The sequence below is a fragment of the Ensifer adhaerens genome, from assembly GCF_002007205.1.
Classification (GTDB): Bacteria; Pseudomonadota; Alphaproteobacteria; order Rhizobiales; family Rhizobiaceae; genus Ensifer; species Ensifer adhaerens_D.
This window is the reverse complement of record NZ_LAZS01000001.1, coordinates 113,707-171,377: the sequence shown is the minus strand read 5'-3', so window position 1 is coordinate 171,377 and position 57,671 is coordinate 113,707. Positions and strand designations below refer to the sequence as shown.

The window sequence follows — 57,671 nt, the reverse complement described above, 5'->3', positions numbered from 1 at the left end:
CAGCGAATGTTTGTTCATGGAATGTGTCCTTCAGGTGGGAAGATGGCCGCAGCCCGCAGCGCCGATGGCAAGCTGGTGGCCGCGGCAGGAGCGCAGGAACGCGCCAAGGATCGCCGCCGCCAGATCCGCGTGCCGCGCTTTGTAGGTGATGCGGCCTGCCCCTGGCGGCTGGTAGCGCAGCGCACAGGTCCAAAGCCCGACTTCGTGGCCAAGCGTGCGCAGGCAGAGTTTCGCCTCCGTCGTGGAGGTCAGGTGTATGACGGCATCGACCAGTGCGTCGGCTGCCATCAGATCGCGGAACCGACGCGACGGCCAATCGTCCCCGGCAAGTCCGGGCAACTCCCGAATGATCCGAACGGCCTCAAAAACATGATGCTCGCGCAGGCGGCGGACCGCCGTCAGCCGCAGGAGCAAGGCATCCAGGGCATCGTGGGCACGCTCGTCACCATCAAGCGGTTCGTGCGCTGCCGAATTGGACGGGCCGCCGAGGGCGTGAACGGGAAGGCTGAAATCGTGCAAAGACATGACACTCATCCGTATTCGATGAGTGAGAGGCTAGCGCCGCCCGGCGTCCGGATTCGATTCCGACTTCGGTTGCCCGGCATAAGATTTCCGTAAAGCTCCCCGATTGCCGCTGTGCAAGGCGCCACCCCGCCGTTAGATTGGCACTGGAAGAGGTGAAAGCCGCACAAAAGCGGGTGCGCAGCGTCGAAATAATCTGACGCGAAAGATGACGTGCACGCAATTTTGCGCTAGTTAGCCCCTTCGGTGGCGATCGGGGATCGCCATTTCCGAGCAATACCCTTGTCCGTGAAGGAACATGCCATGCCTGCCTATCGCTCACGTACCACCACCCACGGCCGCAACATGGCCGGCGCCCGCGGCCTCTGGCGCGCGACGGGCATGAAGGACAGCGATTTTGGCAAGCCGATTATTGCGGTGGTGAACTCGTTCACCCAGTTCGTGCCGGGCCACGTGCACCTGAAGGATCTTGGCCAGCTCGTCGCCCGCGAGATCGAGGCAGCCGGCGGCGTCGCCAAGGAATTCAACACCATCGCCGTCGACGACGGCATCGCCATGGGTCACGACGGCATGCTCTATTCGCTGCCGTCGCGCGAAATCATCGCCGATAGCGTCGAGTACATGGTCAACGCCCACTGCGCCGACGCCATGGTCTGCATCTCCAACTGCGACAAGATCACCCCCGGCATGCTGATGGCGGCACTGCGCCTCAACATTCCCGCCGTCTTCGTTTCCGGCGGCCCGATGGAAGCCGGCAAGGTCGTGCTGCACGGCAAGACGCATGCACTCGACTTGGTCGACGCTATGGTCGCCGCCGCCGACGACAACGTCTCGGACGAGGACGTCAAGGTCATCGAACGTTCCGCCTGCCCGACCTGCGGCTCCTGCTCCGGCATGTTCACGGCCAACTCGATGAACTGTCTGACCGAGGCGCTCGGCCTGTCGCTGCCCGGCAATGGCTCGACGCTCGCCACCCACGCCGACCGCAAGCGCCTGTTCGTCGAAGCCGGTCACCTGGTCGTCGATCTCGCCCGCCGCTACTACGAGCAGGAAGACGAGAACGTGCTGCCGCGCAAGGTCGCCTCCAAGAAGGCCTTCGAAAACGCCATGGCGCTCGATATCGCCATGGGCGGCTCGACCAACACCGTGCTGCACATTCTGGCCGCCGCCCACGAGGGCGAGGTCGATTTCACCATGGCCGACATCGACCGCCTGTCGCGCAAGGTGCCGTGCCTGTCGAAGGTCGCTCCGGCGAAAAGCGACGTGCACATGGAAGATGTGCATCGCGCCGGCGGCATCATGTCGATCCTCGGCGAACTCGAGAAGGGCGGTCTCATCAACCGCGATTGCCCGACAGTTCACAGCGCCACGATCGGCGACGCCATCGACCGCTGGGACATCACCCGCACTACCAGCGAAACCGTTCGCAACTTCTTCCGCGCGGCACCGGGCGGCATCCCGACCCAGGTGGCCTTCAGCCAGGAAGCCCGCTGGGACGAGCTCGACACCGACCGCGAAAAGGGTGTCATCCGCTCGGTCGAGCACCCCTTCTCCAAGGATGGCGGGCTTGCGGTTCTCAAGGGCAACATCGCCATCGACGGCTGCATCGTGAAGACCGCAGGCGTCGACGAGAGCATCCTGAAGTTCTCCGGCCCGGCCCGCGTTTTTGAAAGCCAGGACGCATCGGTCAAGGCGATCCTCGGCAACGAGATCAAGGCCGGCGACGTCGTCGTCATCCGCTATGAAGGCCCGAAGGGCGGCCCGGGCATGCAGGAAATGCTCTATCCGACGAGCTACCTGAAGTCGAAGGGTCTCGGCAAAGCCTGCGCGCTGATCACCGACGGCCGCTTCTCCGGCGGCACCTCGGGCCTGTCGATCGGCCACGTTTCGCCGGAAGCGGCCAACGGCGGCACGATCGGCCTGGTGCGCGAAGGCGACATGATCGACATCGACATCCCGAACCGCACCATCAGCCTGCGCGTCGACGAGGCGGAACTTGCCAAGCGCCGCACCGAGCAAGACGCCCAAGGCTGGAAGCCGACCGAACAACGCAAGCGCAAGGTGACGACCGCGCTGAAGGCCTATGCCGCCTTCGCGACGTCGGCCGACCGCGGTGCCGTGCGCGACCTCGGCGAGCACTGAGCAGCTGTGCTCTGACGGCGCCCCGGCGGCGCAAGGAACAACGAAGGGCTCCCACACGTCGGGGGCCCTTTTTCGTTGATCTCTTTTGCTAGGGATGGGCCCGGCTTTGCCGGAGAGGAAGCATCTGTTATTTTAGTTTACCCTAAAATCATACAGGTGGATCATGGCGGACGAGTCTGGATTGCTCGGCACCTGGAAGATGCTTTCCTGGACGCGCGAGGTCGTCGCCACCGGCGAGGTCAGCGATGCCATGGGTCCTGATCCCATCGGCTATCTCTCGTACTTTCCGGACGGCCGTATGACGGCCGTCGTGGTGAAACGCGATCGGCCGCAACTGAAAGGGCTCGTGCCGTCTCATGACGAGAAGGCGGCACTGTTTGATTCCATGCTCGCTTATTCCGGCTCCTATTCGCTCAAGGACGGTCGGATCATCCATCATGTCGAGGCAAGCTGGAACCCGGCCTGGGGCGTGTCCGACCTGATCCGTCCCTTTGTCCTGCAAGGCGACAAGCTGGTGATCTACGGCGCACCGGGCGTGGACCCGGCGACCGGAGAAGAGGTCATCTACCACCTCGAATTTCGCAAGATGTGACCAGCCTGCCTGCGGGCTTTAGAGGTGGCGCGTCTCCGCCGGCGCGTGGAACCAGTTGTTGTTGCGCCCGTCCATATATTGCACCGGTGCTTCGGCCAGGACCGCCGGGTCGAGGTTGTCGAGGCAGGCGACGTTGACGGAGTAATAGGCGCCGCCGATCTCCTCGATATAGCCGTGGCCGAAGGCGGCAACGCCGCAGGTCCTGCAGAAGCGGTGATGCACGCTGTCGCTGCCGAACTGGTAGTCGGCGATATTGGCTTCGTCGCACTGCAGCCGGAAGGCGTCGGGCTTCACGACCGCCCCCCAGTAGCGCCGCTTCCAGCAAATCGAGCAGTTGCATTTGCCGGTGCCGGCATCGAGGTCGATATCGGCCTCATAGCGGATGTTTCCGCAATGGCAGCTTCCTTTGTAGGTCAGTTTCATAACCGTCGCTCCTGCTTTCCGGGGCCAGGCAGGCCCGCATCTCCGCCCACCCGGTTGACAATATGCTGCCAGGTGAAGCCCATGCAGTGCATGTGCCACATTGACAACATATTGTCAATTAAAGAAGGCTCCCGGTGCGTCGTTCAGAGATGACGAAACTCGGCGGGAGTTTCGTCCCAGCGGTCGTTGCGGCCATCAAGATATTGTACCGACACTTCGGCGAGGATGGACGGATCGACATCGTCGATCGTTGCGACATTGATGCTGCAATAGGCGCCGCCGAGTTCTTCCACGTAGCCATGGCTATAGGAGATGATGCCGCAGGTCGGGCAGAAGCGATGATGGCCCACCTTGGCGCCGAACTGATAGAGCCCAACCTGGTCCTCCGGCGACAGCAGGCGAAAATCCTCCGGCCGGACCTGCGCGCCCCAGTAGCGGGCCTTGGCACAGAACGAGCAGTTGCACCGCGTCGTCCCGTCATCCAGATCGAGAGTCGCCTCGTATCGCACCTTGCCACAATGGCAACCACCCTTGTAAGTCCTTCTCGCCATGCTCTCTTCTCCCTTGCTGAAATGACTTGCTGAAACGATTTCTACATGACAACATGATGTCATACAAAACATCCACACAACGGTGGTGCTGTCAACATGAAAGATCCTGATCGGACGCCCGCCGGCGACGCCTTTGCGGAATTTGCCATATCCGTTCTACGGCTTGCCGGTCCGCTGACGCAGGCCGGTGACGCGCTCGCCAAGCCTTCCGGACAGACGAGCGCCCGCTGGCAGGTGCTCGCCGCGGCAAACCACGCCCCGATGTCAGTTGCCGATGCCGCCCGCGCACTCGGGCTTGCGCGCCAGGGCGTGCAGCGCATTGCCGATCTGCTGGAGGCGGAAGGCCTGATCGCCTACAGGGACAACCCGACCCACCAGAGGGCGAAGCTCATGATCCTGACCGCGACGGGAGAAGCGGCGCTGCTCGCGATCAAGCAGCGGCAGGCGAGCTGGGCGGACAGTCTTGGCGGGGCGCTCGGCGAAAGACGGCTGCGGCAGGCCTCGGCCCTGATCGCCGAGCTAATCGAGGTGCTCAGGGAGCGCCCTGCACCAGAAGCGCCGGAGGACTGACCCGGCGCCGTCAAGCGAGGCTCAGGAGATCTGCGCGCAGGCGATCCGGGCCACCGTCACCGAGCACCGGATCGAGCGCGTCATGGAGGTTCCGCCAGAGCGGCACGGCACGCGCCAGCAGCGCCTGCCCCTCCGGCGTCAGCCGCAATCGCCGCGACCGCCGGTCGTCGGCATCCGGAAAACTCTCCACCAGGCCGCGCCGTTCCAGCGGCTTCAGGGCCGCCGTCAATGTCGTCCGGTCCATGGCCAGCAGCGATGCCACCGCGCCCATGTTCGGCGGCGCCGGGCGGTTGAGCGACATCAGGAGAGAGAATTGTCCGTTGGTGATATCGAGCGGGCGCAGCGCCTCGTCGAACCGGCGGGCAATGGCACGCGCGGCGCGCTGCACATGCAGGCAGAGGCAGGTGTCCTTCACATGCAGGGTAGTATCGAACGAGACGAGCGGCATTTTTGACATGCCCGATTAATGTTGATATCAACATAAATAGTCAAGTGCAACGTTGGAAGGAGGAGCGGGCATGAGACAGGACCACGCAGTGGTATCGCCTGGAGAGTGGCTGAAAGCGCGCAAAGATCTGCTTGCGCTGGAAAAGGAACACACCCACGCGCGCGACAAGGTCAATGCCGCCCGGCTGGCTTTGCCCTGGGTGAAGATGGAAAATACCTACGTCTTCGACACGCCCAGCGGCCGCAAGTCGCTGTCCGAGCTTTTCGATGGCCGCAGCCAACTTATGGTCTACCATTTCATGTTCGGCCCCACCTGGGAGGCCGGCTGCCCCGGCTGCTCCTTCCTGGTCGATCACTTCGCCGGCATGCTGCCGCACCTCAACCATCACGACGTGACGCTGATCGCCGCATCGAACGCGCCGCTCGCAAAGATCGAAGCCTACAAGAAACGCATGGAGTGGCATTTCCCCTGGGTCTCGGCGGAAGGCAACGGCTTCAACCATGATTTCCATGTCGCCTTTTCGGCGGAAGAGCTCGCACGCGGCAGGGTCGGCTACAATTTCACGGACATCGAAAGCGCCGATGCGCATGAGGAACTTCCCGGCCTCAGCGCCTTCCAGAAGGCCGAGGACGGCATGATCTACCACACCTACTCGTCCTATGCCCGCGGGCTCGAGGAACTGGTGGGCACGCTGATGCTGCTCGACCGCGCGCCGAAAGGCCGCAACGAAGACGGCACCATGAGCTTCGTCCGCCGACACGACGAATACGATCGGGAGCCCGGACGCAAGGCGGGCTGACCTCGAGATTGCCGGCGGGCGGAACCTTTCGCCCGCGAGATCGTTTTGACAACGCTCGCATGCCGGGTCGATGACCTGTGCCCGGCCCCAAGAAGGAAATCCCGTGAGAGCAGAACCGGAAGAAGCGCACCGCTGGCTCGAGCAGTTGCTGGGCGACTGGCACATCCGCTCGGCCGGACCCGATGGCGAGCCTGATGGAAGCGGACCTTGGACCGAGCACGTCCGCTCGCTCGAAGGCATGTGGATCGTCTGCGAGGGTCAGGGAACGATGCCGGGCGGCAGTTTCGGCCGGACGTTGATGACCCTCGGCTACAATCCGCAGACGAGACGCTACGTCGGCACCTGGGTCGGCTCGATGATGAGCCACATGTGGATCTATGACGGCGAACTCACCGCAGACGGCACGTCCCTGTCCCTCTATTGCGAGGGGCCGGACTTCGAGAACGCCGGCAGGACCGCGCGCTATCGCGACGTCATCACGATTGCCGGCCAATCCCGTCGCCTGCTGACGTCGCAGGTGCAGGCAGCGGACGGAAGCTGGAAGGACATGATGACGGCGGAATACACGGGCCGGGATTGAAGGCGGGGGCTGAAGACGGCCTGCGGCTTTCCGGTCGCGCCGCCCGATGGCACGCCGACCCGACGACGGCGCATTCGAACAGGCAACCAAGCGGCGCCAGATACGCCGCGCCAGAGCAAACCGGAGGAAGCAATGGCAGATCACGGCAAATTCGTTTGGTACGAACTGATGACCACCGACATGGCGGCCGCCGAAACGTTCTACAAGGACGTGGTCGGCTGGAACGCCAGCGATGCCGGCATGGACGGCATCAGCTACACGTTGTTCAACGTCGGCGAGATTCCGGTGGCGGGACTGATGACCATGCCGGAAGGCGCGCTCGAAATGAAGGTGCCCCCCGCCTGGCTCGGCTATGTCGGCGTCGACGACGTCGATGCGACCGCCGCCAGCGTCGCCGCCAAGGGCGGCAAGGTACACCGGGCGCCGGACGATATCCCAGGCATCGGGCGGTTTGCCGTCGTCACCGACCCGCACGGCGCGGTGTTCGCTATCTTCAAGGGCACCGGTGATCCGCCGCCGGTCACCGACCCGATGGCGCCCGGCCTGATCGGCTGGCACGAACTCGCTGCCGGCGACCTCGACACCGCCTTTCCCTTCTATTCCGAACTCTTCGGCTGGACGAAGGACCAGGGCATGGATATGGGCGACATGGGCGTCTACCAGATTTTTGCCCATGGCGGCGCCCCGATCGGCGGGATGATGACCAAGCCGAAGGAAGTGCCCGCGCCTTACTGGCTCTATTACATCAACGTGCCGGCCATCGATGCCGCCATCGAACGCATCAAGGCCGGCGGCGGCAAGATCGTGCTGGAGCCGATGGAAGTCCCCGGCGGCGCCTGGATCATTCAGGCGCTCGACCCGCAAGGCGCCCTCTTCGCACTGGTCGGAGCGAAGCGCTAAGCCGGGCGGCAGCACAGATCACGTTGCCGTGAAGAGTTGCTGAAGTAAAATGACAGCAGACAAAGTCCAGGCCCGCTTTCGGCAAGAAAACGGGCCTGATTTTTTACGATCATGGACCGGAAAGCGAACACCGAGGTGGCCAAAACTGAGGCCTGCCGTGCGCCGGGCGCATCCCTCGGTTGCGGATTGACCCCTAGTATTTCAGGGTATTTCAAGGTTATTTAACATCTTATACGATAACAGGGGCAGCAAGCACACTGATTTCGGGTGGGTTTCTTGCCGGGGCAAGAATTTGTCGCGATTGTCGAGCAGACGAGCGGCGACATGAGTGGAGCAACTTCGCGCAAATGAGCAACAAGGGCAGCAGCTATGCGTCCCCTCAAAAGGGCGTTGGGGAAGCGCGCACGGCCAAGGCCCTGCGACGCAAGCTGCAATGGCTGGTGGCCATCGTCGTTGCCTGCACGGGCATTCTTGCCACCGAAATTATCGCCGCATCCTATAGCGATTTTGTCATCGCGCGCCGCAACCTGACGGAGGTCACGGCCTTTTGCCGCGTGCTCGACGCCGCAAACTATCTCTCGGCCGAACGCGGCCCTTCCAACGGCATGCTCGGCATCGGCGTGGCGCCCGGATCGGCCGTGGAGACCCGCCTGGCCGAGTTTCGTGCCCGCAGCGACGCAGCCCTCGCCCAGATCACCGCCGACATAGACAATGCCAGCCGCTCCGAACCGGCCGGTGCGCTTTCGCCCATCCTTGCCGAGGTCCGTCGCCGGCTGATGCTCGCCCGTGCGGAAGTCGATCGCATCGCGGTCCTTCCGCCGGAAGAGCGAAACCTGGCCGAAATCGAAGCGACGATCGAAGCCATGTTCGGCGTGATCGACGCGCTCCGCCCCGCGATCGACTGGAACGTTCAGCGTCTGACAAACACGGACCCGAACCTTGCCGGCATTGCCCTTGCAGCCCAGATGCTTTCCAATCTGCGTGAAGATGGTGGTCGGCTCGGCTCGCACGTCATGGCGCCCGTCGCAGTCGGCAAGCCGCTCGCGGTGAAGAACCTGGCCGACAGCGAGCGCACGCGCGGCAGGCTGCAGGAAGTCTGGGCCATCGTCGGCAAGCCGGGCGCCCTTCCCGGCCTCGACCCGGTGAAGATCGGCGACCTCGCCAAGATCGACCGCGAGTTCTTCGGCGAAGGCTTCGCGATCATCGACGGCATCGTCGCCGAGGGTAAGACCTCCGGCGCCTATCCGATGACGGCCGAGCAGTTGACGGACCTCTTCGTTCCAAAAATGAAGCCGCTCGAGGACCTGCGTCGCGCCTTCATGGATTCGACCGTCGAACGCCTCTCCGCCAACAAGACGCGGGCGTCGATCAAGCTCGCGGTCGCGAGCCTTGCGACATTCTCACTCTTCCTGGTGCTGCTGATATTGATGCGACGTGCCCGCTCGCTGGTCTTCGAACCCTTGCTGATCGCCCGCCACAGCATCATCGAGCTTGCCAACGACCGCCCGATCACGCGCCTCCAGGGCAAGGGCGGAGAAGGCGAAATGGGACGGCTGTTCGACGCGATCGACATTCTGCGCCTGCGCCTCGACGAGCGCACGCTGCTGATGCAGCATCTCGAACGCCAGGCGGAAACGGACGAGTTGACCGGCCTGCTCAACCGCCGCGCATTGGAGCTCATCGGCGGTGCGGAAGAGGCGTCCGGCAAGGATCAGGACGCCTGTCTGATCCTGATGGACATCGACCATTTCAAGCAGATCAACGATACCCATGGCCATCTGATCGGCGACATCGTTCTTCAGGAAACCGCCCGCATCATCCGCAACTCCGTGCGCAACTCCGATCTCGTCGCCCGCTTCGGCGGCGAGGAATTTGCCGTGATCACGCCCGGCGACAGCATCGAGTCCGCCCTTGCCCTTGCGGAACGGATCAGGATCAGCCTCGCACGCGAACCGATCGTCCTTGCCGATGGGCAGGAGCTGAACGTCACCGCCAGCTTTGGCGTGGCGGAGGGGCGCAGCGCGAACGGTGGCTGGAAGCACCTGATCGAACTTGCCGACACGGAACTCTATCGCGCCAAGTCGGAAGGTCGCAACCGCGTCTGCGGCCAGCCGGACGAAGCGATCGGCGCACCTTTCACGGCGATGAAATCCGCGCGCGCGTAGCCAGGAAATCGAGCACCACCCGTACGCGCGCCGGCAGCGCGCCGCCCTGCCCATGAAACACCGCATGGAAGGATTCGGTGTCGCCCGGGTTCATGTGCTCGGCAACCGCCACCAGCCGGCCGCAAGCGATATCTTCCTTCACCGTAAACGTCGGCAGCCGCGCCAGGCCCACACCGGCGAGCGCAAGCTGGCGCAAGCCCTCGCCGTCGCTCACGCGGACCTTTTCCGTCGGCGCCACCGTAACCGGCTCTCCATTCGACATCAGCGGCCAGCCATCGACCGAACGCGCATAGCTGTGGCTCAGCCTGTTCATCGCTTCGAGGTCACCGACGCTGTCGGGCGCGCCGAACCGTTCGAGATAGGACGGCGCGCCGACGATCGTCATCGACGTGCTGCCGAGCTTGCGCGCAATCAGGCTCGAAGATTTCAGCGGGCCGGCGCGCACGGCGATGTCGGCCCGCTCCGTCATCAGATCGACCACGGCGTCGGTCTGCAGGATATCGAGCGAGACCGACGGAAAAGCCGAGAGAAACTCCGGCAGGACCGGCATCAGCACATGCGTCGCATAGGAAGCGCTGACGTTCAGGCGCACGCGCCCCTCGGGCGTTTCGCCTGATCCCGCCTCGCGCTCCGCCTCGTTGATGTCGGCAAGGATGCGCACCACCCGCTCGTAGAAGGCACAGCCTTCCGCCGTCATCTGCAGCCGGCGTGTCGACCGGTTGACGAGCCGGACCCCGAGCCTTTCCTCCAGCCTCTGGACGAGTTTGCTGACGGCCGAGGGCGACATGCAGAAGGCCGTCGCCGCGGCGGAGAAACCGCCGAGTTCCACCACCTTGGCAAAGACCGCCATTTCCCCCGAACGATTGATGGGCAGTCGCGACATGTAACTTCAACTCACAAATGATGTTCTTTCATCCGGTCTACATCGCAAATGGTCGCGATACCACCTTCTCCTCATCGGCGAATGACCGACGTCCGGTCTCGCAAGGACAAAACCAACGAGGAGTTTGACCACATGGAATACAGACGGCTTGGATCATCCGGACTGAAGGTACCGGCCTTGAGTTTCGGTGCCGGCACCTTCGGCGGCAAGGGGCCGCTTTTCAGTGCCTGGGGCAACAGCGATGAGGCCGAGGCGCGGCGGCTGATCGACATCTCGCTCGAAGCTGGCGTCAATCTCTTCGACACGGCCGACGTCTATTCCGACGGCGCGTCCGAGAGCGTGCTCGGTGCAGCGATCAAGGGACGGCGTGATGCCGTGCTCATTTCGACCAAGATCGCCCTGCCGATGGGCGACGGGCCGAATGACGCCGGCACCTCGCGCACCCGTCTCGTCAAGGGCGTCGAGGATGCCCTGAAGCGGCTCGGGACCGACTACATCGACCTGCTGCAGTTGCACGCCTTCGACGCCGGAACGCCGGTCGAGGAAACTCTTTCGACCCTCGACGATCTCGTTGCCGCCGGCAAGCTGCGCTACGTCGGCGCATCCAACTTCGCCGGCTGGCAACTGATGAAGTCGCTGGCGGTCTCGGAAAGGCACGGCCTCGTGCGCCATGTCGCCCACCAGGTCTATTATTCGCTCGTCGGCCGAGACTACGAATGGGAACTGATGCCGCTTGGCGCCGACCAGGGCGTCGGCGCGCTGGTCTGGAGCCCGCTCGGCTGGGGGCGTCTCACCGGCAAGATCCGGCGCGGCAAGCCGTGGCCCGAAGGCAGCCGCCTGCACGACACGGCGGTCTTCGGCCCGCCGGTCGATGACGAGAAACTCTACGACGTCGTCGACGTGCTCGATCAGCTCGCCGAAGAAACCGGCAGGACGATCCCGCAGATCGCCATCAACTGGCTGCTGCAGCGCCCGACAGTCTCGAGCGTCATCATCGGCGCCCGCAACGAGGAGCAGCTTCGCCAGAACCTCGGTGCCGTCGGCTGGTCGCTGTCGCCGGAGCAGATCGCCCGGCTCGACGAGGCAAGCAAAACGACGCCGGCCTATCCCTACTTCCCCTATTACCGCCAGGAAGGTTTCGCGCGGATCAACCCGCCGCTCGTTTGACTGGCAGAAAACGGCCCACATGTCGCACGCCCGCTCGGGCGTGCGAAAGCCTTGCGCAGCCTTGATTTTCCCCGTGCGCTTTCGCGCTTGCATTCTCAATTTGCATTGCACAAACTTCGTGGCGATGGAGGGCGTCAGACCCGCCACGAAGGGGACCAAATCCGGCATGTCGATCAAGGCCAGCATTTATCACCTGACCCACTATACCTATGACCGCCCGATCAGGCTGTCGCCGCAGATCATCCGGCTGAAACCGGCGGCCCATTCAAAGACTAAGGTCATCAGCCATTCGCTGAAAGTTTCTCCGGGCAACCATTTCGTCAACCTGCAGCAGGATCCCTACGGCAACTACCTTGCCCGCTTCGTCTTTCCCGATCCGGTGAGCGAGCTGAAGGTCGAAGTCGATCTCGTCGCCGACATGACGGTCTACAACCCGTTCGACTTCTTCGTCGAAGAGGAGGCCGAGCACTGGCCTTTCACCTATCCCGAAGACCTCAGTGACGATCTGAAGATTTACATGACGCCCGAGCCGATGGGACCGGCACTTTCAGCTTTCCTGGCGACGGTCGATCGCTCGCGGCAGCGCACGATCGATATGGTCGTCGGGCTGAACGCACGCCTGCAGCATGAGGTCGGCTACGTCATCCGCATGGAGCCCGGCGTGCAGACGCCGGAGGACACGCTGACGTCGGCCCGCGGCTCCTGCCGTGATTCAAGCTGGCTGCTCGTCCAGATCCTGCGCAATCTCGGTTTCGCCGCCCGTTTCGTCTCCGGTTATCTCATCCAGCTGACGCCAGACCTCAAGGCGCTCGACGGCCCCTCCGGCACCGACCACGACTTCACCGACCTGCATGCCTGGGCCGAAGTCTACCTGCCGGGCGCCGGCTGGGTCGGGCTCGACCCGACCTCGGGCCTCCTGACCGGCGAGAGCCACATTCCGCTTGCCGCGACGCCCCATTACCGCAATGCCGCCCCGATCTCCGGCGGCTACTTCGGTGATCCCGAGACCCGCACCGATTTCGCCTTCGACATGAAGGTGAGGCGCGTCGCCGAGCATCCGCGCATTACCAAGCCCTTCTCCGACGAAAGCTGGGATGGGCTGAACGCGCTCGGTGAGAAGGTCGACCGGGTGCTCCAAGAGAACGACATCCGCCTGACGATGGGCGGCGAGCCGACTTTCGTTTCCATCGACGACTTCGAATCGGAGGAGTGGAACACCGCCGCCGTCGGCCCGACCAAGCGCGAGAAGGCGGATGCGCTGATCCGCCGCCTGCGCGAACGTTTCGCCCCCGGCGGCTTCCTCCATTACGGCCAGGGCAAATGGTATCCCGGCGAAAGCCTGCCGCGATGGACCTTCTCGCTCTACTGGCGCAAGGACGGCGTGCCGATCTGGCGCCGCCCCGACCTGATCGCCGATGAGACAGGCCAGCATGACGTCACCGAGAAGGATGCCGAAAGCCTGTTGCATCTGATGGCAGGCGAATTGGACCTGTCGACCGAAATGGTCCTACCGGCCTTTGAAGACCCCGCCGACTGGCTGCTGAAGGAGGCAAACCTCCCCGACAACGTCGATCCTTCCAACTCCAAGCTCAAGGATCCCGAGGAGCGCAGCCGCATGGCCCGCGTCTTCGAGCGTGGCCTGACGACGCCGACCGGCTACGTGCTGCCGGTGCAGGCCTGGAACGCGCGAGCCAGCGGTGTGCAGTGGATGAGCGAGAAGTGGCAGACGCGCCGCGGCCGCATTTTCCTCGTTCCCGGTGACAGCCCCGTCGGCTATCGCCTGCCGCTCGGCGCCTTGCCCTATGTCGCGCCCTCTGCCTATCCCTATATCCACCCGGTCGATCCGACCGTCCTGCGGGACGACCTGCCTGATTTTGCCGAAAGCAGCGCCCGCCCACAGCACTCCCGCTTTCAAGCCGCGGAAATGCCGGAGACGCCGCTGCCGGTGGCGCGCGACGAGATCGCCGGCCTTGTGCGCACCGCCATCAGTGTCGAACCGCGCGACGGCCGGCTCTGCGTCTTCATGCCGCCGCTGGCCAGCATCGAGGAGTATCTCGACCTGATCGCGTCCGCGGAACGGGCCGCAGCCGCTCTTGGCCTGCCCGTCCATATCGAGGGCTATGCGCCGCCGCAGGATGAGCGCATCAACGTCATTCGCGTGGCACCCGATCCGGGCGTGATCGAGGTCAACATCCACCCGGCCGCCCATTGGCGCGACTGCGTCGACATCACCACCGCGGTTTATGAGGAAGCGCGGCAGAGCCGGCTCGGTGCCGACAAGTTCATGATCGACGGGCGCCACACGGGCACCGGCGGCGGCAACCATGTGGTCGTCGGCGGCGCCAATCCCAATGACAGCCCATTCCTGCGCCGCCCGGATCTGCTGAAAAGCATGGTGCTGCATTGGCAGCGGCATCCCTCGCTCTCCTACCTGTTCTCCGGCCTGTTCATCGGCCCGACCTCGCAGGCGCCGCGGATCGACGAGGCCCGGCACGATCAGCTCTATGAGCTTGAAATCGCGCTCGCCCAGGTGCCGATGCCCGGTTCAGCGACGCCACCGCCCCTGCCCTGGCTGGTCGACCGATTGTTCCGCAACCTGCTCGTCGACGTCACCGGCAACACCCACCGGGCGGAGATCTGCATCGACAAGCTGTTCTCGCCTGACGGGCCCACCGGTCGCCTCGGCCTGGTCGAGTTCCGCGGTTTCGAGATGCCGCCCAACGCCCGCATGTCGCTTGCCCAGCAATTGCTGGTGCGCGCCCTCATCGCCCGCTTCTGGAAACACCCTGTGGATGGCTGCTTCGTGCGCTGGGGCACGGCACTGCATGACCGTTTCATGTTGCCGCACCATGTCTGGCAGGATTTTCTCGAAGTGCTCGCCGATCTCAGAGCCCACGGCTTCGATCTGAAGCCCGAATGGTTCGAGGCGCAGCTCGAGTTCCGCTTCCCCTTCTGCGGCGAGGTGGAATACGAAGGGGCAAGGCTCGAAATCCGCCAGGCGCTCGAACCCTGGCACGTGATGGGCGAACAGGGCGCGATCGGCGGCACCGTGCGCCATGTCGACAGCTCGGTCGAACGCCTGCAGGTCAAGCTCGATACCGCCAATCCCGAGCGTTTTACGGTCGCCTGCAGCGGCCGGCCTGTGCCTCTGACACGCACCGGCTCGAACGGCGCGGCGGTTGCCGGCGTACGCTACAAGGCCTGGCAGCCGGCTTCGGGCCTGCATCCGGTCCTGCCGGTCAACACTCCCCTTACATTCGATATCTATGATACATGGTCGAATCGGGCGATTGGCGGATGCGTCTACCATGTCGCCCATCCGGGTGGGCGCAGCTACGACACGTTTCCGGTCAACGGCAACGAGGCCGAGGCGCGGCGACTGGCGCGGTTCGAACCCTGGGGCCATACGCCCGGCAGTTACCCGCTTCGCCCGGAAAGCCCTTCGATGGAATTCCCGATGACGCTTGATCTCAGGCGTCCGCCAGGAGCGTAAATGCCGAAGAAGCAGACAGCGGCCGCGAACCATCCGGGCACCGACGACGATCCCGTCTTCGGCTACCGTGCCCTACCGGGCATTGCCGACGAAATGCTCGACCAGGAGGGCAATGTCCGCCCGGTCTGGCAACGGCTGCTTGCAACACTCGGGCGGCTCGACGAGACCGAGCTTGCCAACCGTTTTGCGCGCGCTGATCGCTATCTGCGCGACGCCGGCGTCTTCTATCGGGTGTACGGCGCCAAGGAGAGTTCCGAGCGAAGCTGGCCGCTCTCCCATATCCCGGTGCTGATCGACGAAAGGGAATGGGCTCACGTCTCTCAAGGGCTCGTGCAGCGCGCCGAGCTTCTGGAAAAGGTGGTCGCCGACATCTACGGCGAGAACCGACTGGTTGAGGAGGGACTGCTGCCGCCGGCCCTCGTCGCCTCCAATCCGGAGTTCCTGCGCCCGCTCGTCGGCGTAAAGCCGGCCGACGGCCATTTCCTGCATTTCGTCTCCTTCGAGATCGGCCGCGGTCCTGACGGCAACTGGTGGGTCCTGTCCGACCGCACGGAGGCGCCCTCAGGCGCCGGCTTCGCGCTGGAAAACCGGGTCGCGACCACCCGCGCCTTTTCCAATCTCTATGCCGAAAGCCACGTCCACCGGCTGGCCGGCTTCTTCGGCGAGTTCCGCGACACGCTGCAGAGCCGCAGGCTGCATCCGGACGACCGCATCGCCGTTCTGTCGCCCGGCATCGCCAACGAGACCTATTTCGAGCACGCCTACATCGCCCGCTATCTGGGCTTCATGCTGCTCGAAGGCGAGGACCTCACCGTTGTCGGCGGCCGCGTGATGGTGCGCACCGTCGCCGGCCTCAAGCCGATCGGCGTGCTCTGGCGCCGCCTCGACGCCGCCTTTGCCGATCCGCTGGAGCTCAACCAGTCCTCGCACATCGGCACGCCCGGCATCGTCGAGGCGCTGCGCGCCGGTTCCGTTTCGATCGTCAATGCGCTCGGCTCCGGCATCGTCGAAACCCGCGCCTTCCTCGCCTTCATGCCGGCGATCTGCCGTCATCTGCTCGGCGAGGAGCAGAAGCTGCCCTCGATCGCCACCTGGTGGTGCGGCCAGAGTGCCGAGCGCCAGCAGGTCGCCGCCAACATCGAGCGCATGGTCATCGGCCCGGCAAATGCGACGCGCCCCTTCTTCGACGACAACGGCCAGTCCGTGCTCGGAGCAACGCTCGACGACGAAGCGAAGGCTTCGATCGCCGGCTGGCTCGACGCCGAGGGCGGCAAGCTCGTCGGCCAGGAGGTGGTGACCCTTTCGACCACGCCGGCCTGGGTGCACGGCCGGTTGGCCCCGCGGCCGATGAGCCTGCGCGTTTTCGCGGCACGCAGCCGCGACGGCTGGCAGATCATGCCGGGCGGCTTCGCCCGCATCGGCTCCGGCGACGACGTCGCCGCGATCGCGATGCAGGCCGGCGGCACCGCCGCCGACGTCTGGATCGTCAGCGACCGGCCGGTCGAGCGCACGACGCTGCTTCCGGCCGAGGAGAGCTTCACCCGCAACATGCCGGGAAGCCTGCCGAGCCGGGCTGCCGACAATCTCTTCTGGCTCGGCCGCTACATCGAGCGCGCCGAAGGGGCGTTGCGCATCCTGCGCGCCTGGCATGGCCGGTTCGCCGAAACGGCGGATCCGGACCTGCCGCTCTTGAAGGATGTCAGCGACTATCTCTCCGCCCTCGACATCGATGCGCGCCAGCCGGTACCCGACAGCCTGCTTGCCAATATCGCAAGCGCCCTTTTCAGCGCCGGCAACATCCGCGACCGGTTCTCGCCGGACGGCTGGCTGGCGCTCAACGACCTGTCGCAGACGGCGCGTAAGTTCCACGCGACGGTGCAGGCCGGCGACGACGCGACCCGGGCGATCACCGTGCTCCTGCGCAAGCTCGCCGGCTTTGCCGGTCTGGTGCATGAAAACATGTACCGCTTCACCGGCTGGCGCTTCCTTTCGATCGGCCGTTACATCGAGCGCGGGCTGCACATGACGCGGCTGCTCGGCCACATGTCGGGGCCGGATGCGCCCGATGGCGCCTATGACATGCTGCTTGAAATCGGCGACAGCGTCATGACCCACCGCAGACGCTACAATGTCAGCACTGCCGCCTTGACCGTCACCGACCTTTTGGCGCTCGACGCCCTCAATCCGCGCTCGGTGCTCTATCAGGTGAACGAGATCAAGACCGAGGTGGAACTGCTGCCGAACGCGCTCGTCAACGGCCAGATGTCCCCCTTCTACCGCGAGGCGATGCGCCTGCATTCGGGGCTCGCGGTGATGACCCCGGAAGCGATGAACCTCGACGTCTACGACCGGTTGGAGCGGGATCTCGAAAGCCTGTCCGATCTGCTCGCGCGAACCTATCTCGGCTAGCCATGCTCTACGACATCAGCCTGAAGATCACCTATGACTACGAAGTGCCGGTATCCGGCGGGCGCCACCTCGTGCGCGTGCTGCCGGCGACGCTGCCGGGCCGCCAGCGTCTCGTCGTCGGCTCGCTGAGCTGCCAGCCGATGCCGGCCGAGCGCACGGAGAGCATCGACTTCTTCGCCAACCCGTTTACGTCGATCCTCTTTCGCGCCTCCCATGCCGACCTGACGATCCGCATGCAGGCGCGCGTGCAGGTGGAAGCGCAAGCCTTGACCGCGGACTTTTCCCCCGATCTCGGCCGCCTGCCGGCCGAGCTTTCCGCCTGCTGGTCCGTCGATGCGGAGGCGCCGCATCACTTCGCCGGCCCGAGCCCGCTCTTGCCCGAGGCCGCCGAAATTGCCGCCTACGCGCGCGACACCGCCACCGACACAATGACGGTGCGCCAGATCGCCGTGGCGCTGTGTGATCGCATCCATCGGGACTTCGTCTATGACGGCGAGGCAACGACCGTGAACACGACGCCGGCAGAAGCTTTCAGGCTCAGACGCGGCGTCTGCCAGGATTTCGCCCATGTCATGATCGTTGCCCTCCGCAGCCTTGGCATCCCAGCCGGCTACGTTAGCGGATTCTTAAGGACGATCCCCCCGCCCGGAAAGGAGCGCCTGGAAGGCGCCGATGCCATGCACGCCTGGGTGCGCGTCTGGTGCGGGGCAACCTCTGGATGGATCGAACTCGATCCGACCAACAACATTCCGGCCGGAACCGACCACATCGTCGTCGGCCACGGACGCGACTATGGCGACGTAGCACCGGTGATCGGGATACTGAAAAGCTACGGCAGCCAGAAGACCAAGCAGGCGGTCGACGTCATTCCGGTACCGTGACCCGATTTGACACAGGCCATTTCCCGTTTTCACACACGACTGTGGTCGCAGAACCCGCTGTAAGCACTGGTTTTCCCGAATTCCGTTAAAATTGCAGCGATTGCCGGAACGATATCGTAAGCCATCGGCGCTATTGATGCCCCCCAAGCTTGCAACGTGTTCCTCTGGGGTGTGCAAAGATGGGAAGACGATACACTGTAGGCCGGTTCTTTGTAGCTATGCTCAAGGACCGGGGTGGCAATTTCGGCATTATGGCAGCGCTCGCCGCGCCATTGGTATTGGCCGCTGGCGGCGTCGCTATCGATTTGGCCAGCATGATGACCATGAAAACCCACATGCAGGACGAAGCGGATGCCGCAGCGCTGGCGGCGGCATCGGCCCTGGTGACGATGACTTCGACAACGCCGGAGAAAGCCAGGGAGGACGCCACAAAAATCGCGCTGAACTTCCTCAAGGCCCAATCTGCAGCCACGTCGACAGATGGCGTCAGCAAGAGCGCGGCCGCTGCAAGCGTGGGTGACACCGACACAGCCGCCAATCGGGCCACGGTCGATATCGCCGAAAGCGCCAACGGCGCCACCGGCAAGATCTTCAAGGTTACCGTTCTCAACAAGCAAACGCTCCAGTTCAATGCGATGACGCGCCTGCTTGGACAGGAATCGATCGCCATTGAAACCCGCGCCACTGCTGAAAGCGCTACCGAGAGCAAGAATGCGCTCTCCATGTATCTGGTGCTCGACCGCTCCGGTTCGATGGCTTGGAAAACCAATACGCAAAACAGCGCGAAATCGTCCTGCCCGAACTACACGGAATCGAACTGGAGCAAGTATCCCAACCTGAAGGCAACCAGCCCCTGCTACGTGACGAAGATCGACGCGCTGAAGACCGCCGTCAGCGATCTGCTGAAGCAGTTGAACACCGCCGACCCGACTACGCTCTACGTCCGCACGGCAGCCGTCTCCTACAACTCCGCCCAGGACACGGCCGGCAACCTGGCCTGGGGTACATCTGGAACCTCGACCTACGTGAACGCCCTCGTTGCAACGGGCGGCACGGCGTCGGGCAACGCGTTCAAGACGGCCTATAGCCGCGTAACCGCAGCGACCGAAGACACGGCCCACAAGGCCAAGAACGGCCAGGTTCCGACGAAATACATCGTCTTCATGACCGACGGCGACAACAACAACACGAGCGACGACACGACGACGCTGGCCTGGTGCGATACGGCTCGCAAGAACAAAGTGCAGGTCTACACCGTCGCCTTCATGGCACCCGACCGCGGCAAGTCGCTGCTCAAGGCCTGCGCCACGACGGAAGCCAACTACTTCCAGGCGGAAGAAGCAGCCGATCTGATCGCAGCCTTCAAGGCGATCGGCGAGCGGGCATCGGCCATGGCGACCCGCCTGACCAAGTAATGGAAAAGACCTGAGACCTACCATGCCGCCCGGTTCGCCGGGCGGCATTTTCAGTTTCGCAGCGGTCGCAATCCGCCGTTTGAGACAAGTCTAATCCATTTAAAAACATCTATTGCAAGCGCTTCGGATCGATGCATAAATTGCCTTTATCCCCGGTCGGGTCCGGCCTGCGATCTCCCAACGCAAAAGGGTAAAGACAGTTTCATGATGAACAGGCTCTCCACCAACGACGTGCCGCAGCCAGCCCCAAGGTCGTCAGAACCCGGTCAGCTCGCCGTCGAAATCCTCGAACGTCTGAAGTACCGCATCGGCAAGGATCCGAAGGTCGCCAAGCCGCATGACTGGCTGACGGCGGCGATCCTGGTTGCGCGCGACCGCATCACCGACAAGTGGATGGACTCCACCCGCAAGACCTACGCGACCGGCGCCAAGCGCGTTTATTATCTCTCGCTGGAATTCCTCATCGGCCGGCTGATGCGCGATGCGATGACCAATATCGGCCTGATGGACGAGATGCGCGATGCGCTCGCCTCGCTCGGCGTCGATATCGACGTCGTCGCCCAGCTCGAACCGGACGCGGCCCTCGGCAACGGTGGTCTCGGACGGCTGGCCGCCTGTTTCATGGAATCGATGGCAACCGTCGACGTGCCGGCCTACGGCTACGGCATCCGCTACATGCACGGCCTCTTCCGCCAGCAGATGGCCGATGGCTGGCAGGTGGAACTGCCCGAGACCTGGCTCGCCCACGGCAATCCCTGGGAGTTCGAACGGCGCGAAAGCTCCTACGAAATCGGCTTCGGCGGCGTGGTCGAAACCGCCAATATCGACGAGGAAATCCAGCGCTTCGTCTGGAAACCGGCCGAGCGCGTGATTGCCACGGCTTTCGACACGCCCGCGGTCGGCTGGCGCGCAAAACGCGTCAATACGCTGCGCCTCTGGACGGCGCAGCCGATCGACCCGATCCTGCTTGCCGCCTTCAACGCCGGCGACCACATCGGCGCCCTCAAGGAAAGCAACAAGGCGGAAAGCCTGACGCGCGTTCTCTATCCCGCCGACGCAACGCCGGCCGGTCAGGAACTGCGGCTGCGGCAGGAGTATTTCTTCTCCTCCGCCTCGCTGCAGGACATCCTTCGCCGCCACCTGCAGCAGTATCCGGACTTCAACTCGCTGCCGGACGCGATCGCCATTCAGCTGAACGACACCCATCCGGCCATCTCGATCGCCGAACTGGTACGACTCTTGACCGACCTGCACGGCCTCGATTTCGAGCAGGCCTGGGACATCACCCGCCGAACGATTTCCTACACCAACCACACGCTTCTGCCCGAAGCGCTCGAAAGCTGGCCGGTGCCGCTGATCGAGAGGCTGCTGCCGCGCCACATGCAGATCGTTTATGCGATCAACGCCAAGATCCTGATCGAAGCCCGCCGCCAGAAGGGCGCTACCGACGACGAGATCCGCAACATCTCGCTGATCGACGAAAGCGGTGAACGGCGCGTGCGCATGGGCAACCTCGCCTTTGTCGGCTCGCATTCGATCAACGGCGTTTCGGCGCTGCATACGGAGCTGATGAAGGAAACGGTGTTTGCCGACCTGCACAAGCTCTACCCGGACCGCATCAACAACAAGACCAACGGCATCACCCCGCGCCGCTGGCTGATGCAATGCAATCCAGGTCTCTTCGGACTGATCCGCGACGCGATCGGCGACGAGTTCATGGACAATACCGAGGCCTTGCAGGCACTCGATGCCTTCTCGGACAAGGCGGAATTCCAGGAGCACTTCGCCGCCGTCAAGCGCGCCAACAAGGTGCGCCTCGCCCAGCTCGTGCAGAGCCGGCTCGGCATCAGGCTCGACCCGTCGGCGATGTTCGACATCCAGATCAAGCGCATTCACGAATACAAGCGCCAGCTCCTGAACATCATCGAGGCGGTGGCGCTCTACGACCAGATCCGCTCCCATCCGGAGCTCGACTGGGTGCCGCGCGTCAAGCTCTTTGCCGGCAAGGCGGCGCCGAGCTATCACAATGCCAAGCTGATCATCAAGCTTGCCAACGACGTCGCCCGTGTCGTCAACAACGACCCGGCGGTGCGCGGCCTGCTCAAGATCGTCTTCGTGCCGAACTACAACGTCTCGCTCGCCGAAGTCATGGTTCCGGCCGCCGATCTCTCCGAGCAGATCTCGACCGCCGGCATGGAGGCGTCGGGCACCGGCAACATGAAGTTCGCGCTGAACGGCGCCTTGACGATCGGCACGCTCGACGGCGCCAATGTCGAGATGCGCGACTGGATCGGCGAGGAAAACATCAGGATCTTCGGCATGACCGCCGAAGAGGTGACGAAGGCGCGCGCGGAGGGCCACAATCCCCGCGCCATCATCGAAGGCTCGCGCGAGCTGTCGCAGGCGCTGCAGGCAATTGCGTCAGGCGTGTTCTCGCCCGATGACCGCAACCGCTTCTCGGGCCTTATCGACGGCATCTACAATCACGACTGGTTCATGGTCGCCGCCGACTTCGAGGCCTATGCCAAGGCGCAGCGCGAAATCGACCAGCTCTGGACGACGCCGTCCGACTGGTATGCGCAGGCAATCCGCAACACGGCACGGATGGGCTGGTTCTCCTCCGACCGCACCATCCGGCAATATGCCGGGGAAATCTGGAGAGCCGGATGACGCCTTCGGCCGGCAAGGACCCGGAACCCGCAGCTTCAGGTCTGCTGTCAGCGCCGGAAATCGCGGCCATCCTTCAGGGCACGCATGACGATCCCTTCGCGGTTCTCGGCGTGCACCCCGCCGGCAAGGCGATCCTTGCCCGCTGCTTCATCCCCGATGCCGAGACCGTGACGGTCGAGACACTCGCCGGCAAGGAGCTTGGCACGCTCGAACGGCGTGCCGATGCCGGCTTCTTCGAAGGGCCGCTGGCGCTGAAGAAGCCCCAGCCGGTGCGCTACCGCGCCCGCAATCAGGGCGGCGAATGGATGGTCGTCGACCCCTACAGTTTCGGGCCGGTGCTCGGGCCGATGGACGACTACTACATACGCGAAGGTTCGCATCTCCGGCTGTTCGACAGGATGGGTGCGCACCCGATCCATCACGATGGCGCCGACGGCTATCACTTCGCCGTCTGGGCGCCGAACGCCAAGCGCGTTTCTGTCGTCGGCCAGTTCAACGACTGGGACGGCCGACGCCACGTCATGCGGCTGCGTGCCGACACCGGCATCTGGGAGATCTTCATTCCGGGCGTCGAAGGCGGGCTCGCCTACAAATACGAGATCCTCGACCGCAGCGGCACGCGGCTGCCGCTGAAGGCCGATCCTTTTGCCCGGCGCTCGGAGCTTCGCCCGAACACCGCCTCCGTCACCACGCCTGAAATCGCACAGGTGTGGGACGACGAGGCACACCGCAAGCACTGGGCCTCGGCCGACGCAAGGCGGCAGCCAATCTCGATCTACGAGGTCCATGCCGGCTCCTGGCAGCGCCGCGACAATGGCGAGATGCTCTCCTGGGACGAGCTTGCCGACCGGCTGATCCCCTACTGCGTCGACATGGGCTTTACCCATATCGAGTTCCTGCCGATCTCGGAGTTCCCTTTCGATCCGTCCTGGGGTTACCAGACGACCGGCCTCTATGCGCCGACCGCACGCTTCGGCGAGCCCGAAGGCTTCGCCCGCTTCGTCAACGGCTGCCACAAGGTCGGCATCGGCGTCATCCTCGATTGGGTGCCGGCGCATTTCCCGACCGACGAGCACGGCCTGCGCTGGTTCGACGGCACGGCACTTTATGAACACGAGGACCCACGCCAGGGTTTCCACCCCGACTGGAACACGGCGATCTACAATTTCGGCCGCCAGGAAGTGCTGTCGTTCCTCGTCAACAACGCGCTCTACTGGGCCGAGAAATTCCATGTCGACGGCCTGCGCGTCGATGCGGTCGCCTCGATGCTCTACCTCGACTATTCGCGCAAGCATGGCGAATGGGTGCCGAACGAATATGGCGGCAACGAAAACCTCGAAGCCGTTCGCTTCCTGCAGACGTTGAACACCCAGATCTACGGTATCCACCAGGGCATTCTGACGATCGCCGAGGAATCGACCTCCTGGCCGAAGGTTTCCCATCCGGTCCATGCCGGGGGCCTCGGCTTCGGCTTCAAGTGGAACATGGGCTTCATGCACGACACGCTGCAGTATCTGTCGCGCGAGCCGGTGCACCGCAAGTTCCACCACAACGACCTGACGTTCGGCCTGCTCTATGCCTTCAACGAGAACTTCGTGCTGCCGCTCTCCCATGACGAAGTCGTGCACGGCAAGGGCTCGCTGATCGCCAAGATGGCCGGCGACGACTGGCAGAAGTTTGCGAATCTCCGGGCCTATTACGCCTTCATGTGGGGCTATCCCGGCAAGAAGCTGCTGTTCATGGGCCAGGAATTCGCGCAGTGGCGCGAATGGTCCGAGGAGCGCGCGCTCGACTGGAACCTGCTCGAATACCACCTGCACGAAGGCGTGCGGCGGCTGGTGCGCGACCTCAACGGCACCTACCGCGCCAAGCCCGCGCTGCACGCCCGGGACTGCGAGGGCGAAGGTTTCGAGTGGCTGCTTGCCGACGACCGCGACAACTCGGTCTTTGCCTGGCTGCGCAAGGCGCCCGGCGAAAAGCTCGTCGCCGTCATCACCAATTTCACCCCCGTCTATCGGGAAAGCTACGCCATCCCGCTGCCGGTCAAGGGTCGCTGGAAGGAGATCCTCAACACCGACGCGGAAATCTATGGGGGAAGCGGCAAGGGCAATGGCGGCGCCGTTTTTGCCGAGAAGGACACCAAGGGAGCGATAATGGCCAACATCACGCTGCCGCCTTTGGCGACGCTGATGCTGGAGCAAGAGTAACCAGCTGAAAATCGAGGGCCGCAAGGCGTTGCCGAAAAGCCGCCGTAACGACCCCTGAAGTCAATGAATGGGGAGGACAAATGGTGGAAAAGCGTACGCAACCTCTGGCACGTGATGCCATGGCCTATGTTCTCGCCGGCGGTCGCGGCAGTCGCCTGAAGGAACTGACCGACCGACGGGCGAAACCGGCGGTCTATTTCGGCGGCAAGGCCCGTATCATCGACTTCGCGCTTTCGAATGCGCTGAACTCCGGCATCCGCCGCATCGGCGTCGCCACCCAGTACAAGGCGCACTCGCTGATCCGCCACCTGCAGCGCGGGTGGAACTTCTTCCGCCCGGAACGGAACGAAAGCTTCGACATCCTGCCCGCAAGCCAGCGCGTGTCCGAGACGCAATGGTACGAGGGCACGGCCGACGCCGTATACCAGAACATCGATATCATCGAGGACCATGGCGTCGAATACATGGTGATCCTTGCTGGCGACCATATTTACAAGATGGACTACGAATTGATGCTGCAGCAGCACGTCGATTCCGGCGCCGACGTCACCATCGGCTGCCTCGAGGTGCCGCGCATGGAAGCAACCGGCTTCGGCGTGATGCATGTCGACGAGAAGGACCGCATCATCGCCTTCGTCGAGAAGCCGGCCGATCCGCCGGGCATTCCCGGCAATCCGGAGATGGCGCTTGCCTCCATGGGCATCTATGTCTTCCACACGAAGTTCCTCATGGATCTCCTGCGCCGCGACGCCGCCGATCCGAAATCGAGCCGCGACTTCGGCAAGGACATCATTCCCTACATCGTCGACAACGGCAAAGCGGTCGCCCATCGCTTTGCCCAGTCCTGCGTGCGATCGGATTTCGAACGCGAAGCCTACTGGCGCGACGTCGGCACGATCGATGCCTATTGGCAGGCCAATATCGACCTCACCCATGTGACGCCTGAACTCGACATCTACGACAGCACCTGGCCGATCTGGACCTTTGCCGAGATCAAGCCGCCGGCAAAATTCGTGCATGACGACGAAAACCGCCGCGGCTCGGCGACCTCGTCGCTCATCTCCGGCGACTGCATCATCTCGGGCGCAGCCCTCAACCGCAGCCTGTTGTTCACAGGCGTCCGTGTAAATTCATATTCCCGTCTGGAGAATGCCGTAGTTCTTCCCGATGTGAAGATCGGTCGCCATGCGACGCTGCGCAACGTGGTCATCGACAGCCGTGTCGTGATCCCGGAAGGCCTCGTCGTCGGCGACGATCCGGAGCTCGATGCCAAGCGTTTCCGGCGTTCGGAAAACGGCGTCTGCCTGATCACGCAAACGATGATCGACAAGCTGGGAATGTAGGCATCCATGAACGTTCTGTCCGTTGCGTCCGAAGTCTATCCGCTGATCAAGACCGGGGGGCTCGCCGATGTCGTCGGCGCGCTGCCCTCAGCGCTTTTGCCGCACGGCGTCAAGACCCGCACCCTGGTGCCCGGCTATCCGGCCGTGCTGCAGAAGCTGAAGAAGAAAAAGAAGGTCGGCCGTTTCGAAAACCTGTTCGGCAATCCGGCCACGGTCCTTTCGGCAGAGATCAACGGGCTGGATCTGCTTGTTCTCGACCAGCCGGCGCTCTATGCGCGCGACGGCGGCCCCTATGTCGATGCGACCGGCCTTGATTACGCCGACAATTTCCGCCGCTTCGCAGGGCTTTCGCTGGCCGCCGCGGAGATCGCGGCCGGTGACATTGTTCCCGGCTGGAAGCCCGATATCGTCCACGCCCATGACTGGCAGACGGCGCTGACGCCCGTCTACATGCATTTCGGCCGTGCTGCCGCAACGCCGACGGTCATGACCATCCACAACATCGCCTTCCAGGGCCAGTTCGGCGCTTCGGTCTTTCCCGAGCTTGCGCTCCCGCCCGAAGCCTTCTCGATGCAGTTCGTCGAATATTACGGCGATGTCGGCTTCCTCAAAGGCGGCCTGCAGACAGCAGACGCCGTTACCACTGTCAGCCCGTCCTACGCCCAGGAAATCCTGACGCCGGAATTCGGCATGGGCCTCGAAGGCCTGTTGAAAAGCCGCGTGGCCGATCTCTCCGGCATCGTCAACGGTATCGACGCCGATATCTGGAACCCGGAGACCGACCCGCATATCGCCCAGAACTTCAGCGCGACGAGCTTGAAGCAACGCGTCGGCAACCGGCGGGCGCTCGAAGAACGCTTCGGCCTTGAAAAGGGCAACGGCCCGATTTTCTGCGTCGTCAGCCGGCTCACCTGGCAGAAGGGCATGGACCTCGTCGCCGACGTGGCGGACGAACTCGTCGCCCTCGGCGGCAAGCTCGTCGTGCTCGGCTCGGGCGACGCCGCGCTTGAAGGCGCGCTGCTCGCCGCCGCATCCCGTCATCGCGGCCATATCGGTATGGCCACCGGCTACAACGAGCCGCTGTCGCATCTGATGCAGGCTGGCTCCGACGCGATCCTCATACCCTCTCGCTTCGAGCCCTGCGGGCTGACGCAGCTCTATGGCCTGCGCTACGGCTGCGTGCCGGTCGTCGCCCGCACCGGCGGCCTCGCCGATACGATCATCGACGCCAACGAAGCAGGGCTTGCGGCCAAGGTCGCGACGGGCTTCCAGTTCACGCCTGTCAATGCCGATGGGTTGCGGCTTGCGATCCGGCGGGTGCTGCGTGCATACAGCGAGCCCAAAGTCTGGTCGAAAATTCAGACCCAGGGCATGAAATCGGACGTTTCCTGGGCCACAAGTGCCGAGCGTTACGTCTCTCTTTATTCCGGACTTCTCGGGAAAGGTTAAGTCAGCATGATAAGAACGGTTACCACCACCCCCTACGGCGACCAGAAGCCTGGCACGTCTGGGCTGCGCAAGAAGGTCCCGGTCTTCCAGCAGAAGAACTACGCCGAGAACTTCATCCAGTCGATCTTCGACGCGCTCGAGGGCTTTCAGGGCGAAACGCTTGTCATCGGCGGTGACGGCCGCTTCTACAACCGCGAAGTCATCCAGATCGCCATCAAGATGGCGGCGGCCAACGGCTTCGGCCGCGTGCTCGTCGGCCGCGGCGGCATCCTGTCGACGCCGGCTGCCTCCAACGTCATCCGCAAGTACAAGGCGTTCGGCGGCATCGTACTTTCCGCCAGCCACAATCCCGGCGGCCCGACCGAAGATTTCGGCATCAAGTACAACATCGGCAATGGCGGCCCGGCGCCGGAAAAGATCACCGACGCGATCTTTGCCCGCAGCAAGGTGATCGACAGCTACAAGATCTCCGATGCCGCCGACATCAACCTTGATGCCGAAGGCACGCAGGAGCTCGACGGCATGACGATCACCGTCATCGATCCGGTCGCCGACTACGCCGAATTGATGGAAAGCCTGTTCGACTTTAACGCCATCCGCAAGCTGATCTCGGGCGGCTTCCGCGTCGTTTTCGACGCGATGAGCGCGGTCACCGGCCCCTACGCCAAGGAGATCATCGAGAAGCGCCTCGGCGCGCCCAAGGGCTCGGTGATGAACTTCATTCCGCTGCCGGATTTCGGCGGCCACCATCCGGACCCGAACCTCGTGCACGCCCGTGCGCTCTATGAAACGATGATGGCGCCGGATGCACCGGATTTCGGCGCCGCCTCCGACGGCGACGGCGACCGCAACCTCGTCATCGGCCGCGGCATCTTCATCACGCCGTCCGACAGCCTGGCGATGCTCGCCGCCAACGCGCATCTGGCGCCCGGCTACGCCAAGGGCATTGCCGGTATCGCTCGCTCGATGCCGACCAGCGGGGCCGCCGACCGCGTCGCCGAGAAGCTCGGAATTGGGCTCTATGAGACGCCGACTGGCTGGAAGTTCTTCGGCAACCTGCTCGACGAGGGCATGGCGACGATCTGCGGCGAGGAAAGTGCCGGCACCGGCTCCAACCACGTACGCGAAAAAGACGGTCTTTGGGCGGTGCTGCTCTGGCTGAACGTTCTCGCCGCGCGCAAGGAAAGCGCGCTTGATATCGTCCAGAAGCACTGGGCGACCTACGGCCGCAACTACTACTCGCGCCATGACTATGAGGAAGTGGATAGCGATGCCGCCAACGGCCTGATCGCCAATCTGCGCGACCAGCTCGCCACGCTTCCCGGCAAGTCCTTCGGCGCGCTCAAGGTCGAAACGGCAGACGACTTCGCCTACAACGACCCGGTCGACCATTCCGTCAGCAAGAACCAGGGCATCCGCATCCTGTTTGAGGGCGGCTCGCGCGTCGTCTTTCGTCTTTCCGGCACCGGCACCTCCGGCGCGACGCTGCGCGTCTATATCGAGCGCTTCGAGCCGGACGCCACACGTCACGGCATCGACACCCAGGAGGCGCTCGCCGACCTCATCGCCGTTGCCGACGAGATCGCCGGCATCAAGACCCGCACCGGCCGCACCGAGCCGAGCGTCATTACCTGATGGACTGAAGCAAGGGGCCGCTTCATGCGGCCCTTTTCTTTGGTGCCGCTTACCCCCTCTGCCCTGCCGGGCATCTCCCCCACAAGGGGAGAGATCGATTTGTGGCGCTGCACTGCCCAACTTGGCGCCGGCGTTGCAAGGACCGGGACACCCGTGAACCAAGACATTGGGTTCCGGTGGAATCGGAGGTTGCCTCTTGCCGATCTCCCCCGTTGTGGGGGAGATGCCCGGCAGGGCAGAGGGGTGTACCGGAGACGACTTCGACATCACGAAGAGGGCCGCTTTCATGCCGACCATCGAAAACCCACCCCTCGGCGCCACCGTCACGCCCGAGGGCACCACATTTTCGGTCTGGTCGCGCAACGCCGCACGGATCGATCTCTGCCTGTTCGACAAGGCAGGATCCAGGCAGGTGCGGCAGTTGCCGATGGTGCGAAACGGCGATGTTCACAGCCTGACCGTCCCCGATATAGGCAAGGGAACCCGCTACGGCTTCCGCGCCGATGGCATCTATTCCCCCGATCACGGCCTGTGGTTCGACCCCTCCAAACTTCTCGTCGACCCCTATGCGGTTGAACTCGATCGGCAGTTCCAACACGATCCGCGCCTGACGATCTTCGGCGAGGACACCGCCGATCTGGTGCCGAAGGCAATCGTCGCCGAGGTGAAAACCGTCAAGCCGAAGGCGCCGCTCTTCCGCGCCGGTGGCCTGATTTACGAGATCGCCGTCAAGCCCTTCACCATCCAGCATCCCGATGTGCCGGAAGCCAAGCGCGGCACGGTGGCAGCCCTTGCCGAGCCCGTCATCATCGCGCACCTGAAGCGCCTCGGCATTTCCGCGGTCGAACTGATGCCGATCGTCGCCTGGATCGACGAGCGCCATTTGCCGCCGCTGGGATTGAAGAACGGCTGGGGCTACAATCCGATCGCCCCGATGGCGCTCGATCCACGACTGGTCCCGGGCGGTATCAAGGAGTTGAAGAAGACGGTCGAGACGCTTCGCAAGGAAGGCATCGGCGTCATCCTCGACCTCGTCTTCAACCATTCCGGCGAGAGCGACCGCTTCGGCACCACGCTGTCGATGCGCGGCCTCGACAACCTCACCTACTATCGTCACGTGACCGATCGCCCGGGCGAACTGATCAACGACACCGGTTGCGGCAACACGATTGCCTGCGACCACCCGGTGGTCGAGGCGCTGATCCTCGACAGCCTGCGCCATTTCGTTCGCGCCGCCGGCGTCGACGGCTTCCGCTTCGACCTCGCCTCGATCCTCGGCCGTGACATGAGTGGCTTCCATCGCGACGCCCCGCTCTTCCAGGCGATCGCCGCCGATCCGCTGCTTGCCGACCGGGTGCTGATTGCCGAGCCCTGGGATATCGGTCCCGGTGGCTACCAGCTCGGCAACTTCCCCGCACCGTTCCTGGAGTGGAACGACCGCGCCCGCGACGACGTCCGCATCTACTGGCGCGGCGACCGTCACGCGATCGGCGCCCTGGCGACAGCCCTTGCCGGCTCGTCGAACAGCTTTTCCCGTTGGGGCGAGAGCGGGACTCGAACCGTCAATTTCATTGCCGCCCATGACGGCTTCACGCTTGCCGACATCGTTTCCTACGCCGGAAAGCACAACGAGGCGAACGGCGAGGAGAACCGCGACGGCCACAACGAGAACCATTCCTGGAACAACGGCGCGGAAGGGCCAACGGCCGATCCTGAGATCCAGGCGGCGCGGCGGCATGACGTGATGGCGCTGATCGGCACGCTCTTTGCGACCCGCGGCACGATCATGCTGACCGCCGGCGACGAAGGCGGGCGCAGCCAGAACGGCAACAACAACGCCTATTGCCAGGACAACGCGATTACCTGGCTCGACTGGACGGCAATGGATGACGGGATCGTCGCCCATACCGCAGCGCTGTCGGCGATGCGCCGCCGCTTCGACGTATTCGATCAGACCGCCTTTCTGACCGGAAACGGCGATGTCGAATGGCGACGCCTCGACGGTCACTTGATGGCCGTGGGCGACTGGGAGCACCCGGCAACGGACAATCTGATGATGGTTCTGACCACCCGTGACCGCATCCAGAAGCGGATGGCGCGCCTCGCCGTCGTCATCAATCGCGGCCACGCGCCGCATCCCGTCAGACTTCCTGACAGCATCGATGGAAAGTGGCAGCATGCGCTTACGGGGACCGCCATCCCGGACCATGTCGCGCCTCGCTCCGTCACCTTCCTCGTCGAAGTTTTCTAAAGCTTTTCCGGCGCTTGCAGGTTGCAACGGGCAGGCCTATATCGTTTCGGGGGGCTTGTTTCGGGGCGTTCACATGCTTGAAGACATTTCACTTTCTGAGATCAAGGTGCTGGTCGGCAAGGAGGTCGGCGTTTCCGACTGGATCACGGTCAGCCAGGAAACGATCGACAAATTCGCCGAGGCGACCAGCGATTACCAATATATCCACGTCGACCCGGTGCGCGCTGCAGCCGAAACGCCCTTCGGCGGCACCATTGCGCATGGCTTCCTGTCGCTCTCGCTGCTTTCGGCGATGAACTACAATTGCCTGCCGAAGATCCGCGAACAGACCATGGGCATCAACTACGGCTTTGAAAAAGTGCGCTTCATCGCGCCGGTGAAGAGCGGCGCCAAGGTGCGCGGCCATTTCACCATGGCGGACGCACGCTTCCGCGGCGCCAGCATGCTGATGATCACTTACGACGTCAGCGTCGAGATCGAAGGCGAGCGCAAGCCGGCGCTGACGGCCACCTGGCAGACGATCATCCAGTTCGATCCCAAGGATCGCCCCGCCGATGCCTGAGCCGGTTTGAGCGGGCAGATCCCATGACAACAACGGTCATCGTCGAGCCAGCGGACGCACGCTTCGTCAGCGACTTTGCCGGTTGCGACTTTTCCTTCGAGATCACGTCCGAGGCGCTACCGCCTTTCACCGGCCCCGGTCTCGGCGACATCGCCCCGGTCGAGAGCTACGTCAAGACCTATGGGTCCGATCCGGATGAGCTTGTGGGGGCGGCCGAGGAGGCGGATGCCGCCCTCTTCGCAGCGCGCGTGGACGGCAGGCTCGCTGGTTACATTGCGCTCTCGAAGGCGTGGAACGGCTTTGCCGAGGTGGATGATATCGCCGTCGACAGGCACGCGCGTCGGGCCGGCGTCGCCAGGGCACTCGTGGACCGGGCGGTCTCATGGGCAACGGAACAGGGCCTGCCGGGAATCCGGCTCGAGACCCAGTCGAACAATGTCGCCGCCTGCCGCTTCTACGAGCGCTACGGCTTCGAGCTTTCCGGCTACGACCGACATCTCTATTCCGCATTGACATCAGGAACCCGCGAGATCGCGCTCTACTGGTACTTGCGCTTCGCGTGAATCAAGGCGGCTGTCGTGGTCGCGAAATCAGGGAATGGAGAAGTCATTGCGCCAGCGTATCATCGTCTGCCCGCTCATTCAGAACAGGGGCGCCTATCTGCTCTGCAAGATGCCGCCCGATCGCGGCGTGTTCCCCGGGCAATGGGCGCTATCCGGTGGCGGCCTCGAGCCGGGCGAACGTCTCGATGAGGGCCTGCGCCGTGAAATCCGGGAAGAGCTTGGAGACCGTCTGGAGATCGGAACGATCAAGCCCTGGACCTTTCGGGACGACATCCGGACAAAGTCCTATGCCGACGGCTCAACCGAGCAGCTTCATATGATCTATCTGATCTTTGACTGTGAGGCCGAAAATCGCGAGGTCAGCCTCAACGACGAGTTCGTCGAACATGCCTGGATCGAACCCGAGCACCTCCAGGATTACGACCTCAACGAAGCGACAAAGCGCACGTTCCTGGAAAGAGGCATCCTGCTGGCTGAGCGGTAAGAGCCAACGGTTGCCGACAGACATGAAGGCCGGGAAACGCTTGCGAGCGCTTCCCGGCCTTTTTTACATCAATAACCGGCGTCGGCCGCCCCCTCGGACAGCAGCCCGAAGACGAAGGGCGAGAACGACCGCCAGCACTCGACCCGGAACTGATCCTCGGCCGTACGGAAGAGGATGATCTCGGCCTTGCCGAGAATGGTGCGCGAGCAGCCACCAACCGGGAAGATTGCCAGCGACAGATCCTGCGGGCAGCCGCTGTTGATAGCCACGTTGGCGCCCGGACCGCTGACGATGACGGCAACGTTGCGATGCGAAATGTCGGCCGCCGAATGCAGCGTACCGCTCGAGGCGGCCGCCGCCATCAGGTCGGCTTCGCTCTCGTCGAACACCAGCCACTCGTCGGGGCCGATCCACAGCGCATGACGCTGGCCGGAGGAGGCCGAGGTCTTCGGCCGCGTCGGCAGGGTGACGCCAAGTGCTGCCGAGAGCGCCGGAAGCGCTTCTGCGCCGGCGCGCAGCGAGATGCGCGTCGCCGCGGTTGCCGGCGTCAGGATCGCCTCGGCCGAGCCGCCGCGCGCGGTAAGCGCCGCCTTGCGGCTTACAGTAACCTGGTCAGCCATGGAGACGGCCCCCTTCCTTGTCAAAGAACACCATGTCGCTCACTTCGACGGCAATGGTGCGATCGGTCATCGGCACGTAGAGCGTCTGGCCGAGGCGCTCGCGGCCACCGGCCACCATGGCGAGCGCAATCGAGCGACCGCAGTTTGCCGACCAGTAGGACGACGTCACGTGGCCGAGCATGGTCATCGGCTTCGGCTGGTTCGGATCGGCGACGATCTGCGCACCTTCCTCCAGCACCACTTTCGGATCTTTGGTGAGAAGACCCACAAGCTGCTTGCGGCCGTCCTTGACGAGATCCGGACGCTTGAGGCCGCGGATACCGACGAAGTCGGGCTTCTTCTTCGAGACCGCCCAGGAGAGGCCGGCATCGTCAGGCGTCAGCGTGCCATCGGTGTCCTGGCCGACGATGATGTAGCCCTTCTCGGCACGCAGAACGTGCATCGTTTCCGTGCCGTAGGCGCAGGCGCCCATCGGTTCGGCCCGCGCCCAGATCGCTTCCCAGACCGCCTGGCCGTAATCGGCAGGCACGTTGACTTCGAAGCCGAGCTCGCCGGTGAACGACATGCGGAAGAGCCTTGTCGGCACGCCGCAGATCTTGCCTTCGGCGACGCTCATGTGCGGGAAGGCCTCGTTGGAGAGATCGATGCCTTCGACGAGCGGCGCGATGATCTCGCGCGCCTTCGGCCCCTGAACGGCGATGACGGCCCACTGTTCCGTCGTCGAGGTCAGCCACACCTTGAGGTGCGGGAACTCGGTCTGCAGGTAGTCTTCCATGTGGTTCATGACCCGCGGCGCACCGCCCGTCGTCGTCGTCACGTGGAAGCGATCCTCGGCCAGCCTGCCGACCACGCCGTCGTCATAGACGAAGCCGTCGTCGCGCAGCATGATGCCGTAGCGGCAGCGGCCGGGCTTCAGGTTGTCCCAGGCGTTGGTGTACATGAGATTGAGGAACTGCGCCGCATCCGGGCCAACAACCTCGATCTTGCCGAGCGTGGAAGCGTCGAAGACACCAGCCACGTCGCGCACCGTCTTGCACTCGCGCGCGACCGCCTCATGCATGTCTTCGCCGGAGCGCGGGTAGAACCAGGCGCGCTTCCAGTTGCCGACATCCTCGAACTCGGCGCCATGCGCCTCCTCCCAGGCATGGATCGGCGTCTTGCGCGCGGGGTCGAACAGGGCACCACGCGAGTGGTTGACGATCGCTCCGAAGGTCACCGGCGTGTAGGGCTGGCGGAAGGTCGTCAGACCCACCTGCGGAATGTCCTTGCCAAGCGCTTCGGCGGCGATCGCCAGACCATGCATGTTGGAAAGCTTGCCCTGGTCGGACGCCATGCCGTTGGTGGTGAAGCGCTTGATGTGCTCGATCGAGTGCATGCCTTCGCGCACCGCCAGGCGAATGTCCTTGGCGCAGACGTCGTGCTGGAAGTCGATGAAGGCCTTGACCGTCGTATCGGGGCCAGCGCCTTCGGCAGCGCCGATCATGCCGCCGGTCCAGCCGAAGCGGTTTTCGCCTGAAAGAGCCACCTGCGCTCCGCCTTCCGCACCGGCCGCCCGTGCGGTCAGTTCGCCGGCGGCAAGCGCCTCGTCGATGGTTGCCTGCAGGTCGTCGGTGCCGTTGCAGGCGCCGATCGACAGGCAGTCCTGCAGGTAAGTGCCCGGCAGGAAGCGCTGCGTCGCCGCATCGAACTTCACCTTGCCGCGCGACTGCGAAAACAGGTGCACCGACGGCGTCCAGCCGGCAGAAACAAGCAGCGCATCGACGGCGAACTTGCGGGCCGAGCCGCCGCCGTTGCGGGCGACGCTGATCGAGTTGACGCGCAGCTTGCCGCCAGCCTTGATCACGGAATGGCCGGTCAGCACTTCGATGCCGAGCTTGCGCGCTTCTGCAAGCACCGCTTCGCCGGGGTTTTCGCGGCAGTCGACAATGACGGGAACCGAGACGCCGGCGCGCTTGAGATCAAAGGCAGCCTCATAGGCCGAGTCATGCGCCGTGTAGACGCCGACCTTCGATCCGACGGCAACACCGAAATGGTTGAGATAGGTGCGGCCGGCCGAAGCGAGCATGATGCCCGGACGGTCGTTGTTGGCAAACACCATGTGGCGCTCGATCTGGCCGTTGGCGAGGATCACCTTCTTGGCGCGCACCTGCCACAGCCGCTCGCGCGGCAGCGACTTGTCGAGCGCTGCAAGATGATCGGTCACCCGTTCGACCAGGCCGACGAAATTGTGGTTGTAGTAGCCGAAGCCGGTGGTGCGGGTGAGCAGCGTGACGTTGTCCATGGCGGCCAGCGCCTTGGCCGTGTCCTGCGCCCAGTCCCAGCCGTCCTTGCCGTCGATCGTCGTGCCATTTTCATAGCGAAGCGCGCCGCCGACTTCCGGCTGCTCGTCGCAGATGATCACCTTGGCGCCGGCCTTGGCGGCGGCAAGCGCCGCGGATAGACCGGCAACACCCGCACCGATGACGAGCACGTCGCAATGGGCGTAGCGGCTGGCATAGTGATCCGGATCGGCTTCCGTCGGCGTAACACCGAGGCCGGCAGCACGGCGGATGAAGGGTTCGTAGATTGCGTGCCAGGCGGCCTTCGGCCACATGAAGGTCTTGTAGTAGAAGCCGGCGGCGAAGAACGGCGACAGGAGATCGTTGAAACCGCCGACGTCGAAGGCGAGCGACGGCCAGCGGTTCTGTGATTCCACCTTCATGCCGTCGAAGACTTCCTGCACCGTGGCGCGCACGTTCGGCTGGCGACGGGCGGCGTCACGCGAGACGTCGAGCAGCGCGTTCGGTTCTTCCGCACCGGCCGACAGGATGCCGCGCGGGCGGTGGTACTTGAACGAGCGGCCGACGAGATGAATGCCGTTGGCAAGCAGCGCCGAGGCGACCGTGTCGCCTTCGAGTGCCGTCAGCGTGCGGCCGTCGAAGGTGAAGCGCGCGGTGCGGGCGGGTGTCAGGCGGCCGACGCCTGGAATGCGATTGGCCCCCATCATTTCGCGGCTCCCTTGTTCTGCTCGCTCTGAAGAATGTCGGATACATCCGGCTTCGGCTCGCCGGCCTTATAGGTGGTGTAGAAGCGGTCGCTGACCGTGTCGCGGGCAGCGTTGAAGAAACGGCCGCAGCCATGGATATGACGCCAGCGTTCGAAGATCAGACCCTTCGGGTTCTGACGCAGGAAGAAATATTCCTCGAACTCTTCGTCGGTGATGTCGGCGATGTTTTCCGGACGAGCGATATGGGCGTCGCCGGCGCCGCGGAATTCGAGCTCGGAGCGCTCTTCCTCGCAATAGGGGCAGTAGATCAGAAGCATCTCGAAATCCTCAGTGCGCAACGGCGGCGGCAGCCGCCTCGTCGATGAGCCGGCCGGTGCGGAAGCGCTCCAGCGTCAGCCCTGCGGCGAGACGATGTGGTTCGCCCTTGGCGATCAGATGGGCGAAGAGGTGAGCCGAGCCCGGCGTCGCCTTGAAGCCGCCCGTACCCCAGCCGGCATTCAGGAACAGGCCCGGAACCGGCGTGACGCCCTGGATCGGCGAGCGGTCCTGGGTGACGTCGACGATGCCGCCCCACTGCCGCATCATCTTGACGCGGCGGAACATCGGGAAAAGCTCGCAGATGGCGTCCAGCGTGTGCGTGATGATCTGCAGGCCGCCGGTCTGCGAATAGGAATTGTACTGGTCGGTGCCGGCGCCGATGACGAACTCGCCCTTGTCGGACTGCGAGATATAGGCGTGCACCGAGTTCGACATGACGACGCAGGGGAAGATCGGCTTCAGCGGCTCGGAGACCAGCGCCTGCAGCGGCTGGCTCTGCAGCGGCACGCGAACGTCCGCCATCTGCATCAGCACCGAGGTGTGGCCGGCGGCGGAAATGCCGACCTTCTTGGCGCCGATATAGCCGCGATTGGTGTCGACCCCGACGACACGGCCGGTCTCGTCGCGGCGGATGCCGGTCACTTCGCAGTTCTGGATGATGTGCACGCCGCGGTCGGAGGCAGCGCGCGCATAGCCCCAGGCAACGGCATCGTGGCGGGCCGTGCCGCCGCGGCGCTGGAGGGCCGCGCCGTTGATCGGGTAACGCGCCGTCTTGGCGATATCGAGCGGCGGGCAATAGGCCTTTGCCTGCTCCGGCGTCAGCCATTCGTTGTCGATGCCGTAGAGGCGGTTGGCATTGATGTGGCGCTTGAACGACTGCTGGTCATGGATGTTGTGCGACAGCATCATCACGCCGCGCGGGGAATACATGACGTTGTAGTTCAGGTCGTGCGACAGGTTCTCCCAGAGCTTCAGCGAATGCTCGTAGATGTCCATGCTCTCTTCATAGAGATAGTTGGACCGGATGATCGTGGTGTTGCGGCCGGTGTTGCCGCCGCCGATCCATCCCTTTTCGAGCACCGCGACATTGGTGATGCCGTGCTCCTTGGCGAGATAATAGGCTGCACCCAGGCCGTGACCGCCGCCGCCGATGATGATCGCGTCATACTCTTTGCGCGGCTCCGGCGACGCCCAGTGCGGGCCCCATCCCTTGTGGCCGCGCAGCGCCTCGCGCGCCACGGCGAAAACTGAATATTTGCGCATCGCCCTTAAACTCCATGAACCCCGGTGATCATTCTCTTGGGCGTTAGAAATCGCAAATCCGAGACCTGCGCAACGTTTCTTTTGCGACGCATTTGCGTGGACTTGCGCGCAGTTGCGACATGGCTATGGATCGGTTAAGCGGCGGACGCGAGATCGCGCGGCGCCCGCAACTCAGGTTTTTTCAGCGCCTCCTCATGTCGTCGCTGGACTTTCGCCTGACGTTCTGGTATCCGCTCACCTAATCGTAAAGCTTCCAGCTTAGCGAATGTCATTCTTTTGCCTCCGCACCTGACGGAGCTGCAAAACAACTCGAACCAAGGAACGGGATTCACGTGCAGGTACTTGTCCGCGATAACAATGTCGATCAGGCGCTCCGCGCTCTCAAGAAGAAGATGCAGCGCGAAGGCATTTTCCGCGAAATGAAGATGCGTGATTACTACGAGAAGCCGTCCCAGAAGCGCGCCCGCGAAAAGGCCGAAGCCGTTCGCCGCGTCCGCAAGCTGGCACGCAAGCGTGCACAGCGCGAAGGCCTCCTGGCTCGCTGATTTGTCGTTTTTTCGACGCTATTCGATGTAAGTCGTGGCGGGGGCGAAATATCGCCACCGCCTTTTTTTGGTATGGACATCTTTTCCGCCGACAGGCTAGCGTGCTCGACGCTGCCACCGGCGGACGACCGACCGGAGTGTTTGGACCGGTGGTCTGCCAAGGCCGACTTTGGCCCGGCTTGAGGAGCCCGCGGGGAGTTCAGCGGCTCCAGAAACGGAAAGCCGATGGCTTTCGAGACCTTGTCAATTTGAGGGATCAACCTTTGACACTTGCTGCCATGACTGCGGACGTCTCCGGTTTTAATGTCCATGAGGCGTCTCGCCGCCACCAGCGCAAGCCGCGGCTTGCCGCCATGCTGCTTCTCGGTTCGGCCCTTCTCATCGCCGGCTGCACGACCGACGGTCCGGACTCCGTCACCAACAAGGTCGAGCGCGAACAGGGTTCGCAGGAAAACATCGCCTCGCTGTCGAGCGTGATCGCCTCCAATCCGAGCGATCCGGAAGGCTACAATGTCCGCGGCTCGGCTTACGGCCGCGCCGGCGAATACCGCCGCGCCATTGCCGATTTCGACCAGGCGATCCAGCTGAACCCGCGCTTCTACCAGGCCTATGCCAACCGGGCGCTCGTTCACCGCAACATGGGCAACACCCAGGCAGCGCTTGCCGACTACAACATGGCGCTGCAGCTCAACGCCAACTATGACGTCGCCTATATCGGCCGCGGCAATCTCTATCGCCAGGCCGGCCAGCTCGATTCCGCCTTCAACGATTTCAACAAGGCAATCCAGCTCGACACGACCGATCCGCGCGCCTATCACAATCGCGGCCTGATCTATCAGGCACGCAACCAGCACGGCCAGGCGATCGAGGACTTCTCGACCGCGATCTCGCTGTCGCCGAGCTCGCCCGAACCCTATAACGGCCGCGGCATCTCCTATGTCGCTCAAGGGGACGACGACAACGCGTTTTCCGACTTCAACACCGCGATCAACCTCAATGGCAAGGTTGCCGAGTCCTGGGCCAACCAGGCGCTGGTCTATGAGCGCAAGGGTGACAAGGCCAAGGCCTCGAAGTCCTATTCGCATGCGCTGCAGCTCGACCCGAAATACGAGCCGGCGCGCGCCGGCCTTGCCCGCGTCAAGGCGTCCTAAGCGCTTCAATCTTGTTTGTAAAACGCCCGCGATCCACCCGCGGGCGTTTTTGTTTGCGCATGGGCGACCCGTTCGCCGTCGGCAGCAACGGAACATTCCGGGCCATCGTCCGTTTGCCAACAGGCATCAAGAACGGAGACTGAGCCATGATCAAACGAACCATCGTCACCGCGCTGGCGCTCGCCGCCCTCGCCACAGGCCCGGCCGCCGCGCAGAACTATGTCGCGCTCGGCCGCCTCGTCTGCGGTTCAGAAGGCGGCACCGGCATGATTGTGACCTCGACCAAAAACCTGATGTGCACCTTTACGCCCGCCAATGGCGCGCCGAAGGCGGTCTATGCCGGCACGATCCGCAAGATCGGCATCGATATCGGCAAGACCGGCAAGAGCACCATGATCTGGGACGTCTTTGCCAAGACTGGCACGCCGATCAGCGAATTCGCCCTTGCCGGTGAGTATTACGGCGTCGGCGCCGATGCGAGCCTTGCCGTTGGCGGCGGCGCCAAGGTGATCGGCGGCGGCACCAACAAGGCGTTCATGCTGCAGCCGGTCAACGTCCAGGTCCAGGAAGGCCTGAACATCGCCGTCGGCATCGACGAACTGACACTGGCGCCTGCCGGCTAAGCATGCCAAGTCGGAGACCTGACACAAAACGCCCGCCAAATGGCGGGCGTTTCGACATTCCCAGGCGCGCTGGATTTAGGCGTGCAGCGCCTTGACGATATCTTCCGTCACCTTCTTGGCGTCGCCGAGCAGCATCATCGTGCCGTCCTTGTAGAAAAGCGTGTTGTCGATGCCGGCATAACCGGAGCCGAGCGAGCGCTTGACGAAGAGGCAGGTCTTGGCCTTGTCGACGTCGAGGATCGGCATGCCGTAGATCGGCGAGGACTTGTCGTCGCGGGCGGCCGGGTTGGTGACGTCGTTGGCACCGATGACATAGGCGACATCGGCCTGCGCGAACTCGGAGTTGATGTCCTCGAGCTCGAACACTTCGTCATAGGGAACGTTCGCTTCCGCGAGCAGCACGTTCATATGGCCGGGCATGCGGCCCGCGACCGGATGGATCGCGTACTTCACCTCGACGCCGGCGGCCTTCAACTGGTCGCCCATTTCACGCAGCGCGTGCTGCGCCTGGGCGACCGCCATGCCGTAGCCGGGCACGATGATAACCTTGGAGGCATTCGCCATCAGGAAGGCCGCGTCGTCGGCCGAGCCCTGCTTGACCGTGCGCTGGACACCGTCGTCGCTCGCTGCCGCCGCCGTCTCGCCACCGAAGCCGCCGAGGATGACCGAGATGAACGAGCGGTTCATGCCCTTGCACATGATGTAGGAGAGGATCGCACCGGAGGAACCGACGAGCGCACCGGTGATGATCAGCGCCAGGTTGCCGAGCGTAAACCCGATGCCGGCTGCGGCCCAACCCGAATAGGAGTTGAGCATCGAGACCACCACCGGCATGTCGGCGCCGCCGATCGGGATAATGATCAGCACGCCAAGAACCAGCGACAGGGCGACGATCAGCCAGAACACCGTGGTGCTCTGCGTCACAACCAGCATGATCACCAGCACGACGAGCGCAACCGCAAGGCCCGCATTGATGGCATGACGGCCCGAAAGCATGATCGGCTTGCCGGACATGCGACCGTCGAGCTTCAGGAAGGCGATGACCGAACCGGTGAAGGTGATCGCACCGATAGCGACGCCGAGCGACATTTCGACGAGCGCCTGCGCATGGATGTCGCCGATCGTGCCGATGCCGAAGCTTTCCGGCGCATACATGGCGGCAGCCGCCACCATGACGGCGGCAAGACCGACCAGCGAGTGGAACGCCGCGACCAACTGCGGCATCGAGGTCATGGCGATGCGACGCGCAATCACTGCGCCGATGCCGCCGCCGATGGCAAGGCCGAGCACGATCAGCATCAGGCCGCCGAAGCTCGGCTTGGCGAGCAAGAGCGTGGTGACGATGGCAATGCCCATGCCGACCATGCCATAGGTGTTGCCCTTGCGGCTGGTGGTCGGGTGCGAGAGGCCGCGCAGCGCCATGATGAACAGGACGCCGGAGACGAGATAGAGGAAGGCTGCGAAGTTGGCGTTCATCGGGCCGGCCTCACTTGTCTTTTTTCTTGTACATGGCGAGCATGCGCTGGGTGACGAGGAAGCCGCCGAAGATATTGACGGAGGCCAGCACCAGCGCCACGAAGCCGAAGCCAGTCGCAAGTCCGGAGGCCGAGATACCGACGGCCAGCAGCGCGCCGACGACGATGACCGAGGAGATCGCGTTGGTGACCGCCATCAGCGGCGTGTGCAGCGCCGGCGTCACCGACCAGACAACGTAGTAGCCGACGAAGATCGCCAGCACGAAGATCGCCAGGCGGAAGACGAAGGGGTCGATCGCGCCGCCGGTGGCGCCATGGGCGACAGCGCCGGCCGCATCGGGCACATATTCGGCCGCGGTGCGGACTGCTTCCACCGCCCGGTCGAGATCGGCGAGCGCCTTGTCGAGAAGTTCATTCGCCATCACTTGTCCCCCTTGCTGGCGCCGAAGTTCGGATGCACGACCTGACCGCCATGGGTGAGCACCGTCGCCTTGACGAGCTCGTCTTCCATGTTGAGTGCGAGCGCCTTGGTCTCCTTGGAAACCATGGTCTCCAGGAAGGTGACGAGGTTCTTGGCATAAAGGCCGGAGGCGGAAGCCGCGATGCGGCCCGGAACGTTGAGATGGCCGATGATCTTGACACCCTCGACTTGCGCGACCGTTCCGGCCTCGACGCCCTCGACGTTGCCGCCGCGCTCGACCGCGAGATCGACCGCGATCGAACCGGGCTTCATGCTCTTCAGCATCTCACGGGTAACGAGCCGTGGCGCCGGGCGGCCCGGGATCAGCGCCGTGGTGATGACGATGTCCTGCTTGGCGATATGCTCGGCGACGAGTGCCGCCTGCTTCGCCTGATACTCCTTGGACATTTCCTTGGCGTAGCCGCCGGCGGTTTCGGCCGCCTTGAACTCGTCGTCCTCGACGGCGATGAACTTGGCGCCGAGCGAGGCGACCTGCTCCTTGGCGGCCGGACGAACGTCCGTCGCCGACACCACGGCGCCGAGACGACGCGCTGTCGCGATCGCCTGCAGACCGGCAACGCCGGCACCCATGACGAAGACCTTGGCCGCCGGAACCGTGCCCGCCGCCGTCATCATCATCGGCAGCGCCCGATCATATTCGCAGGCGGCGTCGATCACCGCCTGGTAGCCGGCAAGGTTTGCCTGGCTCGACAGCACGTCCATCGACTGCGCGCGGGTGATGCGCGGCATCAGCTCCATGGCGAAGGCGGTCAAGCCCGCAGTCGCCATTTCGGCGATCGCCGCCTCGTTGCCGTAGGGATCCATGATCGCGATGACAATCGCCCCGGACTTGTAGCCGGCGATCTCGGCGCTTGTCGGCCGACGCACCTTGAGCACGACATCGGCCGTCTTGGCGTCGGCGATCGCGCCGATGCGGGCTCCTGCCTTCTCATACTCAGCGTCCGGGATACGCGACAAAAACCCGGCATCCGCCTCGACGACGACGTCGAAGCCGAGCGCTTTCAGTTTCTTCACGGTATCCGGTGATGCGGCAACGCGACCCTCGTTCGGGTCCGTCTCCTTAGCGACAAAGACAATCTCGCTCACAAATCCCCCTCCTGGCCGCAATCGAGCCAAGGCCGGAATGCGGGCATTCTTTCCGACTGCAAAGCGGGTGGCCCCACCGAGCCAACACGCCCCCATGTGTCAGGCGCGGGGCGCCGGCACAATCTCCTGGAGCAAGTCATCGCCTGGATGCACGGACCGTTGACGATCCGCCGGCATCGAGCCTCGATCGGGCTCTGCGGGCCTGCTGTCCACTCCTCCCTCACGCAGTGAGGATAATCCGCCCCTGCCCTTCGAGGGGCGTCCGGGGCTCAAGCCACACGCGTCGGCGCCTCCAGCCGGCGACATGCAGCTTCGTCCGGGCAAGCGCCCGGTCGCCGAGGAAGCACGTTCAGCGCTCCCTCAACGGTCGGTTCGGTCGCGCCGATTAGCGAAGGAAAAAGAAACCGGCGACGTTGAGCAGGATGAAAAGCACGATCGAGGAGAACAGGCCCATCGTCGTGAAGAAGCCGGCAGCCATGGCAATCAGCAAAGCGACGCAGAAAAGCGTGCCGTACTTCGATGCGCTCAGGAACATGAGGTAGGTCTTCTCGTGTTCCGGATAGTCCATCGGCGCGCCCACATCGACCGGTCCGGAATGATGCTCAGCCATCGTTCAAATTCTCCCTGAATGCCACGGCCCGACCTTAAGGTCATCGCCGCCCCTATCGAAAGCTGGGTCCGCAAAAGTCGCGAAAACCCTTGTAGCTGCCCTTACACAATGCTTGAGCCCGGCGCAACGAAAACCCGTTCTTTAGCAGTGCCTGATGGGCGAAATGTCGCGCCTGGCGGCAGGGGCGGCGCGCAGGGGCGCGCGCCGATCCGGCGGCACAATCCGGGCCACCTACCGGAACACGGACGTCCGGTAGGAGCGGCCGTAGCCGGTCTGCGCCATGCGCGCGGTCGGCAGGATCGTCAGCGGCGCGAACGGCACCTCGCTGCGATCGGCAAACATCATGCGGCGCTCGAAGGGCTCCGAATCGAAGATCGGGTAGCGATCGAGGATCGAGGGCCGCTGTCCCCGCACCTGCGCCACAAGCAGCGCGCCATCGGCATTGTAGACGCCGAGGTTCTCGCGCTTGGCAACAACCGTCTCCGACGCAAAGATGCGCTTGTAGAAAGCCGTGTGGCGCGGACGGCAGGCCGTCAGGCAGCGATCGGCGGAGAAATACTCGCATGCCATCGCCACGGGGCGCAGCGTCAGATAGGGAAGCGCCCGCATCTCGTCGCCGATGACATCCGGATCGACCGCCAAGCGGCCGGGATCGACCAGGACCATACCGGCATCGAGGAACGCGTCGATCTCCGGACCGAAGATCATGCCCGACGTGCTGGCGCGATGATCCGGCGTCACATGATGAACGCGCACGGTGCTGACAAGCACTTCGTCGAGATAGAGGCCGAAGACATAGGCGTGACTGTCGAAATCGAGATCGTCGATCAGCGTCGAGCCGGTCAACTCCATCAGGTTGACGGACTTGTAGGACTTGTAGCGCAGCCGCGCGATGTCCTCCATGTCCTCGCCGGTCTCGACCCGCCGGTATTCGACGCGATCGAGCAATTGCATCAGTTTTTCAGAAAAACGCCCAGGCTCCGCCTGGTGACCCGTCTCACCCATACTCAACACCTCATGGTTAACGAATCGTTAACCTATTGAGCGGGATGGGTGCTGCAACCACAAAACGAAACAGTTCACCGTTAACTTTCTGTTAACCCTGAAAATGCGTGAACTTATTCGGTCGATTTGGAATCAAGCGCACCAAAGCGGGATGAATTTGCCACACCTAATCAATGGCTTGCTACCGGAAGAGCAGTAGCAAGACAGGCCGGATTCTGAAGAATTCGGCGTCAGGCGATGCGCTTGCTGGTTGGCTTTGTGCCTCGTTTTGGCACGCCGTTCTTGCAAAGCGTGGCAATGGCCGAGGCCGGCATGGGTGCGGCAAAAACAAAGCCCTGTATCAAATCGGCACAATTGTGCTCGTTGATCAGCTGCAACTGGTCTGCCGTCTCGACGCCCTCGACCACGATGCGCAGACCGAGCGCGCGGGCAAGGTTGGCTGTCCCGCGCAGAAGCTTGAAGCGCCGCGAATCCTCGCGGATGTTGCGCACGAAGGAACGGTCGATCTTGATGATGTCGACCGGCAGGGCGTCGAGGTAGCTGAGGCTCGAATAGCCGGTACCGAAATCGTCGATGGCGATGGTGATGCCGAGGCCGCGCAATTCGCGCAGGATCGCCTGCACCTTGAGCGGCTCGTCCATCAGGCAGCTCTCGGTCACTTCCAGATGCAGCCGCGCAGCGTCGAGACCGGTTACGCGAAGCGCGTCCGTCACCATGACCACGACTTCGCTGCTGCGCAGGTCGAGCACCGACAAATTGACCGAGACGGACACGTCGCCCGGCCAGTCCATGCAGTCCCGGCACGCCTGGTCCAGGACAAAGCGGGTGATTTCCGTGACGAGGCCAAGCTCTTCGGCAAGCTGGATGAACACGTTCGGCGGCACCGGTCCGCGTTCGGGATGCGTCCACCGCGCCAGCGCCTCGCAGCATTCGACGCGCCCGCCGCTCGGTGCGAACATCGGCTGGTAGGACAGCGTCAGGCTGCGGGCGTTGATCGCCTCGCGCAGGTCGGCCTTCAGCTTCTGGCGGTCGACGTAGCGGGCATCCATCTCGACTTCGAAGGCGGTGCAGCCGCCGCGGTTGCGCAGCTTGGTTTCCGAAAGCGCAAGATCGGCCTTGATCTGCAGGTCCTCGAGCTTGAGGTCGGCACTCGAAGCGATGACGAAGCCGGCGCTCATCGTCATGCTGAAGGTGAAGCCGCCGGCTTCGTAGGTGCCGCGCAAGTCGGCATGAAGCCCGCGCATCCGCTCTTCGAGAGCAAAAGCTTCGCCACCATCGGGAATAAACACGACGAACTCGTCGCCCATCAGCCGCGCGACGATCGCATCGCCGCCGGCAAGCGCTCTCAGCCGGCCGGCGATGGCCTGAAGCAGCTTGTCGCCGACGATATGGCCACGCATGTCGTTGACGTGCTTGAATTCCGTCACGTCGAGAACCATCAGCCCGACCAGCCGCTCGGCCGTGTCGTCCGCGCTCACCGTCGCCTGCACCAGCTCCCCGAAATAGTCGCGGCTCGGCAGCTCCGTCAGCTTGTCGAACCGCACCATATGCAGGATCTGCTTTTCCGCCTGGACGCGCGCGGTCACGTCTTCAAAGATCAGTACCGTATCGCCGTTGTCGCGGCGGCTTGCCGAGAATTCGAGATGCAGTTCTTCGCTGACCGGGATCAGCACCTGCGGCCGCCTGCCCTTGAGCAGCAGGTCGAGCTGCCGCAGGATGATTTTGGTCTTGTCCTGGTCGAGCCGCATGCGCCGCGCGCCGCGCCGGATCACGTCATCGAGCAGCCAGCTCTTGAGTTCGGTCCGGTCGCCGAGGGCCAGCAATTCGCAGGCCCGCTCGTTGGCGACGACCACCCGGCCGTCGCCATCGAGCATGAACAGGCCATGCGTCATGTTGTTGAGTGCGGTGTCGAACTGGCCGGCGATCGTCGCGATCTCGCGCGCCGCCATCACATTCTCATAGAGAAAGGCGCGCACATTGTTGGCCATCATCCAGGTGGACAGGATGAAGGGCAGGATCAGCACGGCAAGTGCCAGCATGAACACGTCCTGCAGCGTGATCAGGCCGATGACGATCGGCAGGCAGGCCGACGATGACAACAGCAGCACGGCTCGCTCCGAGCCGTAATTGCGGCCGACGAGCGAAATCATCGAGGCTAGCGTCACCGAAATGGTGGCGAGCTCGGAAAAGGAGTCCTGGCTGACGGCAATGGCATAACCGCAGGCAATGCCACAGGTCAGCGTGACGCTGACGCCGCCGACGATATAGCGGTTCTCCCATTTTCGAACCATCGCCCGGTCGGCATTGGAGAAGTCCTGACGGTCGAACCGCGCCATGTCGAGGTTGCGCAGCGCCCAGAGGACGAAGATCACGGCGGAGCAAGCGAGATAGAGCGGATCACTGGTTTTCAGATAGACGAGCAGGAACGTCACGACATGCGACAGCATGCCGATCACCAGCGTTTTGCGATGTTCGTAGAGCGAGCTCACGGATGACAGATACACGTCAGTCGGAAGAGCGCTCTGTCCAAGTCGCATCATGAACCAAGCTCCGGTTTACCGGATTGTTAGGGGTGATGACTTAACGAAAGATTTCGTCTAACGCCCCGAAAAACGTATCGAATCCCAGCAAAACCACGGACTTTCGCCGGCATCGCCCAAGAGTTCAACTCAGGTGTGCGAACGGCATGGGACAATACTCGGTTTCTACAACCAAACATAGGCATTCGCACAATAAAAGGGCTCGCCCGCAACTTCGGCAATTCTGCGACGCTCGTAAATGATCCCAAACTTGCGCCTGTGATGGTTACTCGTTCTTGAAGAATTACCTGTGATTTCCTGCCGTTTCGGATCGCTCCTCCTGTCTCTATGCCCCGGATCGGCGCCGCAACCGCGCTCACCACCTTCTCAGTTGACTTTCATCTGCAACTGAAGGCAAGGCTTTTCTCAAGCATCCAACGGAGCCTGAAGATGTCGAAACCTGTCGTTGCCATCCCCTGCGATTTCCGCGAATTCGACGGCAATGTCTGGCATGTCGTTGCCCATCAATATGTGCGCGCCGCCGTCGAAGGCGCCGGCGTCATGCCCTTCCTCATCCCGGCGCTCGAAACCGGCAACGACATCGACGAGATCCTCGACCGCGTCGATGGCGTGCTCGCCAGCGGTGCCCGCTCGAACGTCCATCCCTCGCTCTACGGCCGCGAGGCCAAGGAGACTGACGGCCCCTTCGATCCCGGCCGCGATGCGACCAGCCTGCCGCTCATCACCCGGGCAATCGAGCGCGGCGTACCGCTGCTCGCCATCTGTCGCGGCATTCAGGAACTGAACGTCGCGCTCGGCGGCACGCTCGCATCCGAAATCCAGGACCAGCCGGGGATCTGGGACCATCGCAAGCCCGACGTGAAGGAACTCGACGTCGCCTATGGCATTCGCCAGGACGTGATCGTCAAGCAAGGAAGCTGCCTCGCGCCCGTGCTCGGCGCCGGCCGCATCCGCGTCAACTCGCTGCACCGGCAGGCGATCGGCGCTGCCGCACCCCGCCTTGCGGTCGAGGCGGTTGCCGACGACGGCACGATCGAGGCGGTTTCGGTGATCGGAGCCAAGGCCTTTGCCGTCGGCGTGCAATGGCATCCGGAATACTGGGTGCGCACAGACACGCCGTCCGCAAGCCTGTTCAAGGCGTTCGGCGAAGCCGTCAGGACCTACGCGGCCGGCCGCCTGGCGGCCTGATCCTTCCGGTTGCCCGCGGGCCTTAGACCGCGCGTCGACTGAACGGTGTTTCCGGCACCGGCGTCAGCGCCTTGCCGGTCGAAAACCACGCTTCGATGTTGTCGACGACAAGATCGGCCATGGCGTTGCGCGTGACCACCGATGCTGAGGCCACGTGCGGCAGGAGCGAAACATTCGGCAGCGCCATCAGTGCCTCCGGCACCTGCGGCTCATTCTCGAAGACATCGAGACCGGCACCGGCAATCACCCCGGTCTGAAGCGCCTCGATCAGCGCCTGTTCGTCGACCGTCGTGCCGCGCCCGACATTGATCAACACCCCGTTGCTGCCGAGCGCCGAAAGTACCCCGGCATTGATCGTCCGCCGCGTCGCCTCGGTGCCGGGCACGATGACGACGAGCGTGTCGACCGCGCCGGCCATTCCGACGAGCGTCGGATGGTAGGCATAGGAAAGGCCCTCGCGCGGGCTGCGGGTATGATAGGCGATCGACACGCCAAAGGCTTCGAGCCGCCTGGCGATCGCAAGGCCGATGCGTCCGAGACCGTAAAGGCCGACGCTGCGTCCGCGCAACGACAGCGGCGACAGCGGGAAAGCGCCGTCGCGGCTCCAGCGACCCTGGCGCAGCCATTGCTCGGCCTGCGGCAACTGGCGAACTGTGTTCAGCAACAGCCCGACCGCCGTGTCGGCCACCTCTTCAGTCAGGACGTCGGGCGTATTGCTGACGGCTATGCCCCTGGCGGCCGCGTGCGCGACCTCGACCCCGTCATAGCCGACGCCGAAATTGGCGATGATCTCAAGCCCAGGCAGGGCATCCATCAGAGCAGCCGGCACACGGCCGGCAACGGCGATCGCCTTCGCATCCCGCATCTCCGAAGTCACCAGAGCCGGATCGGCGCTTTCGATCCTGACGATCTCGAACTGCTCCGCCAGCCGGTCGAGAACCCGTTGGTTGATCTTTCCGGGCACGAGAACGCGGATGCGGGACGCAGGCATATGGATTTCCTATCGGGATCTCAGGCGATGACCCGCAAGGGGCCGGTCGACTGCCGGATGCGCATCTCCGGCTTGATCAGGTGAATACCATCCGGCTCATGGCTGCCGGAGAGCTTGTCGAGCAGCGCGCGGGCCGCACTGCGGCCGACGTCGGCCTGGCCGTTCCAGACGGTGGTGAGCGCCGGCGTTGCGATCGAGGCTTCTTCCAGGTCGTCGTAGCCGGTGACCGAGATGTCGACGCCCGGCACGAGACCGGCGCGCGCGATGCCGTTCATCATGCCGATCGCCACGAGGTCGTTCCAACAGACGACCGCGGTCGGCTTCTGCGGGAGCGAAAGCAGGTGCACCGCCGCCTCGAAGCCGCCCTGCTTGGTGCGCGGGCCGGGAATGCGCAGTTCCGGATCGACTTCGATATTGGCCTTGCGCAACGCGTTGACGTAGCCCTGGTAGCGGTCGCGGCCGGTGGACGTCTCGTCCGTGCCGCCGACCATGGCGATGCAGCGGTGGCCAAGGCCGATCAGATGGTTGGCGGCAAGCGAGATGCCGTAGGCGTCGTCGCCGCGGAAGATCGGAACATCCACGCCCTCGATCGAGCGGGCGATCAGGATCGCCGGCATGCCGTTGTCCTCGGCAAGCTGGATGTCCTCCAGCGGCGTGCCGATCGCCGGCGACATGATGACGCCGTCACCGCCGAGTTGCAGCAGCGTCTCGATGAAATCGCGCTGCTTGTCGACGGAATCGTAATGGTTGGAAAGAATGAAGGTCTGCTTGTCGCGATCGAGCTCGGCCTCGATCGCCTTGAGGATTTCCCCGTAGAACGGGTTCATGATGTCGTGCACGACGACGCCGATGATGCCGGAGCGGGACGTTCTGAGACTGGCGGCGCGGCGGTTGTAGATGTAGCCGAGCGCACGCGCCTGTTCCTTGATCTTGTCGCGTGTGACAGTCGCCACCAACGGGCTGTCACGCAGGGCCAGGGATACCGTCGCCGTCGAAAGACCGAGTGTTTCCGCGATCGTCGAAAGCTTGACCTTTTGCGCCACGATGCCCCCTGTAAGCCCTGTTTCGCCCCATCCGCACGAACCCCAGCCAGGAGTGGTGCGGAAAACCGTTCGGCATCCTTCGCGCGCCTTTGCCAGCGCACGCGTGCCATAAATTTAAATCCCTATTTAAACTGTTTAAATCGCCGCTGCAATATGCCGCAACGCCGGCTCAGTCGGCCGCGCGCGCAGCCTGCAGATTGCTGTCGACGGCGCGCAGCAGTTTCATCAGCGTGCGGACCTGTTTGTCGGTCAGCCCGCGGGTCGCGAGCTTTTCCGAATGCTGACCGGCCTCGGCGATCGTCTGCAGCCGGTTGCGGCCGGGCTCGGTGAGATAGACCTTGGTGAGCCGGGCATCATCGTCGTCCGGACGCCGCTCGAGAAAACCCTGGGCTTCCATGCGGCCGATGGTGCGGGTCATAGTCGGCGCCTTGACGCCGAGCTTGGCGGCGAGCCCGCCGGCCGTCAGGCCATCGGTTTCGGCAAGCGCCAGCATCACGCCGTCCTGTCCGGCATAGAGGCCGCTTTCGAGCAGATTGCGGGAGAGCACGGTGCGCATGGACCGCGCAGCCTGGACAAGGACGGCGGCAAGATCGTGGGGCTCGATCAGGAGCTCGTCCTTTTTCTTGCCGTTCTTGCCCTTCTTTTCGGCCTTGTTCTTCTTGCCCATTGGACCTCCTGCCGAATCCCGTCTCGAACACTTATAACAATACAGCTTGCGATTACGAACTGTATGACTCAAATAACAATTTTACGACAATTGACGCGGAGGATCGAAGAGAAATGTCGATGCCTAAGGTGCGATGGCAGGACAATCCGGCCGACCTTCCCGCGAGCGCCCGTCGCGACTGGATCGCGGTGCTGCCGCTCGGCGCACATGAGCAGCACGGGCCTCATCTGCCGTTCGAAACCGACACGCTGATTGCCGAAGGCATCGTCTCCCGCACGATCGCCGCCCTGCCCGCCAACCTGCCGGTGACTTTCCTTCCGACCCAGCCGATCGGCTACTCGATCGAGCATATGGACGTTACCGGCAGCCGCTCGCTTGCCTATGGAGAAGCAGTCGAGCGCTGGCTCGGTATCGCCGCCAGTCTTCATGAGCAGGGCATCCGCAAGTTTGTGATGCTGAACGCCCATGGCGGCAACGCGCCGCTGATGACCATCGTCGCCACCGAGGCGCGGGTGCGCTTCAATATGCTGGCGGTTGCAACGAGCTGGACCCGCTTCGGCCAGCCGGACGGCTGGATTTCGCCCGAGGACAAGGCGCTCGACATTCACGGCGGCGATATCGAGACATCGGTGATGCTGGCACTTCATCCCGGCAAGGTCGATATGGCCAAGGCCGCGCGCTTTTCCTCTCGCCAGCAACAATTTGCGGAACGCTTCAGGCATCTGCGCGCCTATGGTCCTCACGCCTTCGGCTGGAAGATGCGCGACCTCAACAGCGACGGTGTCGCCGGGAATGCCGCCGCAGCCACGGCGGCGCGCGGCGAGATCCTGGTCGCCCACGCGGTCCGCGGATTTATCGAACTTCTCGAAGACGTCAGGGATTTCGATCCCGACGGGCTGGCCTGAGACCCGGCAAACACTTTCTTTGCGCTTTTGCGCTATCAGATGCCCAAATGCGCACGGCGTAGGGCAAAAAACCATGGCGAAGATCATTGCGCTCGGCGCCTATTTCTATCAGGCCGTCATCGCCTTTGGCCTGCTGATCGTTGTCGCCCATTGGCTGGCGCCGGCGGATTATGCCAGCTACTCGCTGTTCATCTCCATCTGTCAGTTCGCCGCCATCGCCGCCTTCGAATGGGTGCGCTTCGCCTGCACGCGCTTTTACCCCGGCCCGGACGCTGAAACAGAGGCGGCAGAACGGCGCACCATCCTGGTCGAAGCGCTTGCCTGCGCCGTCCTGTGCCTGATCGCGGCGGGCCTGTCCTTGCTCTTCGGCGTGCCGCCTGTCGTCGCCCTTGTCGGCGGTCTCGTCTCGATCGCGCAAGGCGGCAGCGACCTGCACTTGACCATGCTGCGCTTCCGCCAGGATTTTCGCGCCTTCTCCGTCTTGCAGGGCTCGCGTGCCACCATTCTTGCCGCCGGCACGCTTGCGGGCGCGCTGGTCTCCCCCAGCTTCCTTTCGACGGTCACCGGCCTTCTCGGCGGCTATGCGGCCTACGGCCTTCTTGCCTTCATTCTTTCGCGCCGCGCCGAGAACCGTACTGCCACAGCGCTCGACAGCGCCCGGGTCCGCAAGCACCTCGTCTATGGCAGCGTTTCGGCAGGCGCGGCGACGGCCGCCATGTTTGCGCCACTCGCGCTAAAGGCCATCTTTACCACGGCGCTCGGCACGGCGGGCGCTGCCGGCGCGCTGCTTGCGCTCGACTTGCTGCAGCGCCCCTTCGTGCTGATCGTTTCCGCCCTGCAGGCGATCCAGTATCCGGAAATCGTCGCCGCGCACGACCGGACCGAGGATCGCACAGGCCTTGCCCGTCAGCTCGGACACTACTACGCGCTGCTGACGAGCTTTGCGTTGATGATGGCAGCCGGCATTTTCGCCGTGCTCCTGCCCGCCGCCTGGCTCGTCGTCAGCCCCGACCTGCAGCAAGCTTTTCTCGCCACCGCGCCCGCCATCATCGTGCTTTCGCTTGTTCGCACGCTGACGCAGATCATGCTGCCGACACCGCTGCATCTGAGGCAGCGTCTGGCGCTGATCCTGCTCCTCGCGGTCATCGACTGTGCGCTCCTGAACCTCGGCGCGCTGACGGCCCTGCTCATGGCCGGGCCGGACGGTGCGGCGCTCGCCTGGGGCAGCACCATCGGAGCGATCCTCGCCTCCTTGGTCGGCCTGCGGCTGATGTCATCGCTCGATTTCGATTTTTCCTGGCCGCCCGTACTCTTCGCCGCCGCTGGACTTGGCGCGGCGATACTCGCCTTCTTCCTCTCCGGCGAAACCAGCTACGGCACGATCGGCTCCGGTATCGTCGTCGGCGGTCTGCTCTGCCTGCTTTCCCTCAACCAGCTGCGGCTGATGATGCGGGCACCGCGACCTGGCGCCGCCTAGGCGCTAACAGAAACTGCACGAATTTCCGGTTAGATCGCCGCCGAAACGAGCGGGGAGCGCATCATGAACATCGTCGTCGGCATAGCGACCGCGGGACGCCGCGAGGTCCTCAGCGAGACCTTGCTGCACCTGACGCGGCAGGCGCGCCGGCCCGATGCGATCTTTGTCTGCCCGAGCACGGCCGAGGACATCGACGCGGCATTCGCTGAGACCTTGCCGGTCCCGGTCACGATCGTTGCGGGCGAACGAGGGCTGACGAAACAGCGAAACGCCATCCTCACGTCCGCCGGCGCCGCCGATCTCCTCATCTTCTTCGACGACGATTTCCTGCCGCGCGGCGATTTTCTCGCGGAAGCTGAGAAACTCTTCGAGGCAGCGCCCGATATCGTTGTTGCAACGGGGCTCGTCCTTGCCGACGGCATTCACGGCCCGGGCATTTCGGTCGAGGACGGCCTGGAAATCCTCCGACGCGACGGCGTGGCGACCGCGGGCAGCCCGCCGGTACCGGTCTACAACGCCTATGGCTGCAACATGGTCTTCCGTTTCTCCGCCATCGCGGCCGACGGAACCCGCTTCGACGAGCGTCTGCCGCTCTACGGCTGGCAGGAGGATGTCGATTTCTGCCGCCGCCTTGCCGAACGGGGGCGGATCGTAAAGTCCGATGCCTTGCGCGGCGTGCACCTCGGCAACAAGCGCGGCCGGACCTCCGGACTTCGCTTCGGCTACTCGCAGGTTGCCAATCCGCTCTATCTCTTCCGCAAGGGCACCGTCAGCCTGAGATGGGCACTGCGCCTGATGGGCGGCAACATCGCCGCCAACCTCGCCGGTAGCCTCAAGCCGCAAGGCCTCGTCGATCGGCGCGGCCGCCTCAAGGGCAACGTCATCGCCTTTCTCGATCTCCTGCGCGGCCGCATGGATCCGCAACGCATGCTCGAGCTCTGATCGTTCTTGCCGTCGTCATGACGACCGGCCGGCGGCCAGCATGTTGAGCAGCATCACCGCACTCCCATCCCAGGAAAAACGCTGGGCATTGTCGTAGCCGGCACGCGTCAGCGCGCGACGAAGATCTCCGTCGGCCGAAATCGTCCGCATCGCCTCGACCAGCGTGTCCGTCTTTGCGGGATCGAAATAGCGGACCGCATCGCCACAGGCCTCGCGCACCGGCGGAATGTCGGCGGCAAGCACCGGGCAGCCTTGTGTCATCGCCTCCAGCGGCGGAATGCCGAAGCCTTCGTAAAGGCTTGGAAAAACGAAGGCGACGGCGCGCCGCTGCATGCCGGCAATCTCCTCGTCCGTCAGGCGCCCCGGAAAGATCAGGTTTTCCTTCGATGTCGGCGCGATGGCGCGAAACACATTCGGGTCGGTGCCGCCCACCACGACCAGCTTGTGGTTACCGGCGCCAAAGGCTTCGAAGGCACGGACGGCGAACTCGACATTCTTGTTGGGCTTCAGCGTGCCGACCAAAAGGAAAAACGGCGTATCGGCGAGCCCGAGCCGCTGGATGATGCCATCGTCCGGCTGAACTCCCGCGAAGTGATCGGTCGCATTGTAGATCACGTCGATACCTGCCGCGGGCACACGGAAAACCTCGGCGAGCTCCCGGCGCGAGAAATTCGAGACCGTGCCGATCTTCGCCCGCCTTGTCAGAAGATGGCCCAGCGTTCCGTGGAACAACCGGTAGCCGCGGCCGAACGAGGCCGGATGGCGAAACAGCGTGACATCGTGGATCACCACCACCTGGTCGCCATGCAGCACCGGACCGCTGCCGCCGAAGCCGATGAGCGTATCGCGGCGCGACCGCCAGTAGAGCGGACCTTGCTCCCAGAGGTGACCGGGGCCTGAGCCGAAACGTTCCACCGAAATCGCCTTGAGGCCGAGATCATCAACAGCCTTACCCGGCGCCAAGAGCCGCCAGCGCACGTCCTTCAGCGCGTGCGGCACAGCACCCGAGGCGATGCGCTGGTCAAGCGCCCGGGTCATCTCGCGGGCGAAGCGCTGCACGCCGGTGAGCGGCTGGGTCAGGAACCGGCCGTTGATGGATATCGTCTTCACGCGGGAACCCCTTAGATACGCCCCGCACTCTCGCCGATCTTGATGAAAGGAGGGTTATCGGGGGGGCGCGGCAGGGTTCGTTCGGCCCGGCAAAATCATCTGCGCCATTTGCGCATCGCCGCCGCATCTCCTATATGAAACCCAACTTGGATGCCTGCCCGCCGCATCCGGAAATCCAGAGGTTCCCATGACCGAAACATCCCCGCAGAAGCCGATCCCCGTCACCGTGCTCACTGGCTATCTCGGTGCCGGCAAGACGACGCTTTTGAACCGCATCCTCAGCGAGAACCACGGCCGCAAATACGCGGTCATCGTCAACGAGTTCGGCGAGATCGGCATCGACAACGACCTGATCGTGGAATCCGACGAGGAAATCTACGAGATGAACAACGGCTGCGTCTGCTGCACCGTGCGCGGCGACCTGATCCGCGTGGTCGAGGGCCTGATGCGCCGTCCCGGCCGCTTCGACGCGATCATCGTCGAAACCACCGGCCTTGCCGATCCGGTGCCGGTCGCCCAGACCTTCTTCATGGATGACGACGTGCGCGCCAAGACCGAGCTCGACGCCGTCGTTGCGCTGGTCGACGCCAAGCACCTGCCGCTGCGCCTCAAGGACAGCCGCGAGGCGGAAGACCAGATCGCCTTTGCCGATGTCGTGCTGCTCAACAAGACCGACCTCGTCACCCCTGAGGAACTGGAGCGCATCGAAGCGACCGTGCGCGTCATCAACCCGTCGGCCCGCATCTACCGGACGCAGCGGTCGGATATCGATCTCGCCAAGGTCCTCGACCAGGGCGCCTTCAACCTCGAACGGGCGCTGGAAAACGACCCGCACTTCCTCGACCAGGACGATCACGAACACGATCACACCTGCGGTCCGGATTGCGGCCACGATCATCACCATCACCACCATGATCACGACCACCACCATCATGATCATGATCATGACCACGATCACGACCATCATCACCATCACCACGACGCCCCCTCGCCGATCCATGACGTGACGGTGCAGTCGATCTCGCTGCGCGGCGGCGAGATGAACCCGGACCGCTTCTTCCCGTGGATCCAGAAGATCACCCAGACGGACGGCCCGAACATCCTGCGCCTGAAGGGCATCATCGCCTTTGCCGGCGACGCCGAGCGTTACGTCGTCCAGGGCGTACACATGATCATCGAGGGCGATCACCAGCGCGCCTGGAAGGAAGGCGAGAAGCGCGAAAGCCGGCTCGTCTTCATCGGCCGTGATCTCGACCGTGAAAAGCTCGAGCGCACCTTCAAGGCCTGCGAGGCGCAGCCGAACTGATGCCGACTGTCGCTCCCCTCGATCTCGAAGGTCACGTCGTCGGCGTGGCCTTTCTCAAAGGCGTCCCCTTCTTCGCCGAAGCCACCGGCGCCATTCACCGCCTCGACCTCGGCCACAAGACGACGGAGGTCCACGAGGGCCTTTTGTCGCTCGTCGTCGATGAAGCGAACGACACGCTTTTGACCGGCGGCGAAGACGGCAAGGTCATGCGCACCGCCGCCGACGGCACGACGTC

The 57,671-nt window shown here is 63.7% G+C and carries 50 protein-coding genes (2 of these 50 only partly in view); 30 read left to right on the top strand and 20 right to left on the bottom strand.

Annotation, left to right across the window (positions count from 1 at the left end):
* Together dapA and XB14_RS00755 are read right to left on the bottom strand one after the other, a co-directional pair.
* Nucleotides 1-18, bottom strand: the beginning of a protein-coding gene (gene dapA, locus XB14_RS00760; RefSeq protein ID WP_077959726.1) for a 4-hydroxy-tetrahydrodipicolinate synthase. 921 nt of this gene lie to the left of the window's left edge; only the first 18 of its 939 coding nucleotides appear in the window; its start codon is at nt 16-18; its stop codon lies beyond the left edge, outside the window.
* Nucleotides 19-30: 12 nt separating this feature from the next.
* Entirely contained in the window at nt 31-525 is a 495-nt protein-coding gene (locus tag XB14_RS00755; protein WP_077959725.1) for a hypothetical protein, read from the bottom strand.
* A gap of 300 nt (nt 526-825) precedes the next feature.
* Between XB14_RS00755 and ilvD the strand changes: the two genes are divergently transcribed.
* Both ilvD and XB14_RS00745 read left to right on the top strand, forming a co-directional pair.
* Nucleotides 826-2,664, top strand: coding sequence for a dihydroxy-acid dehydratase (gene ilvD / locus XB14_RS00750; protein WP_077959724.1), 1,839 nt, complete (start codon nt 826-828; stop codon nt 2,662-2,664).
* Between the two features lie 163 nt (nt 2,665-2,827).
* Nucleotides 2,828-3,256 (top strand): lipocalin-like domain-containing protein, encoded by a 429-nt coding sequence (locus XB14_RS00745; RefSeq protein ID WP_077959723.1) that lies wholly within the window; start codon nt 2,828-2,830, stop codon nt 3,254-3,256.
* A gap of 18 nt (nt 3,257-3,274) precedes the next feature.
* On the opposite strand, the gene XB14_RS00740 is transcribed toward XB14_RS00745, so the two are convergent.
* Entirely contained in the window at nt 3,275-3,679 is a 405-nt protein-coding gene (locus tag XB14_RS00740; protein WP_077959722.1) for a GFA family protein, read from the bottom strand.
* A gap of 143 nt (nt 3,680-3,822) precedes the next feature.
* On the bottom strand, nt 3,823-4,230 hold the full coding sequence (locus tag XB14_RS00735; protein WP_077959721.1) for a GFA family protein: 408 nt from the start codon (nt 4,228-4,230) through the stop codon (nt 3,823-3,825).
* 96 nt (nt 4,231-4,326) lie between these two features.
* Here XB14_RS00735 and XB14_RS00730 point away from each other — a divergent pair, with 96 nt between their 5' ends.
* Nucleotides 4,327-4,800 carry a MarR family winged helix-turn-helix transcriptional regulator gene (locus XB14_RS00730; RefSeq protein WP_077959720.1) on the top strand — a complete coding sequence of 158 codons (474 nt, stop codon included), beginning with the start codon at nt 4,327-4,329 and terminating at the stop codon, nt 4,798-4,800.
* A gap of 10 nt (nt 4,801-4,810) precedes the next feature.
* On the opposite strand, the gene XB14_RS00725 is transcribed toward XB14_RS00730, so the two are convergent.
* Nucleotides 4,811-5,257, bottom strand: coding sequence for a MarR family winged helix-turn-helix transcriptional regulator (locus tag XB14_RS00725; protein ID WP_077959719.1), 447 nt, complete (start codon nt 5,255-5,257; stop codon nt 4,811-4,813).
* 61 nt (nt 5,258-5,318) lie between these two features.
* Between XB14_RS00725 and XB14_RS00720 the strand changes: the two genes are divergently transcribed.
* The 4 genes from XB14_RS00720 (at nt 5,319) to XB14_RS00705 (ending at nt 9,692) form a co-directional block, all read left to right on the top strand.
* Nucleotides 5,319-6,047 carry a DUF899 domain-containing protein gene (locus XB14_RS00720; RefSeq protein WP_077959718.1) on the top strand — a complete coding sequence of 243 codons (729 nt, stop codon included), beginning with the start codon at nt 5,319-5,321 and terminating at the stop codon, nt 6,045-6,047.
* Nucleotides 6,048-6,150: 103 nt separating this feature from the next.
* The gene (locus XB14_RS00715; protein WP_077959717.1) at nt 6,151-6,627 is read left to right on the top strand and encodes a DUF1579 domain-containing protein; all 477 of its coding nucleotides are present in this window, start codon (nt 6,151-6,153) and stop codon (nt 6,625-6,627) included.
* A 132-nt stretch (nt 6,628-6,759) separates the two neighbouring features.
* Nucleotides 6,760-7,527: a VOC family protein gene (locus tag XB14_RS00710; RefSeq protein WP_077959716.1), complete on the top strand. Its 768-nt coding sequence runs from the start codon at nt 6,760-6,762 to the stop codon at nt 7,525-7,527.
* A gap of 347 nt (nt 7,528-7,874) precedes the next feature.
* On the top strand, nt 7,875-9,692 hold the full coding sequence (locus XB14_RS00705; RefSeq protein WP_077959715.1) for a GGDEF domain-containing protein: 1,818 nt from the start codon (nt 7,875-7,877) through the stop codon (nt 9,690-9,692).
* Here the strand turns inward: XB14_RS00705 and XB14_RS00700 are convergent.
* Nucleotides 9,664-10,575, bottom strand: a complete 912-nt coding sequence (locus XB14_RS00700; RefSeq protein WP_077959714.1) for a LysR family transcriptional regulator — start codon at nt 10,573-10,575, stop codon at nt 9,664-9,666. The genes XB14_RS00705 and XB14_RS00700 overlap by 29 nt on opposite strands.
* Nucleotides 10,576-10,707: 132 nt before the next feature.
* On the opposite strand from XB14_RS00700, the gene XB14_RS00695 reads away from it, so the two are divergent.
* The 14 genes from XB14_RS00695 to nudI all read left to right on the top strand — a co-directional run bounded on the left by XB14_RS00695 (nt 10,708) and on the right by nudI (nt 33,104).
* Nucleotides 10,708-11,742, top strand: coding sequence for an aldo/keto reductase (locus XB14_RS00695; RefSeq protein WP_077959888.1), 1,035 nt, complete (start codon nt 10,708-10,710; stop codon nt 11,740-11,742).
* 166 nt (nt 11,743-11,908) lie between these two features.
* A complete protein-coding gene (locus XB14_RS00690; protein ID WP_077959713.1) occupies nt 11,909-15,235 on the top strand; it encodes a DUF2126 domain-containing protein in 3,327 nt (1,108 codons plus the stop codon).
* The gene (locus XB14_RS00685; protein WP_077959712.1) at nt 15,236-17,644 is read left to right on the top strand and encodes a circularly permuted type 2 ATP-grasp protein; all 2,409 of its coding nucleotides are present in this window, start codon (nt 15,236-15,238) and stop codon (nt 17,642-17,644) included.
* Nucleotides 17,645-17,646: 2 nt separating this feature from the next.
* A complete protein-coding gene (locus tag XB14_RS00680; protein WP_077959711.1) occupies nt 17,647-18,525 on the top strand; it encodes a transglutaminase family protein in 879 nt (292 codons plus the stop codon).
* Nucleotides 18,526-18,704: 179 nt separating this feature from the next.
* Nucleotides 18,705-19,940: a vWA domain-containing protein gene (locus tag XB14_RS00675; protein WP_077959710.1), complete on the top strand. Its 1,236-nt coding sequence runs from the start codon at nt 18,705-18,707 to the stop codon at nt 19,938-19,940.
* 204 nt (nt 19,941-20,144) lie between these two features.
* Complete coding sequence (locus XB14_RS00670) at nt 20,145-22,610, top strand: glycogen/starch/alpha-glucan phosphorylase (RefSeq protein ID WP_143348167.1); 2,466 nt, start codon at nt 20,145-20,147, stop codon at nt 22,608-22,610.
* Nucleotides 22,607-24,817, top strand: a complete 2,211-nt coding sequence (gene glgB, locus XB14_RS00665; RefSeq protein WP_077959709.1) for a 1,4-alpha-glucan branching protein GlgB — start codon at nt 22,607-22,609, stop codon at nt 24,815-24,817. The genes XB14_RS00670 and glgB overlap by 4 nt, the downstream gene beginning before the upstream one ends.
* Nucleotides 24,818-24,897: 80 nt before the next feature.
* Complete coding sequence (gene glgC, locus XB14_RS00660) at nt 24,898-26,160, top strand: glucose-1-phosphate adenylyltransferase (RefSeq protein WP_077959708.1); 1,263 nt, start codon at nt 24,898-24,900, stop codon at nt 26,158-26,160.
* Nucleotides 26,161-26,166: 6 nt separating this feature from the next.
* Entirely contained in the window at nt 26,167-27,609 is a 1,443-nt protein-coding gene (gene glgA, locus XB14_RS00655) for a glycogen synthase GlgA (RefSeq protein WP_077959707.1), read from the top strand.
* A gap of 6 nt (nt 27,610-27,615) precedes the next feature.
* Nucleotides 27,616-29,244, top strand: coding sequence for an alpha-D-glucose phosphate-specific phosphoglucomutase (locus XB14_RS00650; RefSeq protein ID WP_077959706.1), 1,629 nt, complete (start codon nt 27,616-27,618; stop codon nt 29,242-29,244).
* Nucleotides 29,245-29,530: 286 nt separating this feature from the next.
* Nucleotides 29,531-31,495, top strand: a complete 1,965-nt coding sequence (gene glgX, locus XB14_RS00645) for a glycogen debranching protein GlgX (RefSeq protein ID WP_077959705.1) — start codon at nt 29,531-29,533, stop codon at nt 31,493-31,495.
* A gap of 73 nt (nt 31,496-31,568) precedes the next feature.
* Complete coding sequence (locus XB14_RS00640) at nt 31,569-32,057, top strand: MaoC family dehydratase (protein WP_077959704.1); 489 nt, start codon at nt 31,569-31,571, stop codon at nt 32,055-32,057.
* 23 nt (nt 32,058-32,080) lie between these two features.
* Complete coding sequence (locus XB14_RS00635) at nt 32,081-32,620, top strand: GNAT family N-acetyltransferase (RefSeq protein WP_077959703.1); 540 nt, start codon at nt 32,081-32,083, stop codon at nt 32,618-32,620.
* A gap of 46 nt (nt 32,621-32,666) precedes the next feature.
* On the top strand, nt 32,667-33,104 hold the full coding sequence (gene nudI / locus XB14_RS00630; RefSeq protein ID WP_077959702.1) for a nucleoside triphosphatase NudI: 438 nt from the start codon (nt 32,667-32,669) through the stop codon (nt 33,102-33,104).
* Between the two features lie 68 nt (nt 33,105-33,172).
* Here nudI and soxG read toward each other — a convergent pair whose 3' ends face one another.
* Genes soxG through XB14_RS00610 form a run of 4 tightly spaced genes read right to left on the bottom strand, consistent with a single transcriptional unit; the run spans nt 33,173 to nt 38,291 of the window.
* Nucleotides 33,173-33,724: a sarcosine oxidase subunit gamma family protein gene (gene soxG / locus XB14_RS00625; RefSeq protein ID WP_077959701.1), complete on the bottom strand. Its 552-nt coding sequence runs from the start codon at nt 33,722-33,724 to the stop codon at nt 33,173-33,175.
* On the bottom strand, nt 33,717-36,710 hold the full coding sequence (locus XB14_RS00620) for a sarcosine oxidase subunit alpha (protein ID WP_077959700.1): 2,994 nt from the start codon (nt 36,708-36,710) through the stop codon (nt 33,717-33,719). Before XB14_RS00620 ends, soxG begins: the two co-directional genes overlap by 8 nt.
* Complete coding sequence (locus XB14_RS00615; protein ID WP_077959699.1) at nt 36,707-37,027, bottom strand: sarcosine oxidase subunit delta; 321 nt, start codon at nt 37,025-37,027, stop codon at nt 36,707-36,709. The genes XB14_RS00620 and XB14_RS00615 overlap by 4 nt, the downstream gene beginning before the upstream one ends.
* Before the next feature lie 10 nt (nt 37,028-37,037).
* Nucleotides 37,038-38,291 carry a sarcosine oxidase subunit beta family protein gene (locus tag XB14_RS00610; protein WP_077959698.1) on the bottom strand — a complete coding sequence of 418 codons (1,254 nt, stop codon included), beginning with the start codon at nt 38,289-38,291 and terminating at the stop codon, nt 37,038-37,040.
* 332 nt (nt 38,292-38,623) lie between these two features.
* Here XB14_RS00610 and rpsU point away from each other — a divergent pair, with 332 nt between their 5' ends.
* From rpsU to XB14_RS00595, 3 genes are all read left to right on the top strand, one after another.
* Entirely contained in the window at nt 38,624-38,836 is a 213-nt protein-coding gene (rpsU, locus tag XB14_RS00605) for a 30S ribosomal protein S21 (protein WP_034786884.1), read from the top strand.
* 263 nt (nt 38,837-39,099) lie between these two features.
* Nucleotides 39,100-39,987, top strand: coding sequence for a tetratricopeptide repeat protein (locus XB14_RS00600; RefSeq protein ID WP_077959697.1), 888 nt, complete (start codon nt 39,100-39,102; stop codon nt 39,985-39,987).
* A 146-nt stretch (nt 39,988-40,133) separates the two neighbouring features.
* Entirely contained in the window at nt 40,134-40,610 is a 477-nt protein-coding gene (locus XB14_RS00595; RefSeq protein ID WP_077959696.1) for a DUF992 domain-containing protein, read from the top strand.
* Between the two features lie 75 nt (nt 40,611-40,685).
* Here XB14_RS00595 and XB14_RS00590 read toward each other — a convergent pair whose 3' ends face one another.
* The 6 genes from XB14_RS00590 to XB14_RS00565 all read right to left on the bottom strand — a co-directional run bounded on the left by XB14_RS00590 (nt 40,686) and on the right by XB14_RS00565 (nt 47,807).
* Complete coding sequence (locus tag XB14_RS00590; RefSeq protein ID WP_077959695.1) at nt 40,686-42,086, bottom strand: NAD(P)(+) transhydrogenase (Re/Si-specific) subunit beta; 1,401 nt, start codon at nt 42,084-42,086, stop codon at nt 40,686-40,688.
* Between the two features lie 10 nt (nt 42,087-42,096).
* Nucleotides 42,097-42,507: an NAD(P) transhydrogenase subunit alpha gene (locus XB14_RS00585; RefSeq protein WP_066878745.1), complete on the bottom strand. Its 411-nt coding sequence runs from the start codon at nt 42,505-42,507 to the stop codon at nt 42,097-42,099.
* Nucleotides 42,507-43,652, bottom strand: coding sequence for a Re/Si-specific NAD(P)(+) transhydrogenase subunit alpha (locus XB14_RS00580; protein WP_077959694.1), 1,146 nt, complete (start codon nt 43,650-43,652; stop codon nt 42,507-42,509). Before XB14_RS00580 ends, XB14_RS00585 begins: the two co-directional genes overlap by 1 nt.
* A 385-nt stretch (nt 43,653-44,037) precedes the next feature.
* Entirely contained in the window at nt 44,038-44,262 is a 225-nt protein-coding gene (locus tag XB14_RS00575; RefSeq protein ID WP_077959693.1) for an aa3-type cytochrome c oxidase subunit IV, read from the bottom strand.
* A gap of 231 nt (nt 44,263-44,493) precedes the next feature.
* Nucleotides 44,494-45,216: an N-acyl amino acid synthase FeeM domain-containing protein gene (locus XB14_RS00570; RefSeq protein ID WP_234803923.1), complete on the bottom strand. Its 723-nt coding sequence runs from the start codon at nt 45,214-45,216 to the stop codon at nt 44,494-44,496.
* A gap of 281 nt (nt 45,217-45,497) precedes the next feature.
* Nucleotides 45,498-47,807, bottom strand: coding sequence for a putative bifunctional diguanylate cyclase/phosphodiesterase (locus XB14_RS00565; RefSeq protein ID WP_077959691.1), 2,310 nt, complete (start codon nt 47,805-47,807; stop codon nt 45,498-45,500).
* Between the two features lie 429 nt (nt 47,808-48,236).
* Between XB14_RS00565 and XB14_RS00560 the strand changes: the two genes are divergently transcribed.
* Nucleotides 48,237-48,995: a gamma-glutamyl-gamma-aminobutyrate hydrolase family protein gene (locus tag XB14_RS00560; RefSeq protein ID WP_077959886.1), complete on the top strand. Its 759-nt coding sequence runs from the start codon at nt 48,237-48,239 to the stop codon at nt 48,993-48,995.
* 22 nt (nt 48,996-49,017) lie between these two features.
* Here the strand turns inward: XB14_RS00560 and XB14_RS00555 are convergent, their stop codons facing one another.
* The 3 genes from XB14_RS00555 to XB14_RS00545 all read right to left on the bottom strand — a co-directional run bounded on the left by XB14_RS00555 (nt 49,018) and on the right by XB14_RS00545 (nt 51,696).
* Entirely contained in the window at nt 49,018-49,986 is a 969-nt protein-coding gene (locus XB14_RS00555; protein WP_077959690.1) for a 2-hydroxyacid dehydrogenase, read from the bottom strand.
* Between the two features lie 20 nt (nt 49,987-50,006).
* Nucleotides 50,007-51,029 carry a LacI family DNA-binding transcriptional regulator gene (locus XB14_RS00550; RefSeq protein ID WP_034786913.1) on the bottom strand — a complete coding sequence of 341 codons (1,023 nt, stop codon included), beginning with the start codon at nt 51,027-51,029 and terminating at the stop codon, nt 50,007-50,009.
* A 169-nt stretch (nt 51,030-51,198) separates the two neighbouring features.
* Nucleotides 51,199-51,696 carry a MarR family winged helix-turn-helix transcriptional regulator gene (locus XB14_RS00545; RefSeq protein WP_077959689.1) on the bottom strand — a complete coding sequence of 166 codons (498 nt, stop codon included), beginning with the start codon at nt 51,694-51,696 and terminating at the stop codon, nt 51,199-51,201.
* Nucleotides 51,697-51,809: 113 nt separating this feature from the next.
* Here XB14_RS00545 and XB14_RS00540 point away from each other — a divergent pair, with 113 nt between their 5' ends.
* The 3 genes from XB14_RS00540 to XB14_RS00530 all read left to right on the top strand — a co-directional run bounded on the left by XB14_RS00540 (nt 51,810) and on the right by XB14_RS00530 (nt 55,020).
* Nucleotides 51,810-52,601, top strand: coding sequence for a creatininase family protein (locus XB14_RS00540; protein WP_077959688.1), 792 nt, complete (start codon nt 51,810-51,812; stop codon nt 52,599-52,601).
* 73 nt (nt 52,602-52,674) lie between these two features.
* A complete protein-coding gene (locus tag XB14_RS00535) occupies nt 52,675-54,078 on the top strand; it encodes a hypothetical protein (RefSeq protein ID WP_077959687.1) in 1,404 nt (467 codons plus the stop codon).
* A 63-nt stretch (nt 54,079-54,141) separates the two neighbouring features.
* The gene (locus XB14_RS00530) at nt 54,142-55,020 is read left to right on the top strand and encodes a glycosyltransferase family 2 protein (RefSeq protein ID WP_077959686.1); all 879 of its coding nucleotides are present in this window, start codon (nt 54,142-54,144) and stop codon (nt 55,018-55,020) included.
* A gap of 15 nt (nt 55,021-55,035) precedes the next feature.
* On the opposite strand, the gene XB14_RS00525 is transcribed toward XB14_RS00530, so the two are convergent.
* Nucleotides 55,036-56,130 carry a glycosyltransferase family 4 protein gene (locus XB14_RS00525; RefSeq protein ID WP_077959685.1) on the bottom strand — a complete coding sequence of 365 codons (1,095 nt, stop codon included), beginning with the start codon at nt 56,128-56,130 and terminating at the stop codon, nt 55,036-55,038.
* A 187-nt stretch (nt 56,131-56,317) separates the two neighbouring features.
* On the opposite strand from XB14_RS00525, the gene XB14_RS00520 reads away from it, so the two are divergent.
* Both XB14_RS00520 and XB14_RS00515 read left to right on the top strand, forming a co-directional pair.
* The gene (locus XB14_RS00520; RefSeq protein ID WP_077959684.1) at nt 56,318-57,436 is read left to right on the top strand and encodes a CobW family GTP-binding protein; all 1,119 of its coding nucleotides are present in this window, start codon (nt 56,318-56,320) and stop codon (nt 57,434-57,436) included.
* A protein-coding gene (locus tag XB14_RS00515; RefSeq protein WP_077959683.1) for a WD40 repeat domain-containing protein crosses the window boundary here: on the top strand, nt 57,436-57,671 show its start. It continues 754 nt past the right edge of the window; only the first 236 of its 990 coding nucleotides appear in the window; it begins with the start codon at nt 57,436-57,438; its stop codon lies off the right edge, out of view. The genes XB14_RS00520 and XB14_RS00515 overlap by 1 nt, the downstream gene beginning before the upstream one ends.

What these genes read in the sequence shown, in the direction of transcription:
- XB14_RS00620 (WP_077959700.1), bottom strand. Translation starts at nt 36,710, where the DNA reads ATGATGGGGGCCAATCGCATTCCAGGCGTCGGCCGCCTGACACCCGCC.
- glgX (WP_077959705.1), top strand. Translation starts at nt 29,531, where the DNA reads ATGCCGACCATCGAAAACCCACCCCTCGGCGCCACCGTCACGCCCGAG.
- XB14_RS00560 (WP_077959886.1), top strand. Translation starts at nt 48,237, where the DNA reads ATGTCGAAACCTGTCGTTGCCATCCCCTGCGATTTCCGCGAATTCGAC.
- XB14_RS00595 (WP_077959696.1), top strand. Translation starts at nt 40,134, where the DNA reads ATGATCAAACGAACCATCGTCACCGCGCTGGCGCTCGCCGCCCTCGCC.
- glgC (WP_077959708.1), top strand. Translation starts at nt 24,898, where the DNA reads ATGGTGGAAAAGCGTACGCAACCTCTGGCACGTGATGCCATGGCCTAT.
- XB14_RS00520 (WP_077959684.1), top strand. Translation starts at nt 56,318, where the DNA reads ATGACCGAAACATCCCCGCAGAAGCCGATCCCCGTCACCGTGCTCACT.
- XB14_RS00670 (WP_143348167.1), top strand. Translation starts at nt 20,145, where the DNA reads ATGATGAACAGGCTCTCCACCAACGACGTGCCGCAGCCAGCCCCAAGG.
- XB14_RS00690 (WP_077959713.1), top strand. Translation starts at nt 11,909, where the DNA reads ATGTCGATCAAGGCCAGCATTTATCACCTGACCCACTATACCTATGAC.
- XB14_RS00610 (WP_077959698.1), bottom strand. Translation starts at nt 38,291, where the DNA reads ATGCGCAAATATTCAGTTTTCGCCGTGGCGCGCGAGGCGCTGCGCGGC.
- XB14_RS00725 (WP_077959719.1), bottom strand. Translation starts at nt 5,257, where the DNA reads ATGTCAAAAATGCCGCTCGTCTCGTTCGATACTACCCTGCATGTGAAG.
- XB14_RS00640 (WP_077959704.1), top strand. Translation starts at nt 31,569, where the DNA reads ATGCTTGAAGACATTTCACTTTCTGAGATCAAGGTGCTGGTCGGCAAG.
- XB14_RS00680 (WP_077959711.1), top strand. Translation starts at nt 17,647, where the DNA reads ATGCTCTACGACATCAGCCTGAAGATCACCTATGACTACGAAGTGCCG.
- XB14_RS00575 (WP_077959693.1), bottom strand. Translation starts at nt 44,262, where the DNA reads ATGGCTGAGCATCATTCCGGACCGGTCGATGTGGGCGCGCCGATGGAC.
- glgA (WP_077959707.1), top strand. Translation starts at nt 26,167, where the DNA reads ATGAACGTTCTGTCCGTTGCGTCCGAAGTCTATCCGCTGATCAAGACC.
- XB14_RS00740 (WP_077959722.1), bottom strand. Translation starts at nt 3,679, where the DNA reads ATGAAACTGACCTACAAAGGAAGCTGCCATTGCGGAAACATCCGCTAT.
- XB14_RS00590 (WP_077959695.1), bottom strand. Translation starts at nt 42,086, where the DNA reads ATGAACGCCAACTTCGCAGCCTTCCTCTATCTCGTCTCCGGCGTCCTG.
- XB14_RS00545 (WP_077959689.1), bottom strand. Translation starts at nt 51,696, where the DNA reads ATGGGCAAGAAGAACAAGGCCGAAAAGAAGGGCAAGAACGGCAAGAAA.
- XB14_RS00705 (WP_077959715.1), top strand. Translation starts at nt 7,875, where the DNA reads ATGAGCAACAAGGGCAGCAGCTATGCGTCCCCTCAAAAGGGCGTTGGG.
- XB14_RS00535 (WP_077959687.1), top strand. Translation starts at nt 52,675, where the DNA reads ATGGCGAAGATCATTGCGCTCGGCGCCTATTTCTATCAGGCCGTCATC.
- XB14_RS00650 (WP_077959706.1), top strand. Translation starts at nt 27,616, where the DNA reads ATGATAAGAACGGTTACCACCACCCCCTACGGCGACCAGAAGCCTGGC.
- XB14_RS00570 (WP_234803923.1), bottom strand. Translation starts at nt 45,216, where the DNA reads ATGCAATTGCTCGATCGCGTCGAATACCGGCGGGTCGAGACCGGCGAG.
- XB14_RS00720 (WP_077959718.1), top strand. Translation starts at nt 5,319, where the DNA reads ATGAGACAGGACCACGCAGTGGTATCGCCTGGAGAGTGGCTGAAAGCG.
- soxG (WP_077959701.1), bottom strand. Translation starts at nt 33,724, where the DNA reads ATGGCTGACCAGGTTACTGTAAGCCGCAAGGCGGCGCTTACCGCGCGC.
- XB14_RS00685 (WP_077959712.1), top strand. Translation starts at nt 15,236, where the DNA reads ATGCCGAAGAAGCAGACAGCGGCCGCGAACCATCCGGGCACCGACGAC.
- XB14_RS00700 (WP_077959714.1), bottom strand. Translation starts at nt 10,575, where the DNA reads ATGTCGCGACTGCCCATCAATCGTTCGGGGGAAATGGCGGTCTTTGCC.
- XB14_RS00695 (WP_077959888.1), top strand. Translation starts at nt 10,708, where the DNA reads ATGGAATACAGACGGCTTGGATCATCCGGACTGAAGGTACCGGCCTTG.
- XB14_RS00735 (WP_077959721.1), bottom strand. Translation starts at nt 4,230, where the DNA reads ATGGCGAGAAGGACTTACAAGGGTGGTTGCCATTGTGGCAAGGTGCGA.
- XB14_RS00585 (WP_066878745.1), bottom strand. Translation starts at nt 42,507, where the DNA reads ATGGCGAATGAACTTCTCGACAAGGCGCTCGCCGATCTCGACCGGGCG.
- XB14_RS00745 (WP_077959723.1), top strand. Translation starts at nt 2,828, where the DNA reads ATGGCGGACGAGTCTGGATTGCTCGGCACCTGGAAGATGCTTTCCTGG.
- ilvD (WP_077959724.1), top strand. Translation starts at nt 826, where the DNA reads ATGCCTGCCTATCGCTCACGTACCACCACCCACGGCCGCAACATGGCC.
- XB14_RS00730 (WP_077959720.1), top strand. Translation starts at nt 4,327, where the DNA reads ATGAAAGATCCTGATCGGACGCCCGCCGGCGACGCCTTTGCGGAATTT.
- XB14_RS00635 (WP_077959703.1), top strand. Translation starts at nt 32,081, where the DNA reads ATGACAACAACGGTCATCGTCGAGCCAGCGGACGCACGCTTCGTCAGC.
- glgB (WP_077959709.1), top strand. Translation starts at nt 22,607, where the DNA reads ATGACGCCTTCGGCCGGCAAGGACCCGGAACCCGCAGCTTCAGGTCTG.
- XB14_RS00755 (WP_077959725.1), bottom strand. Translation starts at nt 525, where the DNA reads ATGTCTTTGCACGATTTCAGCCTTCCCGTTCACGCCCTCGGCGGCCCG.
- XB14_RS00540 (WP_077959688.1), top strand. Translation starts at nt 51,810, where the DNA reads ATGTCGATGCCTAAGGTGCGATGGCAGGACAATCCGGCCGACCTTCCC.
- XB14_RS00615 (WP_077959699.1), bottom strand. Translation starts at nt 37,027, where the DNA reads ATGCTTCTGATCTACTGCCCCTATTGCGAGGAAGAGCGCTCCGAGCTC.
- XB14_RS00530 (WP_077959686.1), top strand. Translation starts at nt 54,142, where the DNA reads ATGAACATCGTCGTCGGCATAGCGACCGCGGGACGCCGCGAGGTCCTC.
- XB14_RS00555 (WP_077959690.1), bottom strand. Translation starts at nt 49,986, where the DNA reads ATGCCTGCGTCCCGCATCCGCGTTCTCGTGCCCGGAAAGATCAACCAA.
- XB14_RS00710 (WP_077959716.1), top strand. Translation starts at nt 6,760, where the DNA reads ATGGCAGATCACGGCAAATTCGTTTGGTACGAACTGATGACCACCGAC.
- XB14_RS00675 (WP_077959710.1), top strand. Translation starts at nt 18,705, where the DNA reads ATGGGAAGACGATACACTGTAGGCCGGTTCTTTGTAGCTATGCTCAAG.
- XB14_RS00565 (WP_077959691.1), bottom strand. Translation starts at nt 47,807, where the DNA reads ATGATGCGACTTGGACAGAGCGCTCTTCCGACTGACGTGTATCTGTCA.